Source organism: Bacillus sp. G1(2015b) (genome assembly GCF_001482475.1).
Lineage (GTDB): Bacteria > Bacillota > Bacilli > Bacillales > Bacillaceae > Bacillus > Bacillus safensis.
Map to the genome: position 1 here is coordinate 114,478 of NZ_LKIC01000012.1, position 57,671 is coordinate 172,148.

The 57,671-nt window shown below is 41.5% G+C and carries 60 protein-coding genes and 1 pseudogene (2 of these 61 only partly in view); 17 read left to right on the forward strand and 44 right to left on the reverse strand.

Annotated features, from left to right (window positions below; genetic code table 11):
* The 4 genes from essC to AMR95_RS08590 form a co-directional block, all read right to left on the reverse strand.
* Positions 1-480 carry the beginning of a type VII secretion protein EssC gene (gene essC, locus AMR95_RS08575; protein WP_058838087.1) on the reverse strand. The gene continues 3,996 nt to the left of window position 1, outside the view, so 480 of the gene's 4,476 nt are visible here — the first part of the coding sequence; the start codon lies at positions 478-480; the stop codon falls past the left edge of the window.
* A 51-nt stretch (positions 481-531) separates the two neighbouring features.
* Positions 532-1,845: a type VII secretion protein EssB gene (gene essB / locus AMR95_RS08580; protein WP_058838088.1), complete on the reverse strand. Its 1,314-nt coding sequence runs from the start codon at positions 1,843-1,845 to the stop codon at positions 532-534.
* 14 nt (positions 1,846-1,859) lie between these two features.
* Positions 1,860-2,099, reverse strand: a complete 240-nt coding sequence (locus tag AMR95_RS08585) for an EsaB/YukD family protein (RefSeq protein WP_003213579.1) — start codon at positions 2,097-2,099, stop codon at positions 1,860-1,862.
* A 95-nt stretch (positions 2,100-2,194) separates the two neighbouring features.
* The gene (locus AMR95_RS08590; RefSeq protein WP_003213769.1) at positions 2,195-2,488 is read right to left on the reverse strand and encodes a WXG100 family type VII secretion target; all 294 of its coding nucleotides are present in this window, start codon (positions 2,486-2,488) and stop codon (positions 2,195-2,197) included.
* A 406-nt stretch (positions 2,489-2,894) separates the two neighbouring features.
* Here AMR95_RS08590 and AMR95_RS08595 point away from each other — a divergent pair, with 406 nt between their 5' ends.
* From AMR95_RS08595 to AMR95_RS08605, 3 genes are all read left to right on the forward strand, one after another.
* Complete coding sequence (locus AMR95_RS08595; protein WP_039181162.1) at positions 2,895-4,124, forward strand: PucR family transcriptional regulator; 1,230 nt, start codon at positions 2,895-2,897, stop codon at positions 4,122-4,124.
* A 110-nt stretch (positions 4,125-4,234) separates the two neighbouring features.
* Positions 4,235-5,371: an alanine dehydrogenase gene (ald, locus tag AMR95_RS08600; RefSeq protein WP_034282594.1), complete on the forward strand. Its 1,137-nt coding sequence runs from the start codon at positions 4,235-4,237 to the stop codon at positions 5,369-5,371.
* Positions 5,372-5,487: 116 nt separating this feature from the next.
* On the forward strand, positions 5,488-6,084 hold the full coding sequence (locus tag AMR95_RS08605) for a biotin transporter BioY (protein ID WP_058838089.1): 597 nt from the start codon (positions 5,488-5,490) through the stop codon (positions 6,082-6,084).
* A 39-nt stretch (positions 6,085-6,123) separates the two neighbouring features.
* Here the strand turns inward: AMR95_RS08605 and AMR95_RS08610 are convergent, their stop codons facing one another.
* The 3 genes from AMR95_RS08610 to AMR95_RS08620 form a co-directional block, all read right to left on the reverse strand.
* Positions 6,124-6,900: a sporulation protein gene (locus tag AMR95_RS08610; protein WP_058838090.1), complete on the reverse strand. Its 777-nt coding sequence runs from the start codon at positions 6,898-6,900 to the stop codon at positions 6,124-6,126.
* 159 nt (positions 6,901-7,059) lie between these two features.
* On the reverse strand, positions 7,060-8,388 hold the full coding sequence (locus tag AMR95_RS08615) for a Na+/H+ antiporter family protein (RefSeq protein ID WP_024425962.1): 1,329 nt from the start codon (positions 8,386-8,388) through the stop codon (positions 7,060-7,062).
* 141 nt (positions 8,389-8,529) lie between these two features.
* The gene (locus AMR95_RS08620) at positions 8,530-10,020 is read right to left on the reverse strand and encodes a leucyl aminopeptidase (protein ID WP_058838091.1); all 1,491 of its coding nucleotides are present in this window, start codon (positions 10,018-10,020) and stop codon (positions 8,530-8,532) included.
* Positions 10,021-10,344: 324 nt separating this feature from the next.
* Between AMR95_RS08620 and AMR95_RS08625 the strand changes: the two genes are divergently transcribed.
* On the forward strand, positions 10,345-10,821 hold the full coding sequence (locus tag AMR95_RS08625; RefSeq protein ID WP_024423347.1) for a divergent PAP2 family protein: 477 nt from the start codon (positions 10,345-10,347) through the stop codon (positions 10,819-10,821).
* Between the two features lie 40 nt (positions 10,822-10,861).
* Here AMR95_RS08625 and AMR95_RS08630 read toward each other — a convergent pair whose 3' ends face one another.
* The 4 genes from AMR95_RS08630 to AMR95_RS08640 all read right to left on the reverse strand — a co-directional run bounded on the left by AMR95_RS08630 (position 10,862) and on the right by AMR95_RS08640 (position 13,486).
* A complete protein-coding gene (locus AMR95_RS08630) occupies positions 10,862-11,506 on the reverse strand; it encodes a 3D domain-containing protein (RefSeq protein WP_039181168.1) in 645 nt (214 codons plus the stop codon).
* 99 nt (positions 11,507-11,605) lie between these two features.
* Positions 11,606-11,926 (reverse strand): YuiB family protein, encoded by a 321-nt coding sequence (locus AMR95_RS08635; protein ID WP_039181171.1) that lies wholly within the window; start codon positions 11,924-11,926, stop codon positions 11,606-11,608.
* An 81-nt stretch (positions 11,927-12,007) separates the two neighbouring features.
* Positions 12,008-12,133 carry a YuiA family protein gene (locus AMR95_RS19235; RefSeq protein ID WP_158333015.1) on the reverse strand — a complete coding sequence of 42 codons (126 nt, stop codon included), beginning with the start codon at positions 12,131-12,133 and terminating at the stop codon, positions 12,008-12,010.
* 135 nt (positions 12,134-12,268) lie between these two features.
* Positions 12,269-13,486, reverse strand: a complete 1,218-nt coding sequence (locus AMR95_RS08640) for an NAD(P)/FAD-dependent oxidoreductase (protein ID WP_181286107.1) — start codon at positions 13,484-13,486, stop codon at positions 12,269-12,271.
* Between the two features lie 391 nt (positions 13,487-13,877).
* Between AMR95_RS08640 and yumC the strand changes: the two genes are divergently transcribed.
* A complete protein-coding gene (gene yumC / locus AMR95_RS08645) occupies positions 13,878-14,876 on the forward strand; it encodes a ferredoxin--NADP reductase 2 (RefSeq protein WP_058838093.1) in 999 nt (332 codons plus the stop codon).
* Positions 14,877-14,922: 46 nt separating this feature from the next.
* Here the strand turns inward: yumC and AMR95_RS08650 are convergent, their stop codons facing one another.
* Positions 14,923-15,129: a hypothetical protein gene (locus tag AMR95_RS08650; protein ID WP_024423352.1), complete on the reverse strand. Its 207-nt coding sequence runs from the start codon at positions 15,127-15,129 to the stop codon at positions 14,923-14,925.
* Between the two features lie 196 nt (positions 15,130-15,325).
* Between AMR95_RS08650 and AMR95_RS08655 the strand changes: the two genes are divergently transcribed.
* Positions 15,326-15,742, forward strand: a complete 417-nt coding sequence (locus tag AMR95_RS08655) for a hypothetical protein (protein WP_058838094.1) — start codon at positions 15,326-15,328, stop codon at positions 15,740-15,742.
* Positions 15,743-15,863: 121 nt separating this feature from the next.
* On the opposite strand, the gene AMR95_RS08660 is transcribed toward AMR95_RS08655, so the two are convergent.
* From AMR95_RS08660 to AMR95_RS08670, 3 genes are all read right to left on the reverse strand, one after another.
* A complete protein-coding gene (locus AMR95_RS08660) occupies positions 15,864-16,226 on the reverse strand; it encodes a HesB/IscA family protein (protein WP_058838095.1) in 363 nt (120 codons plus the stop codon).
* Positions 16,227-16,300: 74 nt separating this feature from the next.
* Entirely contained in the window at positions 16,301-17,155 is an 855-nt protein-coding gene (gene dapF / locus AMR95_RS08665) for a diaminopimelate epimerase (RefSeq protein ID WP_039181179.1), read from the reverse strand.
* 270 nt (positions 17,156-17,425) lie between these two features.
* Complete coding sequence (locus tag AMR95_RS08670) at positions 17,426-17,662, reverse strand: YuzB family protein (protein WP_008346813.1); 237 nt, start codon at positions 17,660-17,662, stop codon at positions 17,426-17,428.
* A gap of 255 nt (positions 17,663-17,917) precedes the next feature.
* Between AMR95_RS08670 and AMR95_RS08675 the strand changes: the two genes are divergently transcribed.
* On the forward strand, positions 17,918-18,985 hold the full coding sequence (locus AMR95_RS08675) for an NAD(P)/FAD-dependent oxidoreductase (RefSeq protein ID WP_058838096.1): 1,068 nt from the start codon (positions 17,918-17,920) through the stop codon (positions 18,983-18,985).
* A 51-nt stretch (positions 18,986-19,036) separates the two neighbouring features.
* Here the strand turns inward: AMR95_RS08675 and AMR95_RS08680 are convergent, their stop codons facing one another.
* Together AMR95_RS08680 and AMR95_RS08685 are read right to left on the reverse strand one after the other, a co-directional pair.
* On the reverse strand, positions 19,037-19,267 hold the full coding sequence (locus AMR95_RS08680) for a hypothetical protein (RefSeq protein WP_058838097.1): 231 nt from the start codon (positions 19,265-19,267) through the stop codon (positions 19,037-19,039).
* Between the two features lie 99 nt (positions 19,268-19,366).
* Positions 19,367-19,696, reverse strand: coding sequence for a YuzD family protein (locus AMR95_RS08685; protein WP_058838098.1), 330 nt, complete (start codon positions 19,694-19,696; stop codon positions 19,367-19,369).
* A gap of 121 nt (positions 19,697-19,817) precedes the next feature.
* On the opposite strand from AMR95_RS08685, the pseudogene AMR95_RS08690 reads away from it, so the two are divergent.
* Positions 19,818-20,117, forward strand: a pseudogene (locus AMR95_RS08690) (NifU family protein).
* 215 nt (positions 20,118-20,332) lie between these two features.
* On the opposite strand, the gene AMR95_RS08695 reads toward AMR95_RS08690, so the two are convergent.
* The 6 genes from AMR95_RS08695 to yutH all read right to left on the reverse strand — a co-directional run bounded on the left by AMR95_RS08695 (position 20,333) and on the right by yutH (position 28,189).
* The gene (locus AMR95_RS08695) at positions 20,333-22,303 is read right to left on the reverse strand and encodes an alpha/beta hydrolase family protein (RefSeq protein WP_058838099.1); all 1,971 of its coding nucleotides are present in this window, start codon (positions 22,301-22,303) and stop codon (positions 20,333-20,335) included.
* A gap of 305 nt (positions 22,304-22,608) precedes the next feature.
* Complete coding sequence (thrB, locus tag AMR95_RS08700; RefSeq protein WP_058838100.1) at positions 22,609-23,541, reverse strand: homoserine kinase; 933 nt, start codon at positions 23,539-23,541, stop codon at positions 22,609-22,611.
* Positions 23,538-24,599 carry a threonine synthase gene (gene thrC, locus AMR95_RS08705; protein WP_024423361.1) on the reverse strand — a complete coding sequence of 354 codons (1,062 nt, stop codon included), beginning with the start codon at positions 24,597-24,599 and terminating at the stop codon, positions 23,538-23,540. Before thrC ends, thrB begins: the two co-directional genes overlap by 4 nt.
* Positions 24,599-25,900: a homoserine dehydrogenase gene (locus tag AMR95_RS08710; RefSeq protein ID WP_058838101.1), complete on the reverse strand. Its 1,302-nt coding sequence runs from the start codon at positions 25,898-25,900 to the stop codon at positions 24,599-24,601. The genes thrC and AMR95_RS08710 overlap by 1 nt, the downstream gene beginning before the upstream one ends.
* Positions 25,901-26,123: 223 nt before the next feature.
* Positions 26,124-27,092 carry a 2-hydroxyacid dehydrogenase gene (locus AMR95_RS08715; protein ID WP_047202459.1) on the reverse strand — a complete coding sequence of 323 codons (969 nt, stop codon included), beginning with the start codon at positions 27,090-27,092 and terminating at the stop codon, positions 26,124-26,126.
* A gap of 74 nt (positions 27,093-27,166) precedes the next feature.
* Positions 27,167-28,189 (reverse strand): spore coat putative kinase YutH, encoded by a 1,023-nt coding sequence (gene yutH / locus AMR95_RS08720; protein WP_058838102.1) that lies wholly within the window; start codon positions 28,187-28,189, stop codon positions 27,167-27,169.
* Positions 28,190-28,321: 132 nt separating this feature from the next.
* Between yutH and AMR95_RS08725 the strand changes: the two genes are divergently transcribed.
* Positions 28,322-28,822: a phosphatidylglycerophosphatase A family protein gene (locus AMR95_RS08725; protein ID WP_047202457.1), complete on the forward strand. Its 501-nt coding sequence runs from the start codon at positions 28,322-28,324 to the stop codon at positions 28,820-28,822.
* 39 nt (positions 28,823-28,861) lie between these two features.
* Here AMR95_RS08725 and AMR95_RS08730 read toward each other — a convergent pair whose 3' ends face one another.
* Genes AMR95_RS08730 through AMR95_RS08740 form a run of 3 tightly spaced genes read right to left on the reverse strand, consistent with a single transcriptional unit; the run spans position 28,862 to position 30,383 of the window.
* Positions 28,862-29,635 carry a TIGR01457 family HAD-type hydrolase gene (locus tag AMR95_RS08730; protein WP_099663641.1) on the reverse strand — a complete coding sequence of 258 codons (774 nt, stop codon included), beginning with the start codon at positions 29,633-29,635 and terminating at the stop codon, positions 28,862-28,864.
* 18 nt (positions 29,636-29,653) lie between these two features.
* Entirely contained in the window at positions 29,654-30,088 is a 435-nt protein-coding gene (locus AMR95_RS08735) for a DUF86 domain-containing protein (RefSeq protein ID WP_039181197.1), read from the reverse strand.
* 19 nt (positions 30,089-30,107) lie between these two features.
* Positions 30,108-30,383: a YutD family protein gene (locus tag AMR95_RS08740; RefSeq protein WP_039181199.1), complete on the reverse strand. Its 276-nt coding sequence runs from the start codon at positions 30,381-30,383 to the stop codon at positions 30,108-30,110.
* 120 nt (positions 30,384-30,503) lie between these two features.
* On the opposite strand from AMR95_RS08740, the gene AMR95_RS08745 reads away from it, so the two are divergent.
* Positions 30,504-31,139 carry a YhcN/YlaJ family sporulation lipoprotein gene (locus AMR95_RS08745; protein ID WP_058838103.1) on the forward strand — a complete coding sequence of 212 codons (636 nt, stop codon included), beginning with the start codon at positions 30,504-30,506 and terminating at the stop codon, positions 31,137-31,139.
* A gap of 39 nt (positions 31,140-31,178) precedes the next feature.
* Here AMR95_RS08745 and lipA read toward each other — a convergent pair whose 3' ends face one another.
* Positions 31,179-32,075: a lipoyl synthase gene (lipA, locus tag AMR95_RS08750; protein ID WP_008360456.1), complete on the reverse strand. Its 897-nt coding sequence runs from the start codon at positions 32,073-32,075 to the stop codon at positions 31,179-31,181.
* Between the two features lie 326 nt (positions 32,076-32,401).
* On the opposite strand from lipA, the gene AMR95_RS08755 reads away from it, so the two are divergent.
* Complete coding sequence (locus tag AMR95_RS08755) at positions 32,402-33,346, forward strand: M23 family metallopeptidase (RefSeq protein WP_231746879.1); 945 nt, start codon at positions 32,402-32,404, stop codon at positions 33,344-33,346.
* Between the two features lie 216 nt (positions 33,347-33,562).
* Here AMR95_RS08755 and AMR95_RS08760 read toward each other — a convergent pair whose 3' ends face one another.
* Positions 33,563-34,954, reverse strand: a complete 1,392-nt coding sequence (locus tag AMR95_RS08760) for a hypothetical protein (RefSeq protein ID WP_058838105.1) — start codon at positions 34,952-34,954, stop codon at positions 33,563-33,565.
* 592 nt (positions 34,955-35,546) lie between these two features.
* On the opposite strand from AMR95_RS08760, the gene AMR95_RS08770 reads away from it, so the two are divergent.
* Entirely contained in the window at positions 35,547-35,828 is a 282-nt protein-coding gene (locus AMR95_RS08770; RefSeq protein WP_058838107.1) for a 3'-5' exonuclease, read from the forward strand.
* Between the two features lie 325 nt (positions 35,829-36,153).
* The gene (locus AMR95_RS08775) at positions 36,154-36,585 is read left to right on the forward strand and encodes a hypothetical protein (protein ID WP_058838108.1); all 432 of its coding nucleotides are present in this window, start codon (positions 36,154-36,156) and stop codon (positions 36,583-36,585) included.
* A gap of 319 nt (positions 36,586-36,904) precedes the next feature.
* Here AMR95_RS08775 and yunB read toward each other — a convergent pair whose 3' ends face one another.
* The 4 genes from yunB to AMR95_RS08795 form a co-directional block, all read right to left on the reverse strand.
* Positions 36,905-37,675 carry a sporulation protein YunB gene (yunB, locus tag AMR95_RS08780; protein ID WP_082672222.1) on the reverse strand — a complete coding sequence of 257 codons (771 nt, stop codon included), beginning with the start codon at positions 37,673-37,675 and terminating at the stop codon, positions 36,905-36,907.
* Between the two features lie 69 nt (positions 37,676-37,744).
* Complete coding sequence (locus tag AMR95_RS08785) at positions 37,745-38,050, reverse strand: YunC family protein (protein ID WP_024425980.1); 306 nt, start codon at positions 38,048-38,050, stop codon at positions 37,745-37,747.
* A gap of 67 nt (positions 38,051-38,117) precedes the next feature.
* Positions 38,118-39,491, reverse strand: a complete 1,374-nt coding sequence (locus AMR95_RS08790; protein WP_058838109.1) for a bifunctional metallophosphatase/5'-nucleotidase — start codon at positions 39,489-39,491, stop codon at positions 38,118-38,120.
* A gap of 66 nt (positions 39,492-39,557) precedes the next feature.
* Positions 39,558-40,409, reverse strand: coding sequence for a DUF72 domain-containing protein (locus AMR95_RS08795; RefSeq protein ID WP_058838110.1), 852 nt, complete (start codon positions 40,407-40,409; stop codon positions 39,558-39,560).
* Positions 40,410-40,714: 305 nt separating this feature from the next.
* On the opposite strand from AMR95_RS08795, the gene AMR95_RS08800 reads away from it, so the two are divergent.
* A complete protein-coding gene (locus AMR95_RS08800; RefSeq protein WP_058838111.1) occupies positions 40,715-41,884 on the forward strand; it encodes a PucR family transcriptional regulator in 1,170 nt (389 codons plus the stop codon).
* A gap of 64 nt (positions 41,885-41,948) precedes the next feature.
* Positions 41,949-43,106: an oxalate decarboxylase family bicupin gene (locus tag AMR95_RS08805; protein ID WP_058838112.1), complete on the forward strand. Its 1,158-nt coding sequence runs from the start codon at positions 41,949-41,951 to the stop codon at positions 43,104-43,106.
* Between the two features lie 61 nt (positions 43,107-43,167).
* Here the strand turns inward: AMR95_RS08805 and AMR95_RS08810 are convergent, their stop codons facing one another.
* The 3 genes from AMR95_RS08810 to AMR95_RS08820 all read right to left on the reverse strand — a co-directional run bounded on the left by AMR95_RS08810 (position 43,168) and on the right by AMR95_RS08820 (position 46,777).
* A complete protein-coding gene (locus tag AMR95_RS08810; RefSeq protein WP_039181218.1) occupies positions 43,168-43,896 on the reverse strand; it encodes an NPP1 family protein in 729 nt (242 codons plus the stop codon).
* Positions 43,897-44,186: 290 nt separating this feature from the next.
* Entirely contained in the window at positions 44,187-45,386 is a 1,200-nt protein-coding gene (locus tag AMR95_RS08815) for an MFS transporter (RefSeq protein ID WP_058838113.1), read from the reverse strand.
* 155 nt (positions 45,387-45,541) lie between these two features.
* Positions 45,542-46,777 (reverse strand): pyridoxal-phosphate-dependent aminotransferase family protein, encoded by a 1,236-nt coding sequence (locus tag AMR95_RS08820; protein ID WP_058838114.1) that lies wholly within the window; start codon positions 46,775-46,777, stop codon positions 45,542-45,544.
* A gap of 171 nt (positions 46,778-46,948) precedes the next feature.
* On the opposite strand from AMR95_RS08820, the gene AMR95_RS08825 reads away from it, so the two are divergent.
* Positions 46,949-47,827, forward strand: a complete 879-nt coding sequence (locus tag AMR95_RS08825; protein WP_058838115.1) for an endonuclease I family protein — start codon at positions 46,949-46,951, stop codon at positions 47,825-47,827.
* Positions 47,828-47,839: 12 nt separating this feature from the next.
* Here the strand turns inward: AMR95_RS08825 and AMR95_RS08830 are convergent, their stop codons facing one another.
* The 8 genes from AMR95_RS08830 to AMR95_RS08865 form a co-directional block, all read right to left on the reverse strand.
* A complete protein-coding gene (locus tag AMR95_RS08830) occupies positions 47,840-48,583 on the reverse strand; it encodes an IucA/IucC family C-terminal-domain containing protein (RefSeq protein WP_058838116.1) in 744 nt (247 codons plus the stop codon).
* Between the two features lie 21 nt (positions 48,584-48,604).
* Entirely contained in the window at positions 48,605-49,642 is a 1,038-nt protein-coding gene (locus tag AMR95_RS08835) for a FecCD family ABC transporter permease (RefSeq protein ID WP_058838117.1), read from the reverse strand.
* Positions 49,635-50,651, reverse strand: coding sequence for a FecCD family ABC transporter permease (locus AMR95_RS08840; protein WP_058838118.1), 1,017 nt, complete (start codon positions 50,649-50,651; stop codon positions 49,635-49,637). The genes AMR95_RS08835 and AMR95_RS08840 overlap by 8 nt, the downstream gene beginning before the upstream one ends.
* A 73-nt stretch (positions 50,652-50,724) precedes the next feature.
* Positions 50,725-51,681 (reverse strand): ABC transporter substrate-binding protein, encoded by a 957-nt coding sequence (locus AMR95_RS08845; protein ID WP_058838119.1) that lies wholly within the window; start codon positions 51,679-51,681, stop codon positions 50,725-50,727.
* A 136-nt stretch (positions 51,682-51,817) separates the two neighbouring features.
* Positions 51,818-52,729 carry an alpha/beta hydrolase gene (locus AMR95_RS08850; protein WP_231746877.1) on the reverse strand — a complete coding sequence of 304 codons (912 nt, stop codon included), beginning with the start codon at positions 52,727-52,729 and terminating at the stop codon, positions 51,818-51,820.
* A gap of 226 nt (positions 52,730-52,955) precedes the next feature.
* Positions 52,956-53,384, reverse strand: a complete 429-nt coding sequence (psiE, locus tag AMR95_RS08855; RefSeq protein ID WP_039181241.1) for a phosphate-starvation-inducible protein PsiE — start codon at positions 53,382-53,384, stop codon at positions 52,956-52,958.
* A 37-nt stretch (positions 53,385-53,421) separates the two neighbouring features.
* Complete coding sequence (locus tag AMR95_RS08860; protein WP_058838120.1) at positions 53,422-54,729, reverse strand: HAMP domain-containing sensor histidine kinase; 1,308 nt, start codon at positions 54,727-54,729, stop codon at positions 53,422-53,424.
* Complete coding sequence (locus AMR95_RS08865) at positions 54,716-55,411, reverse strand: response regulator transcription factor (RefSeq protein WP_058838121.1); 696 nt, start codon at positions 55,409-55,411, stop codon at positions 54,716-54,718. The genes AMR95_RS08860 and AMR95_RS08865 overlap by 14 nt, the downstream gene beginning before the upstream one ends.
* A gap of 250 nt (positions 55,412-55,661) precedes the next feature.
* On the opposite strand from AMR95_RS08865, the gene AMR95_RS08870 reads away from it, so the two are divergent.
* Positions 55,662-56,867: a DUF418 domain-containing protein gene (locus tag AMR95_RS08870; protein ID WP_058838122.1), complete on the forward strand. Its 1,206-nt coding sequence runs from the start codon at positions 55,662-55,664 to the stop codon at positions 56,865-56,867.
* Positions 56,868-56,950: 83 nt separating this feature from the next.
* Here AMR95_RS08870 and AMR95_RS08875 read toward each other — a convergent pair whose 3' ends face one another.
* On the reverse strand, positions 56,951-57,671 hold the 3' portion of the coding sequence (locus AMR95_RS08875) for a helix-turn-helix transcriptional regulator (protein ID WP_058838123.1). 212 nt of this gene lie beyond the right edge of the window; the window shows 721 of its 933 coding nt (coding positions 213-933); its start codon lies beyond the right edge, outside the window; its stop codon occupies positions 56,951-56,953.

Here is a 57,671-nt window from a genome sequence, read left to right on the forward strand (position 1 = left end):
CTTCTCTGGACCGTTGATTTTCTTTCCGTTCACGTAAATCGTCTCGTCCTGAGGCATGACATACCATGTTCCTTCGATTTTCTCTAAAGTGAACTGGCTGGCATCTTGAAACATGGAATGAGCTTGTTCTTTCCACACATCGACCTCATCTTTCTCATCACGTGAAAAAGATAGCTCAACTCTATTTCCTAGGTAATAAATATGCTGATCATGATGTGCATCCATTAAAATAAATGTGAGTGAACCAAGCTGATATGGTTCATGTGGAAGTAATTTGCCTTTCTTCTCATTCCCCTGATAAATAGTAAAACCATCATTCGATTCATCAGGAGATAAACGAATTGTCCCTTCATCAAATGAAAGTGAAGGGATTGTCACCGTATGCTCTATTTCAGGTCCAATCAGAGCTTCTCGATTGAACTGCTCATCTAAACGGACGGTTTGATAATCCTCCTCATAAAAAACCCAAAGAAGACTCAAACGCTCCACCTCCTCATCGGACAGTACCAACTGTCAGTTGTATCGAAAGAATTATTTTTTCTCATCTTTTTTTGTCTGAGAGGTTTTCTTTTTCGCTTCAGATTCTTTCTCTTTTTTCTCTTGATCGGCTTTTGATTGCTCTTTTTGTTCAGCTGTTTCATCTGTTTGGCTTGCGCCCGAGGAGTCACTTGTGTTTGTCTCGGTTGTTTCTTTTTCTTCATATTTCGCCATTTCTTTAATGATTGGATCTAGCTGTTTTTGTTTTTCTTCAGCAGAAAGGTTGTCATCGTTTTGAATTTCATTGCGGTAGGCGACGAGTGCCGTGAATATGTACCTGTCGTCTCCAAGCACCCGTGCAATATCAAGTGCTTCCTTGCTATTGCCTTGTCCAATATGAATCCAGAATAGGAAGTATTGCGGATCTGTCTGTAATGTGTACGTTTCTGTGATTTCTTTTTTATGCTGATCAAGTAAGAGGCTGCCTTGATTCGTTTGTACATACGAAATGGCCAGTTCATATTGAAGAGAGACTGGCATTTTATTGGCTGGATACTTCTCTAACGTATCCACCACTTGACTGTACTGCTTGTTGAGATAATATTTGTTTGCCTCGACGTATGCTTCTTGTTTTGGCATGGCAAAAAAGAAGGTGTAAATGGTGTACACCAATGCAGGGATTAGCAGAACAAGCAGACCTAGTCCGATGTATCGCTCAATCTTCCATTTCTTTTTAGGGATGGTTAATAGCGTTTTTTCTTTCGTATCGATTGCTTTGATCTTTTGCTCAATCAAAGCTGACAATTCTTCCAGCGACTTCGTTTCACTAATTTCTTTTGCCAGCTCAGATAATTTCAACGTTTCATTGTAAGCCACATATTCTTGAAATTGATATTCATGGTCAACCACTCGAAGAACGACGGCCTTGACCTCTTTTAACAAGCGATGTTCATCAGTTTCATATGGCGGGATGCTTTCTTTGACTCCATAATGCAAAAATGCAGGAGCTAAGCCTTGATGAAAAACAATGTTTTCAGGAGAAACAATAGGATGCAGCCGTTTCACGTCGTGTTTAAGAACTGCATCGACAAGCTGGTACGAAAAAATCCATTTGCTTTTTTCATCCTTTGCATGGATGAAACGAAATTCCTGATAGGCAGGAGGCGGTTGAATAGAAATGATGACCTCATCTTCAGTTAATTGAATCTCTTTCTGAAATGAAGGGTTGATGTCTTTGATCGGTGCCGCTTCTAAACCGTCTAAGAGTTTAATTGTCTCTTTTTGAAAAATAAAGGTATAGGTGCCTCCCTCTTTTTTCATGACTGCTTCTAATTGTTCTTCTAAATAGGAACTCTTTTTATCTGCCATTTACAAAAGTCCTTTCATAGTATTTCCAGCCTGTCTCCTGTGGTAATCCCGCAGTCTGACAGCTTATATTCGCCTGAAAACACAGCTTTCTTATTGACTACTCGCACCCATCCGCCTTCCCGCTTTGGAAGCGAGATTTGTTTTGCCTGCCAGGCGATATGGATGACTTGTTTAATATGTAAATAATTTGATAGTCTCAAATCAAACACACTGCCATCATAATTTTTTAAGTCGATGGTAATATCGATATACACAAATTTCCACCTCACAAAATAGAAAGAGCGCCGGCATCCATTGACAGACTCGGCGCTGTTTCTGCTTTTCACACTTAGAAAGGAAATCCCCTTGATTAGCCGCGGATTTGGCTTGCGATGTCTTGGTCAGTGCTTTCAAGTGTATTTGCCGTTTGATCAAGCTGATTGCTGACATCTGTTAATAGATCAGACATTTTGATAAATGAAGGCTTAAGCTGTTCGTATTGATCAGCAAATGCTTCACTAGAAGCACCTTCCCACATTCCTTTTAAATCAGAGATCATTCTATTTAGACGATCAACTTGGTTTAACACTTCTTGACTTTCAACACCATATTGCTTAGCGGTCGCTCTTAGTTCTTCTGGGGTTACGCGAATAATTCCTGACATATTCCTCATTACCTCCCGTGCATAGCCGCCATATAATGGGCTAATCCACTTATTTTTTGACGTTATTATTATAAAAACAGAAATGATACACAGTCAAACAAATCTGTTTTTATTTTACAAAATGAGTCTATAGAATTACTGGTTTTTCGCTTTTTATCTAGTATTTAACAGTTTTTTGGTCATATATTCTTAATAAGTATCCACCGACTTTGGTGGACCTTTCCGCCTATTGATTTTTTACTACGTTATTATTGTACTATTTCTTTTTCATCGTGCTTCAACATCCACTTTCTTGCTTCTCACACTTTTTGTTTTTTTAAGTTTATGGCAGTTTTTTGTTGATTTACGTACCTCATTCTCTTCATAATGTAAGTACGTGAAATATTCGAAAAAGCAGGGGTTTTTTATGACAAAAAAGACAGATCCGTTTAAGTATAGTCTTGATCGTTTAGAGGATGTGGCAGACCAAATAAGTGATGTGCTCAATTGCCCTATTACTATAGAAGATACTCATCATCGATTATTGGCATATAGCACACACAATGATTTTACTGATCCCGCCAGAACTTCAACCATTATCTCCCGCCGGGTACCGGAAAAAGTCATCAATCGGCTTTGGAAGGACGGCATCATTCCTACACTCCTTAAAACAGACGAACCGCTTCGTGTCCCTCAAATTGCAGAGGTAGGTTTATCTAGCAGGGTCGCCATTTCCATCTGGAAGGACAAAGAAGTGCTAGGGTTTATTTGGGCGATTGAATCTACGCAGCCATTTTCAGAAGAAGAAATGGACCTTCTCAAAATGGCAGCACATGCCGTGAAAAACAAATTACTCAATTTACAAATTCGAAAAACAAAAACAGAGGAACGCAATCAGGAGCTTTTCTGGAAGATGCTCACGGGTCATATTCATGAAAAGGATGAGATGCTTGACCTATTTTTAAGACTTGGCATCAGATGTCCAGACACATATGCCATCATCATCTTCCGTCTTCGTGACGAACTCACAGAGGAGACAGAAAAAAAGCTGTCCTATCTGCTTGAAACAACACAGCAAGTACAGGTATTGTTAACGACTGTTGATTTTCACGAATTCATTATTCTTGTCTCACCAAAAACAGAACATCCACTTCAAGATATTAAACAATTCACAAGCGGCATGCTGCAGCAGCTTGCGGACCGGTATCATATTCAGCATGTTCAGGCAGCAATTGGAGGAATTTACGATAACATCTCTCAAATTCAGCCTTCCTATAAAGAAGCACTGGCTGTATTAAAAACGAAAGAACGCTTTCCAGTTGAAACAGAACGTTTAAACAGCTTTTCTGAACTAGGCATCTATCAATATCTTGATGTGCTTGCTGAGAAGCGAAAGGGCTCTTCTTACTCCAGTTACTCTTTATCGAAGCTAGAGGATTACGATCTGAGGCATCATTCCAACCTTGTCGAAACACTTGAACGGTTTATTGACTGTGACAGCAATGCCAATATTGCCGCAAAGCAATTAAATATCCACATCAATACCTTAAATTATCGATTAAAACGGATTACAGACATCGCAGAAATTGATTTAAAAAACATGAATGAGAAAATGACCATATACCTTGATATGAAGCTAAAAAACGTCCATTTGTGAAATTTCACAAAGAGGCGTTTTTTTATTTTTTATTTCAACCGAAGAATTTTCTAAACTTTCAGGATACACTAGACATACAATATGAATAGATAAGCATAGGAGGAATAAACATGATCATCGGCATTCCGAAAGAAATTAAGAACAATGAAAACCGAGTGGCTTTAACACCAGGAGCAGCTTCTCAATTGCTTTCAGCTGGACATCAGATTTTGATTGAAACAAACGCTGGTTTTGGAAGCGGATTCACTGATGACGATTATGTATCTGTTGGTGCAGAGATTCTTGATCAGGCGAAAGATGTATGGGCATCTTCTGATATGATCATGAAAGTAAAAGAACCATTACCTGAGGAATATCCTTATTTCAGAGAAGGACTCATCTTATTTACGTACCTGCATCTAGCCGCAGAGCCCTCCTTGGCTGAAGCATTAAAACAAAAAGGCGTTACAGCCATTGCTTATGAAACCGTAACGGACGGAAAATCACTCCCTCTTCTCACACCTATGTCTGAAGTAGCAGGCAGAATGGCCGCTCAAATTGGTGCACAATTTTTAGAAAAGCCAAAAGGCGGAAAGGGTATTTTACTTGCAGGTGTACCAGGGGTATCAAGAGGAAAGGTCACCATTATTGGCGGCGGAGTTGTTGGAACAAACGCAGCGAAAATGGCAATCGGACTTGGCGCAGATGTCACCCTGATTGATGTAAATGCAGAACGCCTGCGTCAGCTGGACGACCAATTTGGCCATCAAATGAAAACGTTAATGTCCAACCCTGTCAACATTGCAGATTCAGTCAGTGAAGCAGATCTTCTCATTTGTGCTGTGCTGATTCCTGGTGCCAAAGCACCGACACTTGTGACAGAAGAAATGGTGAAACAAATGAAACCTGGTTCTGTCATTGTAGATGTAGCGATTGATCAAGGCGGCATTGTCGAAACCATTGATCATATCACAACCCATGACCAACCTACTTATGAAAAACACGGCATATTGCATTATGCTGTCGCCAACATGCCAGGTGCGGTTCCGCGGACATCAACTGTTGCGTTAACGAATGTCACTGTTCCATATGCACTGCAAATTGCGAATAAAGGCGCTGCTAAAGCCATTAGAGAAAACAACGCCATCGCAGAAGGCGTCAATGTCATGAACGGACATATCACGTACGAAGCGGTTGCTCGTGATCTCGGCTATGATTACGTACCTGTCAGCAAAGCCATCGATGCCACTTTTATGACCGAAGCTTAATCTACTCCCCGCCCTCTTGATGGGCGGGTTTTATTGTTAACCTTAAATAAAAACAAGTTGACAAAATTTCTTCTTCCCCTTAATCTATTTGTACAGATAAGACAGGGGGAAACATCATGCAAAAGAAGACACGAACTGCTGACTTTGTGCTAGTCGGAATGTTTGCTGCACTCATGGCTATCGGGGCCAATATTACATCCATTGTGCCGTTTTTACAGGTCGGCGGAATTCCACTTACGATGCAGCCGTTTTTTTGTGTGCTTGCCGGTCTCTTACTCGGCAGACGGCTCGGGGCATTAGCTATGATTGTCTATGCCTTGGTTGGAATTGCTGGTGCACCAGTATTTGCTCAGTTCTCTGCGGGCTTTGGGGTCATTTTAGGCAAAAGCGGCGGCTTTGTATTATCATACATCCCTGCTGCCTGGCTTGCCGGATTCATTCTGGAAAAAAGAAAAAGCCCTGGCTTTGGCCGATTTTTGCTTGCAGCCATTGCTGGTACGACCGTGATGTATGTGATTGGAACGACCTATACATACCTCGCATTAAATGTATGGCTCAATGCACCGATTTCCTATCAAACCACATGGTTCTTTATGATCTGGTTTATGGTAAAAGACTATGCATTGACTATATTACTTGCGATGCTGGCACCTAAAATTTATCGCTCTGTATCCAAAGCCACATCCTTTCGAAAACAAGAAGCTGTATCATAGAAAAAAGAGCCTGTCATCATTCAGGCTCTTTTTTCATCATTACTCAGCGTATTGATCTATGATTTGTTCTAGCATTCCTTCAAGCACTTCTACATTTTCAAGATCTGATGGACTGAAGCGGTAGCGCGCAAGCTGTTCTCCTTCATTATACATCTCTTCGAGCCATCCTCTCAGGCCTCTTGCTCTGCGGTCGACTTCAAAAACAATGTCTAAGCCGCCTTCATCTATCAGAAAAATCAGCTCTAGCTCATCAAGCATATAACGATAGTAGTCTGATGTCGGAATGAACTCGAATTCTTGGACGAATGGCAGGCGCCGCTGAAAGTAAGGTGCTTGCTCACAGTCTGCTTCGTTCAGGTGGAAGCCAAGATTTCTAGTGGCCTCCAGTACATTTCTCACCCAAGGATGTGCTTCAACGAAAATGCGGTCATAGTCAGATTTATCGATTCCGCCTTGGATATCAAGGTCTGTCATTACTGCAATTTCTACTTTTCCGATCGTCATTGGGGTATCGATAGGAAGAATAAATGAAAACGGAAATTCATGCTTTTCTCCAGGCTGAATGGTAAAAGAATCCGTCACCCGTAAAGTAAAGATATTCACATATTTTCTATGCTCTTCATCATCTTTCACAATCACATACTGTGTTTGAATCTTGACATTGATATAGCGGATGTCCTGAGCAATTTTTCCGCCCTTTACATGGACAGTTCCCTTTACTTCTTGTCCTGGAAAATAAGCGTTTTTCTCTAAAATGGTATCTACTTTTGCTGCACCAATCCCAGCACTTGCCGCTAGCTTTTTAAAAAATGACATATCCCATCTTCCCCTTTTCATTTTTATCAGCATATATACGTAAGATAGAGGAAGAAAGATTCATTTAATTCATACTTTTGTCCTAATTATTTTTTTATCTACGAACAACAAAAAAGCTTATAGAAAAAACATCATCGTTTTCTCTACAAGCTTTTCATTTTACAGAATAATCGCCGCCAGCCAGCCAAACAGAACAAGCGGAATATTATAATAGATAAAAGTCGGGACACAAGTTCCCCAAATGTGGTGATGCTGTCCATCCATATTCAATCCAGATGTTGGTCCAAGCGTACTGTCACTTGCAGGTGAACCTGCATCTCCAACAGCCGCAGCAGAGCCAATAATGGCAATGGTGGCCATTGGACTAAATCCTAAGTGTAAGCAAAGTGGAACAAAGATGGTTGTAATAATCGGAATCGTTGCAAATGATGATCCGATCCCCATTGTCACAAGCAGGCCGACAAGCAGCATTAAAATCGCTGCAAGGCTCTGGCTGTTGCCGATAAATTGGGAAGATGCTTTGACAAGAGATTCTATGTCTCCTGTTTTTGTTAAAACGTTGGCAAACCCAGCAGCAACAAGCATGACAAAACCGATAAATGCCATCATATTCATTCCAGATGTAATGAGTTCATCTGCTTCATCGCGTTTCATCATTCCTGTCACAAACAAGACAAGCAGTCCTGCGAGTGCACCGAAGATCATTCCTTCCACACCAAGACTTTGCGATAGATAAAGCTGGACAATCAACGAAACGAGAATAGCAAGACCGGCAAAGAATAAGCTTTTTTTCGTATAAGCCGATTTCTCTACATCTGTAATTTCACGATTCTCATATACCTTCGGCTTTCGATATACAAAAATGGAAACGATCAAGCCAAGAACCATTCCTGCTACAGGAATCAGCATTGCATATGGAATATCTGCTAAGTTTACAGTCAGACCCGCTTCCTTCATATTGTCACGAAGCATTCCGTGGAAAATCTGTCCAAAACCGACTGGAAGTAATATATATGGTGCAGTGAGTCCGAAGGTAATGACACACGCTAGCAGTCTGCGGTCAATCTGAAGCTCGTTAAACACCTTTAATAACGGCGGAATGAGGACTGGGATAAAGGCAATGTGAACAGGAACGACGTTCTGTGAAAAACAGGACACGATCAAAATGACAAGAACGATGAGCACTTTTGATAGTGTTTTCCGTCTTGAATCGCCTTCTTTTCCTAGAAGCTTCACTGCTCCTTCAACCATGGCATCTGGAAGACCTGTTTTCGTCAGCGCCGCAGCAAATGCCCCTAATAACGCATAACTAATCGCCACGGTTGCATTTCCTCCGAGTCCATCCGTAAAGGCGTCCACTGTTCCTCCCAAGCCTAATCCACCTGCAAGTCCGCCAGCTAAAGCGCCTATTGCTAGCGCAATCACGACATTGACCCGCAGCAAGCTTAATATCAACATTAAAACAACCGCTAAAACAACTGCATTCATGGTGAAACCCCCGAAATCCTTTAGTTTACTAATGTAGTAGATAATTAAAGTACCAACGTATGTTACCATAGAAAAAAAACTTCGTCAAATGGCGTATGTCCTACATAAAAAAAGCTCTGCCATCCGGCAGAGCCTTATCCCTTATTTTGTTCCTTCAAATCGTTCCACAAATGTAGCAAGTGATCTTACCATCACACCTGTTGCCCCTGTTGGCCCAAAGCATGAAGGTTTTTCTGTTGTTGCAGTTCCTGCAATATCTAAGTGAACCCAAGGCGTATCCTCTGCGAATTCACCAATGAAAGCCCCTGCCATGATCGCATGACCATCACGGCCTGGTGAGTTATTGAGGTCAGCCATTTTGCTGTTTCGAACTCGTTTCTTATCTTTTTCCGTGATTGGCAGCTGCCAAATCATTTCACCGCATTCTTCTGATGCTTCTTTAAACTGAGCGTACAACTCATCGTTATTAGTCATCACACCTGTTGTCTCATTTCCAAGCGCCACAATGACACCGCCTGTTAATGTTGCCACGTCTATAAGGATAGAGGCACCGTGCTGCTTCGCATATGTCACCCCATCTGCTAAAACAAGACGGCCTTCTGCATCTGTATTGAGCACTTCGATTGTTTTACCGCTTAGTGACACAATGACGTCATCCGGCTTCATAGCGTCTGCGGAAATCATATTATCCGTTGAGGCGATGACCGCAATGACATTTTGCTCTGGGCGAAGTTCTCCGATGATTTCCATTGCGCCTAAAACAGAGGCTGAGCCGCCCATATCTGTTTTCATGCCAACCATACTCGCTCTTGGCTTTAAAGAGTAGCCGCCGGTATCATACGTGATGCCTTTACCAACAAGGCCGATGACGTCTGTCCATTCTTCCTTGCCTTGGTATTTCAGCACGATGAGTTTTGGCGGTTCTGTTGAGCCTCTATTGACGGCTAAAATACCGCCCATTCCGAGCTCTTCCATTTGTTCTTTATCTAAAATTTCAATCTCAAATTCATATTTATATGCAAGCTCTGCCGCATACGAAGCGAGATCAGAGGATGTGAGCATGTTCGGCGGCATATTCACAAGGGTACGGGCCGAATTGACTGACTGTCCGTATACTTCCCCGACTTTCAGACTCGCTTGAATTTCAGCTTGATCATGCTCCGTCGTTGCATAAACAAACTCGATAAAGCGATCTGGTTCATTTGTTTTATGTTTAAAATCCTGTAATTCATATGTAGCTAAAAGGCAGCTTTCAGAAAGGGCATGGGCTGCATCTTGAGCAGGCAGATCCTTTCCAACAAACGTATCCAGCAAGACAGAAACCGCTTGCTTTTTATCTTGATGAAGCTTTTTAAATAAATGGGCAAACACTTCTTTTGCCTCTTCAAACGTGTAATCTGATTCCTTCCCAAGCCCGACAAAATAAATGCGTTTGATGCCTGTTTCAGGGGATGGGAAAAACTTCGAAAGCTGATTTCGTTTGGATGAAATATCGCCTTCTTTTAATAATTCAGTGATTCTTCCTTCAAGTAATTCATCCATTTCTTTTGCTTTTCCTGATAATTGGCTCTTTTGAAAAAGTCCGATCGCCAGTGTATCTTTATGCTGCAATTCATTTGTCGAGAAAAACATATTTATCACACGCTCCTTAATGAACTCCATTTTTCACATTGGAACTTCTATTATATCAAAATTTGCGTGCCTATACGATCATTGCCAGTCTGTCTTTACTTGATGAACATTTATATTTTCACACGTGGAAGGGCATCATGAAAAAGCACCGAAAACCTAAGCAGCCTGTCCGTGTTCTCCTCGTTCCACATCTAGTTTCTTTAATGTTATAATGAACATGGACTTGGCAGCATTTTTTACTGCTATCATTTTTTCATCATACTAGGATTTTTAGTTCATCATTTCGCACGATATTTTTTCTTAAAGAGAGGATGTTTCTTGTTCATGAGCGTACTGACGAATTTTCCGCTGCTTGCCAGCCTAGCAGCCATCTTTTTTGCACAATTTGTAAAAGTACCGATTCAATTTATTATTTCTAGACGACTAGATTGGTCGCTCATTACAAGCACAGGCGGAATGCCAAGTTCACACTCCGCAGCAGTAACAGCACTCTCCACAGCAGTGGCTTTAGAGCACGGGCTAGATACATCTATCTTTGCCATTTCCGCCATCTTTGCCATTATTACTATGTTTGATGCGACAGGCGTTCGCAGACAGGCAGGAGAACAGGCGACTGTTCTCAACAAGCTCGTAACAGATTTTAACCGATTTGTTTCCGAAGCAAAGAATTTCCCAAATGCGGAAGAAAAAGAAAAGCAAAAGAAATTAAAAGAGCTTCTTGGTCATAAGCCGATTGAAGTCTTCTTCGGCGGTTTAACAGGGATCTTGCTGACACTCATCTTAGATTATTACTTCATGTAGAAGCGAAAAAGCTTTGGACCTTAAATGGCCCAAAGCTTTTTTATTCTTTATTGGCTTGAAACTGCTGACGGAATACTTGCATCGATTCTGCTTCATTGAGCTGATTTAAGTCTTTTTCCGTTAACGTCCCTTCACCCTTTTTGATGATATACACATCGAGCACTTTTTTACCCCATTCTCTATACACATCATCAACGGTTTCATAGTATAAATCAAGCTTATGACCTTTAATCGCTTTCCCGGTATCTGCAACGACACCGTAGCCATAGTTTGGGATAAACAGCACCGTTCCAATCGGAAAAACGGATGGGTCGGCTGCCACTGTTGAATATAAATCACGTTTCACTTTGACGCCTGAATATGTAATGCCATATGCATGATGTTCCTTCGTTTTGCCTGTTGATTCCACACCTGCTGTATAGCCGGTTGCCACAACCTTCTGCTTCGGATAATCGTTCCAATTAAACGCTTCTTCGAGAGAAACAGATCGCATGTCTTCACTTTTGAGTGCCATCGTTTCCCTTTTTGGCTGCTGAAAAAAAGAAGATACTTGCTTGCCCGCATCGGTCTCTTTCACCCATGCAGCTAAATCACTTGGTTCGACTCCAGATATGCCCGTAAAGCTTGTCAAAAGCGCAATCATGAATAGCGCTGTCATGAACAATCGTTTCATCCATGTTTTCATCTCTATTTGTCACTCCTCTACCCATCTATTTGTTTCCAAACAAAATGGAAACTATGCAAAGGAGAAACAAAAAAACCCACTTGCGTGTCCACAAGTGAGTTAAAACATTTGATACCCTCTTTTTCGAAGTGCATTAATGACAAAACCTGATGCGATCGCACCGATCAGGCCGCTTAATAAGATGATGATATCTGCCGCAGCGAGTGAGACGATCCGGTCTCCTATTCCTGAAAAAGCAGTGCCAGGCTCTCTTACATAAGCGATCATCTTTTGATTGTTAATAATGAAAAGGCATACAATTGGATATAAAATAGCCATAATCCATGACATTCTCAGCAGCATATTGAGCAAAAAGCCAATGCCAAAGAATAACACGAAAAATAAAATAACTGAAATGATAACGACTGGTAAACTGATCACTTCATCTCCACCCCCAAATATCCCATCATTAGTTTAACTTGGAAATAGAGATGAAGTCAATCAATGGAAAAAGCAGAACGATTAACGCTTCTTTCCTGTCCCTTTACATTCCTCACACGTTTCAGATCCGCCGAGCAATAGCTGAAAATACCCTTTTCCTGAACAATATTGACAGGCTGATGTTTTTTCCTTTGTTTGTGCATTCATATTGCTCACTCCTTAATCTAAATTTTCTGATAATTCATCATAACATATTTTTCTGTCCAGTACCAAGTGAGAAAATATTCCGTCAAACATGAAAAAACGTGTACCACAGGGATACACGTTTTTGTCTATATCGGTTTAGAAGAACTTGAATTTTCCTTTTTTCAGAACAAGTCCTGGTCCGCCAACCATGAATAATGAACGGTTGTCGATGATTTTTTTCATTGCAGAAGCTTTTGTTCCTTGAAGTTTTTTACCAAACGCAACACCTACAGCGTCGTGTTCACCAAGAGAAGCAACTGTTCCTTTGATGTCTGGCTTAAAGCTTTCAAGAGAACCACCTTTTACTAGTGCAGCAAGGTTTTTCGCTACTGTCTCACCTTGCTGCATAGCGATTTGTGCAGTTGGTGGGTATGGACGGTTGATTTCTTCATTGATAATCAATGAACAGTCACCAATGATGAAGACATCATCATTTTCTGGTACACGAAGATCTGGAGAAACTTTTACGCGGCCGCGCATGTTTTCAAAACCAGCTTCTTCAACGATTGGGTTACCGCGTACACCTGCAGCCCAAACAACAGTTGCAGCTTTGATTTCTTCTGTATCATCGTCTTTTCCAACAATGATACCTTCAGGCGTACATTCTTTGATCGCTGTACCGATTTTGAACTCAACACCTTTACCTTGAAGGTAGTTCATCGCATAGTCGATCAATTCTGGATCGAATCCAGGAAGAGCTGTTGGCGCAGCTTCTACACAGATGATACGCACGTCTTTTTGATCAATGTCATACTCTTTGCAAAGCTCAGGCACACGGTTTCCAAGCTCACCAAGGAACTCAATACCTGTGAATCCTGCGCCGCCGACAACGATTGTCAAACGCTCTGGACGTTTTTCAGCATCCGTATTATACGTTGCAAATTGAAGCTCGATGTGCTCACGAAGCTGACGAGCAGAGTTGATGTTAGAGATTGAGAATGCGTATTCTTTCAATCCTGCAATACCAAATGTTTCAGGAACAGCACCAAGTGCAACAACAAGGTAGTCATAAGAAAGTTCGCCATCTGATGTCACAACTTTCTTCGCATCCTTATCAATGCTTTCAACTGTTGCTTGTACAAAGTTGACACGGGAACTGTTAATCACATCTTTGATTTGATAACGACAGCGGTCATGATGAAGTGTACCTGCACTTGCTTCATGTAACCATGTTGTTTCGTAATGATAATTATGCTTGTTCACAAGAGTAATTTCCGCATCATTTGTGCCAAGCTGTTTTGTTAATCTTGTTACAGTCATTAATCCGCCATAACCTGCACCTAATACAACGATTTTCGGTTTATTCACTGGAATCACATCCACCTTTTTTAAATTTGCTGTAAAACGGATAAAGAATTACATATCGTTATTCTCAACCGCTTTGCGGCATTTTATGAAATTTAAACAAAAAAATAAGTATGTGAAAATCTGAACTTTCACCTACATAAAACGAAAGCATTTGACCGTATCCGACAAAAATTCATAAAAAATTAATATTTAGTTCCCTTAACAATAATAGCGAGTTCTGCTCCAATTTTCAAGGCTTTAAACTGAAAATCCTTATGATAAACGGTCTTTCTCACTTTTTCCTCCTTTTCAAAGCTTCAGCATCAAAAAACGACAAGTTTTTCAAAACAAGTCAAACGACGATATGTGGTATGATATGATATAGTGATAACAATTTTCATTTGGGAGGATTAAAGGAATGCAAGAAGATTCTAAGGTATATGACATTACCGTTATCGGGGGCGGCCCAGTTGGATTGTTTACTGCGTTTTACGGAGGCATGAGACAGGCAAGTGTGAAAATCATTGAAAGCCTTCCTCAGCTCGGCGGTCAACTATCCGCTCTTTACCCTGAAAAATATATTTATGATGTGGCTGGTTTCCCAAAAATCCGCGCACAAGAATTAGTTGATAACTTAAAGGAACAAATGGATAAATTTGATCAAACCATTTGCTTAGAGCAGGCAGTTGAAACAGTTGAAAAGCAGGCAGATGGGATCTTTAAACTTGTCACAAATCAAGAGGTTCATTACTCTAAAACAATCATCATCACAGCTGGTAACGGGGCATTTCAACCGAGAAAGCTTGAATTGGATACAGCAGAATCATTTGAAGGAAGCAACTTGCACTACTTCATTAATGACTTGAACCAATTTGCCGGTAGACGCGTGGCCGTTCTTGGCGGCGGGGACTCTGCGGTGGATTGGGCACTCATGCTTGAACCAATCGCAAAAGAAGTATCCATCATTCACCGCCGCGATAAATTCCGCGCACATGAGCACAGTGTAGAAAACCTGCACAACTCGAAGATCAATGTACTGACTCCATTTGTGCCAACTGAGCTCATTGGTGAAGACCGCATTGAACAGATCGTGCTAGAAGAAGTCAAAGGCGACAAAAAACAAGTGCTTGATGTGGACGATGTGATCGTCAACTTCGGTTTCGTTTCCTCCCTTGGACCAATCAAACAATGGGGCCTTGAAATCGAAAAGAACTCCATCGTAGTGAAATCTACAATGGAAACAAACATCGAAGGCTTCTATGCGGCAGGAGATATCTGCACGTATGAAGGAAAAGTCAAATTGATTGCAAGCGGATTTGGTGAAGCACCAACTGCTGTCAACAATGCGAAAGCCTACATGGACCCGAAAGCCCGTGTACAGCCCCTCCATTCCACAAGCTTATTTGAAAACAAATAAGAACGGATCAAAAAAGGAGTTCCCACTCGAGGAACTCCTTTTTCGTTTATTTAAAAACCCCAATATAGGCATTTGCCATTCCAAGTACCATTGCAGCAAGCAGCACCACAACAATCCCTGCCACAACCAAAATCACCCGATCCTTCACACGTTCCTTTTTCGGAAGCGGCTTCTCAATTCCGCAAGATGGACACGTTTTGGAACGATACGGAATCAGTTCATGACAGTTCCTGCAATTGATTTGTTCACTCAAACCTCAGCAACCTCTTTTCTGACTACAGTTTATGTTTGGTTCTCATGATACTCTTTTCGAGTGGAAATAGCCAGTTGTTCGGGCCAGCTGTAACAAAATTGAGCGATTTATCAATTGTTAGAGAAAGGATGAAGATTTTATATGACCTACCCGATATAGGAAATGAAGAAGTTCATAATGAAAGATAGGTGTAATGATGTTAAAGCGTTTAATGATCAGTTTGAGCTTATTACTAATGATTGGTGGCTCAGTTGAACTTTTTGCAAAGGACTTTAACAAACGTAATGCTGAATTCGCAGCAGGGTTAAATATTGATAGTGAGCAACTAGAGCCTTTTTTAAATCATATCTCCTCTTCGATATTGGATTCTGGTTTGAATCATCAAGACATCAAACAGATACAGACTGAAATAAAGAGAATGAAAAAAAACAATGAAACGAGGAAAATCGGTACGTTTGAAGTGATATATCGCGGAGAACCAGCAAAGATTCGAGTTGAGGTGGAAGTACATGTGGGAGATGTAAATAAAGAAGTTTTGATTTATTTGTATAGTACACATGAGTTAATCTACATTCTCGACAAAGAACTTTTAAAAACCGAAGAAGAAATATGAGAAAGAGACGCTGGGTGAGTGTCTTTTTTCTTTGCTCTCAGTTCAATTAAAAAAGCCTCCTCGATCGTGTTGTTTAAAAAACAAACCATCAAGAAGACTTATCTTTATCCATGATTAGATATTAACACTCTTCCGGCGTACCGGTATTCGTCGCTGTTCTGAAAGAAGAACCGCACCCGCATGATGCGATGGCGTTTGGATTGTCAATCGTGAAACCGCCGCCCATTAGTGATTGTTTGAAATCAATGATGGTTCCGTTCATGATATCAAGGCTTTCGGAGTCGACAAGGACATTGATGCCGTGCTGCTTGAACTGCGTGTCTTTCTCTGAGACTTCATGGTCAAAGCCCATGCCGTACGAAAGACCGCTGCAGCCTCCGCCTTTTACGCCCACTCGAAGGAACGCATTTTCTTCTTCATGCTCTTTCATCATATCTTTAATCTGCAGTGCCGCAGCTTCTGTAATGATTACTGGTGTACTCATGATCATCCCTCCTTTTGACTGGATGTTTCTTTTTCAATTATAAACGTGATGATGCCTTTTCTCAAATAAATGGTTTAGAGATAAAATGTGCCGTCACAAATCGTTTCAGCAGGTCCTGTCATGAGCACGTGGTCATTGTCTTTCCAACGAATGATGAGGTCTCCGCCTGCTAAATGAACGGTCATGTCTGTTTCTTTTTTCGCCTTCCCATTCACAATTGTGGATACAGCCGCAGCACAAGCCCCTGTTCCGCAGGCCTGTGTAATGCCTGAGCCTCTTTCCCACACACGAAAATGCAGTTCGGTTTCACTGACAACTTCAACAAATTCTACATTAACGCCTTCTGGGAACATATCGTGTTTTTCAATGATCGGCCCAAGTGTATGAAGAGGCGCTTTTTCAATGTCCTCTAAATAAAAAACGATGTGCGGGTTCCCCATTGAAACGGCTGTTCCATTTAAATTCGCAGTGCCGAAATCAAGCGGCTCATTAATTGTTGTGCTGGCCGGTTCACCAAGCATCGGCATCGCTTCTTTTTCAAAACGCGGTTTTCCCATATCTACTGTGACTAGCTGAACATGACCATCCTGAGCGTGAACGGTAGCTTCAACAAGTCCTGACAATGTCTCAATCTGGAACGTTGTGTCCGTCACAATTTGATGCTCATACACATACTTTGCAACGCAGCGCAGCCCGTTACCGCAGTTTTTGCCCTCTGAACCATCATTGTTGAAAATGCGCATCTTCACAGGTGCAACATCTGATGGGCAAATCAGGATCATCCCGTCAGAACCGATTCCTGTATAAACAGAAGAAACGCGAATCGCTATTTCTGATAGCTGCTCTTCTGGAAGCTGTTCCTTCATCTGATTAACGTAAATATAATTATTTCCTAATCCGTGCATTTTCGTGAATTGAAATGATGTCATGAGCTTCCTCCAAAAATGTTGTTTCTTTATAGTATAAAAGGAGTCGATTCAGGAGACAATCTTATCATCCCCCGTTTATCATACATAGAAGCTCTTTGCTGCCATGGCAAAGGGCTTTTATTATGCATATGCCTCTTTTTCTCTCGTGTGATGCTTCATATTGATGATATTTTATTAGCATAACATATTGGATGCGCTTTCTATTCATTCTCCTTAAAAATGGAAGGTGGAAGAGTGAAAAAAATGCACCTCATGACCTATGTGGTGCATTTAAAACATGTCGTTTTCCTCTATAAAAGCATAAATACGCTCGACTAGCTGCTCTGCATTTTCTCCTGAAACAAATTCTCCATTCACAAGTGCAAATGGGGAGTCCATACATTTGCCGCAATAGCTTAAACAGCCGTATTCCATTACGTCTAGGTTTGGGTCTTTTTCAAGCTTCTCTTTTGCTTCTTGAGACCCTTGTGCAAGATTACTTACACAAAATTCGATCAGTGGAAACACTGTGCTTCACCTCACATTGCCTTACCATCCTACCGAAATTCCTTGTATTAGTCAAAATATGAGCTTCATCTGTATCGTTACGCCTATTCCTCGTAAAATGTTTTACTATTTAGGACTAACTGATGAATATGTAGGTTATTTTGAAACAATTATTGTGGTTTCACAGTAAATTCGATATAATTTTATTTGGTATTTTAACTTAAAGTTTTTTAGTATAAGTGTTTTTCAATGTCTACGGGGAAAAGGAGAATCGTCATGAAAAATTTAGTCTTGATCGGCGGAGGTTACGGGAATATGCGGGTTCTCCACCGCTTATTGCCAAATCAATTACCTGATGATGTCACTATCACATTAATTGATCGAAATCCTTACCACTGTTTAAAAACAGAATATTATGCACTTGCTGCTGGAACGATCTCTGATCATCACATTCGAGTATCTTTTCCAGAGCATCCGAAGCTGGATATTCAATACGGGGAAGTAGAAAAAATTGATATTGAAAACAAACAGATCTTATTCAGCGACCGTGAACCGATTCCGTATGATGATACGGTGATTGGACTCGGCTGTGAGGACAAGTATCATAATGTCCCTGGTGCAAAAGAACATACATACAGCATTCAAACCATTGATCAGTCAAGACATGCGTATAACAAATTAAACAATTTGAGCGCAGGTGCAACGGTTGGCATCGTCGGTGCTGGACTTAGCGGGGTAGAGCTGGCCAGTGAACTAAGAGAAAGCCGTGCTGATTTAAACATTATTCTTTTTGACCGCGGAGAGTTGATTCTATCAAGTTTCCCAAAAAGATTAAGTTTGTATGTGCAAAAGTGGTTTGAAGAAAATGACGTAAAGATTATTAACTGTGCCAATATTACAAAGGTTGAAGAAGGTGTCGTTTACAACCATGATGACGCGATTGAAGCAGATGTCATCGTGTGGACAGCAGGAATACAGCCAAGCAAAGTGGTACGAGAGATGGAAGTTGAAAAAGACGCACAAGGCCGCGTCGTATTAACTCCTCATCACAATCTTCCTGGGGATGAGCATGTATATGTCGTAGGTGACTGCGCAAGCCTGCCACATGCCCCAAGTGCACAGCTTGCTGAGGCGCAGGCAGAACAAATTGTCCAATCTCTGCAAAAACGCTGGAAAAATGAGCCGCTTCCTGAGGCTTATCCACAGTTTAAGCTAAAAGGTGTTTTAGGTTCTTTAGGGAAAAAAGCCGGCTTTGGCTTAGTGGCTGATCGTCCACTTGTTGGCCGGGTGCCAAGACTCCTGAAATCTGGACTCCTTTGGATGTACAAGCATCACAACGGCTAAAATCATGTGAATTTTTTCTCAAAGCTCCTTCGTGACGAGGGAGCTTTTTTTCTATGAAACGGCATGTGCCGATGAGTTGGTCCATTTGATCGGAGCAAGGGCAAGAATGCAGTCTTTACGAAAGGTTCTGATCGTCTTCTTCGATAAACAATACGCTTGGATAAGCTGATCCGTTTGACGGTGTACAATGATTTTTCTCTTTGTGCACTCTCCGTTTTTCTTCATATAAATCATCTCAATCGGTACTTGCTGATGAAGAGATTGTTTCAGTAAATAATTCATGATGCTCACGCTCCTTTCATTTCATTATAAACGAACAAGTGTTCTTTTTCAACACAAAAAGGAACGTTTGTTCGTTTTATTACTCAAAAAAAGAACAGCTTATTCACTGCTCTCCTTGTACCCGTATTTCTTCATTTCCTGATAAATGTCTTTTAATTTCGGATTGCCCTCTCCAACGATTTGATCCTCTACTAAGACAAGTGGATAAAAGAATTCATCATCAAGAATTCGTTCAGACAATTCCTTTTGTTGTTCGTTTTCTGGCGGGTGCTCAATATTAATATATGTGATGCGAAATGGCTGATTCGGATATTTTCGTTTTAATGCTGCATCTAACCATTCAAATGTATCTTTTGAAGAAGGCAGATTCACGCAGCTAGCGCACAGTACATCTCTTCCATATACATAAAGATCGACAGTTTTGTTCATTTGACAAGCCCCCTATTCTTTCTTCATTTTAGCTGAATTTTCTGGATGAAAAAAGTCAAAATCACTTTTTGTTTCAAGATGAGATTGTGCTATAATGAGAAGGAAACTTTGAAACCAATCAATAGATTTTTATCGTCCAGATGAATATAATGGTGATATGTTGTGAAAGGAGCGATTATATCTAATGACTGAAGTCGAAATGAAAGACCAAGTACAGGAAGTACTGGACAAACTTCGTCCATTTCTATTACGTGATGGTGGAGACTGTGAGCTTGTAGACATTGAAGATGGCATTGTGAAATTACGTCTTCTTGGTGCATGCGGCAGCTGCCCAAGTTCAACCATTACATTGAAAGCCGGTATTGAGCGCGCATTATTAGAAGAAGTGCCTGGCGTTGTAGAAGTTGAACAGGTTTTCTAATTCATATATGACATGAAAACGACCCAATTAGGGTCGTTTTTTCATGATTGACAAAGGCTTTAGCCCTTTGTCTTCTTTTCAGCGTGATATGAAAACCCTTGAAGTCTAGGAAGGACGAGTACTGGCGCGGAGCGAATTTTCTATTCGTGAGCACCAGCACGCAGGACTGACACCGAATGCGAGGGTTTGTCAGCACGCTGAAGGGTCGTTTTTTATTAGGCTAGCTTTTCTCTAAACCATTCCTTTATAAAGGTCAGTCTTTGAATACGCTGCCCCGGGTGGCCGCTTCTGGATAAATCATGAGATGCCTTCGGGAATTTGACCAATCTTGTGTCTTTCCCAAGCTCCTTCAATGCCACAAAAAGCTGTTCTGCTTGATCAACTGGGCAGCGATAATCTTCATCGCTGTGCAGGATGAGAAGCGGCGTGTTCATCTGCTTCACATATTTTAGCGGCGAACGATCCCATAGCTTATCGACAGAATCATAAATATCCCCATCAATCTGCCACCTTGTAAAGAAATAACCGATATCACTGATGCCATAAAAGCTTATCCAGTTTGAAATGGAGCGCTGTGTGACAGCTGCACGGAAGCGGTCGGTCTGACCGACAATCCAGTTGGTCATAAAACCGCCATAGCTCCCGCCAGTCACGCCGAGTCTTGTTTCATCAAGGAAATCATAGGCTTTGAGCACATGATCAACAGCCTGCATAACATCGTCATAATCAACGTCACCATAACTTCCTCTTACACGGTCGGTAAACATCTGTCCGTATCCATGACTTCCGTGCGGATTGATATACACGATGGCATAGCCTTCAGAAGCAAGCATTTGAAATTCATGAAAATACGTATAACCATACATCGCATGCGGTCCGCCATGTACCTCTAGAATGAGCGGATATTTCTCCCCCTCTTCCATCTTGGAAGGCTTCATAAACCAGCCATGCACCTCGTCGCCATCTTTTGACTGAAAAGAAAATGGTTCAGGTTCGGATACGACATACTCCTTTAGAAAATCATGATGCTCAAACGTGATTTGTTTTAGTTCTGTCTCCCCTAATGTCAGCTCATACAGCTCACTTGGTGAAACAGGTGAAAGCTGGCTGAGCAGCAGTTTGGTTTCTTCTGGATGAAGGCTGAAATTGGTGATATGTTCCGCCTCTAGTCGAACTGGATAGGCTAAACCTTCTATAGAGAAATAATAAATCCCTGTACTACCTTGATCAGAAACAAGCGTATAAAATCCTTGGCTGTCTTTTGTCCACTGTGGAACTTGATAGGCCTCTCCCATCACGCTATCTCCTGCCATACAGTTTCCAACATACATATCGAGCATTTCTGATAGCTGAACCGCCTTGTCTTCTTTCAGATCATACAGCCATAATGATGGGAAGGTGGCATTTTGGAATTCACGCTCATGACCAATATACAAAAGACTCTCTCCATTTGGAGAAAAAGATACGGTGGAATAAGCGCCGTTTGCTTGTGTGATCTTTTTTGTCTGACCATCTTCTAATGACAGAAGACACACGTCACTTATGTAAGGTATCTGTGGATTTAATTGAATAAAGGCAAGCCATTTTCCACACGGGGAAACGGTATGATTCATATGGTGAACCTGCTCGCTCGTGATAGGCTCTACCTCTCCTGAACGGATATCCACTTTCACGATCTGTGTGACACGCCCATCTAGAAAGCCTCTTCCATCTGCTTTATAGGTCAAATCATCATATACCGCTGGAGCAAATTCATCTTGCTCTTCCTTTTTTTCATCATGAACAGATTCTGATTGTTTCAATGACACAGCCGCATAAATGAATGCTGCGTCGGGAGAAAAGACAGGGTGAGATACTCCGTATGGAATCTTCGTTAAAGTACGCACGCCGCCTCCTTCGCTCTTTATGAGTGCGAGCTGAGGGACTTCCTTTGGCTTTTGCAAAATAAAAGCAAGCTGCCTGCCGTCCTTTGACCAAACTGGCTGATGATGCTTTCCATCCTCAAATGTCCATTGTGCCAGCTCCTCTGTCTCTTCATCTCGAACCCATAAATGGATATTGTAATCGTCCTTTTTCTCATTCACAGTGATTTTTGTAAAGACTGCCTTTTTTCCATCTGGTGAATAAACCGGATGAGAAACAGAAACAATCTTCGTTAAATCTTCTGCCGTCATCAATTTCTTCATGAATGTATCTCCCCCTTATATGCATAAAAAATAGTTCGATCCTCTAAATAATAATCCCTGCTTCTTCCCATAAAAACAAGCATAAAAAAAGAACGTGCAGATTTTACAGCACGTTCTCAGATTGCTGAAAAAGGGCTAAAATGATCTTTATTTTAGCTCTTTTTCTTCTTTTCAGCGTGTTTGAAAACCCTTGAAGTCTAGGAAGAACGAGCACTGGCGCGGAGCGAATTGAACATTCGTGAGCACCAGCGCGCAGGACTGACAAAGAATGCGAGGGTTTGTCTACACGCTGGGAACGTGCAGATTCACAGCACGTTCTTTACTTGATTAACAGGATGATGCTGCACGACAACACCTTCTACTGGCACCGTCAGCAAATCGACTTCGCAATGCGGGAAATTTTGGGCAAGCTGTTCTTTCAGCGCTTCTCCCTTTCCTTTTTCCACTAAGGTGAGGATCGTCGGCCCAGCACCGCTCAAAGCTGTACCATACGCTCCTTTGAGCGAAGCGACATGCTCTACCTTCGACAGCTCTGGAACGAGCATTGTTCGGTACGGCTGATGAAATAAATCCTTATTCATCATTTCTCCAACAAGCGGCCAGTTTTGTGTCATTAAGGCGGCAACAAGTACATTGCTTACAGCACTCGCACTAACAGCATGCTTATAGGAAAAATCCTCTGGGAGGACATCACGGGCATCCTTTGTGAGCACTTCATAAAAAGGAATGACCACGACAACATCTACATCCACATGCTGCACTTTAACGGCATGGGTTTTGTCTTCTTCATGAAGACCGATCAGTAAACCACCGAATAAAGAGGCACCCGCATTATCTGGATGACCTTCTACCTCACTTGCATAAAAGAGCTTCTGATCATCTGTCATATTTAATTCAAGAAGCTGATTGGCGAGTTCAATGGCGGCAACGATGGCAGCAGCACTGCTGCCAAGCCCCCGTGCCAATGGAATATCACTCCACACTTTGACATGAACAGGCGGGAGTGTTTTTCCAAAGTCATCTGCGACCTTTTTGGCTGTTTGATAAATCAGGTTGTCGGTGCCTGATGGAATTCCAGCTACGACATCTGTTTCTGCTTCAAACAGCCAGCTATCATGGTCATAGACCGATAGCTTTAAATAGCGGCTGAGTGCCATTCCAACTGAATCAAAGCCTGGTCCTAAATTGGCAGTGCTTCCCGGTACTGTGATTGAAAAAAGCATGGAGGCTTCACTCATACGCGTGCGGCCTTTTCTAAGTGTTCAAGAATTTGATCTTCATCTGCATCGAGTGTGACCGGCTTGATTTGCGAAATATCAATAGCCGTATTTGGATCTTTCAGTCCGTTACCTGTTAGTACCGCAACAACTTTACTGCCTGGCTTGATTTCACCAGATTTCACCTGCTTTAACACGCCCGCAATCGATGCACATGAGCCCGGTTCTGCAAACACACCTTCTTCACGTGCGATCAATTGATACGCATGAAGAATTTCCTCATCAGTCACTTCATCAATCTTTCCGTTTGATTCATCTGCGGCTGCCACAGCTTGTTTCCAGCTCGCTGGATTTCCGATACGGATAGCCGTTGCCACTGTTTCTGGCTGCTCAATCACTTCATTTCGAACGATTGCCGCTGCACCTTCTGCTTCAAAACCACGCATGACAGGCAGTCCAGTTCCTTTTTTCTCGTGATATTCCTTGAAGCCTTTCCAGTAGGCTGTAATGTTCCCAGCATTTCCAACAGGAATCGCCAGGACGTCCGGGGCAGAGCCTAGCTGCTCACAGATTTCAAATGCTGCTGTCTTTTGTCCTTCAATTCGATAAGGATTGACGGAGTTCACAAGGGCGATCGGCGCTTTTTCACAGATACTGCGGACGATTTTCAGTGCATCATCAAAGTTGCCGTCAATGGCAATGATCTCTGCTCCGTACATGACAGCCTGTGCAAGCTTACCGAAGGCAATTTTCCCGTCTGGAATGATGACAATACATTTCATATCAGCACGGGCTGCATATGCCGCTGCTGCTGCAGAAGTATTCCCTGTTGAAGCGCACATGATTGTATCATTGCCTTCTTCTTTTGCCTTAGCAACGGCCATGACCATTCCTCGATCCTTGAAAGAACCTGTTGGATTCACGCCTTCTGTTTTCACATGAAGCTCGATTCCCAGCTTTTCTGAAAGCTTGGCGAGATGGATCAGCGGTGTATTCCCTTCATTTAATGTTAGTTTAGGTGTAGATTCGTTTACTGGTAAGAATTCTTGAAATTCTTCAATGAGTCCATTCCATTTCATTAGCTTAAACCGTTCCCTTCTACTCGGTACGTGCTCTTCACTTGAACCACCACGTCGAGGTCGTTTAATTTTTGCAGGATATTTGAGAAATCTTCTTCTGAGGTCTGATGTGTAATAATTACAATTTCAGCCAGCTCATCGTGTCCTTTCACAGGAAGCTGAAGGATCTTTTCAAAGCTGATGCCTCTTTCAGAAAAAATAGATGTAATGCGGGAGAATGCCCCGACTTGATCTCTGACATGAATTCTTAAGAATTGCTGAGCAAATACTTCTGATGACGATTTGATCTTCTTCTCAAACTGCGGTGCGATAAATCCGCTTCCGTTCACGCCAAGGCGCATGTTTTTCATTACTGCGACTAAGTCTGATACAACAGCTGTTGCCGTTGGCAGACTTCCTGCTCCAGGTCCGTAAAACATCGTTTCTCCTACAGCACTTCCGTAGACATACACCGCATTAAATTCATTGTTAACGGATGATAATGGATGATGATCAGGAAGTAAGGTTGGCTGAACGCTGACCTCTACTTTCTCTCCGTCCCGCTGAGCAATTCCAATCAGCTTCATTGTATAGCCAAACCGCTTACTGAAATTAATATCCTCATCAGAGATATCAGAAATACCTTTCACCTTGACGTCCTCTAAATCTACATTCATGGAAAAGCCGAGTCTTGCAAGAATCGCCATTTTCCTGGCTGCATCCAGTCCTTCTACATCAGCTGTCGGATCCGCTTCTGCAAAGCCAAGATCCTGTGCTTCTTTTAAGACATCCTCATATGCGCTTTTATCGACATTCATTTTCGTTAAAATAAAATTCGTTGTACCGTTCACAATCCCCATCATCTTGGTGATTCGGTCAGAGGCGAGCCCTTCCTCCAGCGTGCGCAAAATCGGAATTCCTCCGGCAACACTTGCTTCATAATAAAGATCACAGCCATTTTCTTTCGCTACATGTAAAAGCTCCGTACCGTAAAGCGCCATTAAATCTTTATTGGCTGTAATGACATGCTTCTTCTCATTCAACGCATCTATTAAATATTGTTTTGTCTCTTCAATACCGCCCATCACTTCAATGATGACGTCGACCTCTGGATCTCTAATCACATCGTATACTTCAGTTGTGAAGACCTCTCTTGCGACATCCACATCTCTTTTTTTATCGGGATTGCTCACAAGCACTTTTTGTATTAATACCGGACAGCCGATTTGGTGCATTAATTTATCCTGATGGTTTTGGATAATTTTTACGACACCGCTCCCCACTGTTCCTAATCCTAATAGCCCAACTCGAATTGCCTTCACCTGAAATTCCACCTTTCTCCGTAAATGTCCTCTCTAAAAAGACATTTGTTAACCTTACACAGACATTCAATGTACACACATTATAAAGGGGTATCCTCATTTTGACAAGGTAATAAAATAAGAGATTGTCAGAATGAAACCGCTTAACAGCTATTTATATCAAGATTCTATATTTTCAAAATATTTTTGTCAGAAAAGCTCCCGAACACCGGGAAGCTTTATATTATGAACGAACCGGCGTTTTGGCTGGCTCGTCTTGTAAGACAAGCGCAATATTCTCTGCACATAAACGCATCATCGTTTTTCTCGTTTCGACACTAGCACTTCCAATATGAGGGAGGACTGTGACGTTAGGTAATGTCGTTAATGGATGAGATGGACTGACAGGCTCTTGTCTAAATACATCTAGACCTGCGCCGGCAATTTTTCCTGTCGTGACAGCCTCGTATAAAGCATCCTCATCCACCGTCTGTCCTCTTGATACGTTGATGAAATAAGCAGAGTTCTTCATCAGATCAAATGCTTGTTCATTAAACATGTCTTTCGTTTCCGGGGTTAACGGCGTCAGACAGACGATGAAATCAGACTGTTTGAGCAGTTCCTCAAAATCCGCATATGTCACACCAAGCTGCGCTTCTGCCTCGGGTTTTCTGGAACGATTATGATAAAGGACATTCATATTAAAGCCTTTGGCCCGCTTGGCTAGTGCTGTTCCAATGCTGCCCATTCCGACAATCCCGAGCGTTTTGTGATGAACATCCGCACCGGCAAGAAGAAGCGGCCCCCAGCCTGTCCAGTTTCCACCCTTAATCCAATCACTCGCCTCAACAATGCGTCTAGCTGACGCCATCAGAAGGGCAAAGGCTAAATCAGCCGTCGATTCTGTTAATACGTCTGGTGTATGACATACAGTGATTCCGCGCTTTTTGGCTGCTTCAACATCAATGTTGTCATAGCCAACAGCAAGGTTTGCGACCACCTTGATATTCGGAGTCTTTGATAAGAGAGGCTCATCTATTTGATCTGACAGCATGGTGAGAAGCGCATCCGCTTTAGCTGCTTGTGTTTCTAGCTCTTCTCTTGGACACGGCTCATCCTCGCTCGGCCACATCTCAACATGAGCGACTTCTTTTAATGGTGTAAGTGATGCTTCATCAAGCTTTCTTGTGATATAGACATAAGGTTTCGTCAAGAAGAACACTCCTTTAATCGATTTCTTTAAGCATAACGAAAAACGCCTCAAGAGAAAAGAGACGTTTCGTCTGTTCACTGAAACTTCAAATCAGCTGCAGGCTGAATCCAGCCAATAGCCGGAATGGGGCTCCCACCGCTTCGCATGGCGCTCATTTCTTGAAAAACCTTTAGAAAGTATTCATAGCGATTGGCATCATTTAAAACGTAATCTAACCGCTCTTCATAATATGCTTTTTCATTTTCTCCCGACATGTAGTAGCCTTCCACAATTTCAAAATAATGAAGCGGGAACAGCAGACGGCTGTATAACAAACGCTTTGAAAAGGAGGAAAGAGGTGTCACCTGTTCATATTGCTGAAGAAAGGAAAAGCCTTCTTCCACTAAATCTTCCTTATGCTGGACAAAGGTTTCTCTTAAATATTCTGCAATATCACGGGTTGGATGATCAAAGACCCAATCCACAGGTATACGAATCGGCTGCTCATGCGGCCATGTCATACGTGAAAAGCGCTGGTGACAGACAGTGCCTGAGTCACCTTCTTTCGGTTCATCATCAAGCTCAGTATCGACTAAATATTGAATGGCATTCTCCGTTAATCCAAGATAATACGGAAACGATTCAATGAATTTTTGTTCAAACCGTTCCAGCGGTTTTTGATGCATTTGCTGCATCCAAAAGCCTTCAAGCTGATCTAATCGTTTTGCCCACAATTCCTTCCAGGCACCGACACGTTTTGTTTCGGATACTTCATATGGAAAGCCTCTTCCCCTGACATGAAAGGCCGCCAGCTCTGACGCTTGCTGAAACGAGCGGCTTGAGATCGGAGGCGCTGCTTTTAATAAAGCGTACTGCTCCTTCCCATGAGTAAAGGTGGGCTTCTCTTCATTTGTTAATTCAAACACAGCAACGTATGGGTCTCCAGCATTCAGTAAATACTGACTGATATGATACATCTCTGCGAGTTCTTCTTCTCGCAAATGAGACACAGGAACAATAAGAAAGAGAGCCTCCGCCGTTTGAAAGCTCTGATAACTGCCGTATGGCATAAACTGACGAACATCAATACCAAATGTGTGATAAATGGTTTCTTTCATGTTTTCACCTGCGTTCCTATGATCAATCTCTTATCATATCGTAGTCGCAGGTTACGGGATTTATGAATACTATTTACTATCCGAAGCTTTTTACACGTTGTGGACAAATTAAGAGGATTGGGTGAGGAATACATGCCGCATCATCATGAGATGAACGAAGTAGAAAAAACAGCAAGACGCCGTTTACAAGAACGAGGCGTAACCATTCAAGATATAGCAGACCTTGTCTACTTTTTACAGGAAAAATATCATCCTGGCTTAGACATGACAGAGTGCATCCACAATGTGGAGCGTGTCATCGCAAAACGTGAAGTCCAAAATGCGATTTTAACGGGCGTCGAACTAGACGTACTCGCCGAGCAAAAGAAGCTGACTGAGCCGCTTCAATCAATACTTGAAACGGACGAAAGCCTGTATGGCGTTGATGAAATTTTATCCTTTGCTATCGTCAATATTTATGGTTCGATCGGCTTTACGAATTACGGATATATCGATAAAGAAAAACCGGGAATTCTCGGAAAACTCAACGATAAATCCACAGGCGAATGCCACACCTTTTTAGATGACATCGTCGGCGCTATTGCTGCTGCCGCATCAAGCAGGCTGGCACATAGTGCGAAAAATGCGGAATAAAGAAAAAGAGGACGCGCGCGTAACGCTTGTCCTCTTTTTTTATGATAATCGCTCAATCCACTCGGATAATGAATCAATGACATAGGTTGGCTGCTTTTCATACTGCTGAAGCAGCTCTTTTGTTGTCACACCTGTATGGACGAGTAATGTGTCCATGCCTGCATTCATTCCTGCCATAATATCCGTATCATAGTTATCCCCCACCATGAGCGTCTCAGACACATCTGTTCCAAGCACACGCATCGCTTGTTCCATAATAATGGATTCTGGCTTTCCGATAAATGTCGGCTGAACTGTTGTCGTCACAGTCAGTACAGATGTTAACGAGCCATTCCCTGGCAAAAGCCCTCTTTCTGTTGGGATGGCAATATCTCCATTTGTTGAAACAAATTGTGCGCCTTGACGGATGGCAATCGCACCTACTGCTAATTTTTCATATGTAATGCCACGGTCAATTCCAACAACAACAAAATCTGCGTCTTCCTGACCAAACGTCAGCCCTTTTTCTTCAATGGCCTGCTTGATTCCTTCTTCACCGATCACGTAAACTGACGCATCTTTCTTTTGCTCAGCAATATAATTGGCCGTCGCCATACTTGTTGTGAAAACTTGTTCTTCTGTGGCTGGAATATCGAATGAAACGAGTTTTTCCGCTACCTGCTTTGGCGTGCGTGATGAGTTATTCGTGACAAACAAGTAAGGGATGTTCAACTCATTTAACTTCTGAACAAATTGACCTGCTTCTTCAATCTTTTCTGTTCCTTTATACATTGTCCCGTCTAAATCAATTAAATAGCCTTTGTATTTCATGATGCTCACAACTCCAATGGTTTATTTAAACGCTGATACTGGGCCAAGCTCCTGCTCCAAGTAGGTACGGATGCGGCTTGGAAAGACCTCTAGCGCTTGCTCTACTTCACTGATGACCTGCAATAAGTCATGATGATCCACTTCCTGATATTGCTGCACAAGTGTTTTGCGGGATGAGACAAGCTTTTTCAGCTGACTGCCTTCACCTTCTGGTACGACCTTTTCATCAACAAGGATATCCATGATGTCATCATAGCTTCCTGGGTCACGCATAATAAAGCCATCAATCATGTCATTTCCAGTATCAAGAATACATTCGACGAGCAAATGAACAATTCGTTCCAGCGCTTTTTTTTCTAAAGGACTTGTCCATGTTTGATGACTTTGCATCAACTCATATTGCTCCTCGAAAAAACGTAATGTCTCTTCAATCTTTTTTCTATCTACGAAATACATTATGACGCTCCCCTTTGCGTTATTTTCTGATTCGTTTTAAGACAAAATAGGCACAGCCAAAATTACAGTATTCATAAATGTATTCATCGAGTGTGCTGATTTTAGTATCAAATGTGGCCTTTTGGTTTTGGTCATCAAAGAACCCTTTCAGCCTGAGCTGATTATAGCCCCAGTCCCCCACAATATAATCATACTTATTTAAAATATCTGAGTACCTTGCTTTAAACGCTTCTTCATTAAAGCCGTCTTTGATATCTCTTACAAGATCAAAGGTAGCATTCTGAATGACGATCATCTTCTCACCTCTTTTTAAACGATCCATCTTTAATGATAATTCATTGGAAGAACTCCATCAATTGCTAAAGCATGTTTTTTCCGATTTAGCCGAAGCTAAAGGAAAAAGGAGGTCACATTTATGAAGAAACAACTGACAGCCGCGATTCTCCTCAGCATGCTTTTAGGCGGGTGCGGCTTTCAATCAGGTATGAACCGGCAAGTGGATGAAGATTCTTCAAGTAAAACCATCCGTCTGTCGGATCGTCATGAAGGAAATAATTCCAACATGCCAGAAGCAGACACAAACAAAGCAGGATATGTTCGTTATCAGCGCCAGCAAGTAACGGATCAGAAAGAAAGAACCCCTGCTTTAAATCGTGAGCATCTTGCCCACGTGATTACAAGTTTAACGGTGCAGCTGCCAAACATCAAAGATGCAGCCACACTTGTGACAGATGAGGATGCACTCATCGTGTATCGAACAGGAAACAAAAACCGTGATGAATCTGCCGATCAAGTAAAGAAAACGGCGGTTTCTGTTCTCCCTCGTTATTATCATGTATACGTCTCTGATAATCCAGAGCACTTTCAATCCATTGCCAATTTTTCACGTCTTCAAACCAATTCACGTGATTTTGACCAGATTTTAACCAAAACAATTCAGCAAATGAAGTACTCCCCTCAAGGTGGAGATATTTCAACGAAAGAAGATGCAAATGGGATGACGAATTCCGACCGTACGATGAGAAGAAACGCCCCTTATGGCCAAAATTAATATGAGAAAAAACGCCAGAGAGCTCTGGCGTTTTCTTTGTTATGCTTGCGCCTGACGCTTTTTAGACGCTTCGTTTACTTGTTCATCTGCATGGTAGGAAGAGCGCACAAGCGGCCCAGCTTCACAGTGGCTAAAGCCTTTTGACATCGCAATTTCCTTCAGCTCTGCAAACTCATCCGGATGATAGTATTTTTGAACTTTCAAATGCTTTTTCGAAGGCTGTAAGTACTGACCAATCGCCATAATATCCACGTTATTGGCAAGAAGATCATCCATGACTTCAATGATTTCTTCCTTCGTTTCACCGAGTCCAATCATAATGCTTGATTTTGTTGGAATGTCAGGCTGCATTTCTTTTGCACGACGCAAGAATTCTAATGAACGATCGTATGTAGCACGCGCACGAACTCTTGGCGTTAATCTGCGCACTGTTTCAATGTTGTGATTTAAAATGTCAGGACGAGTGTCCATTAACGTCTTCAAGTTATCATAATTACCGCCCATGTCTGAAGGGAGAACTTCAATTGTGGTAAATGGGCTTTTTCTTCTAATCGCACGAACGGTTTCAGCGAACACACCTGCTCCGCCATCCTTTTGATCATCCCTTGCAACCGCTGTTATGACAGCATGCTTTAAGTTCATTAAGGCTACTGAATCTGCCACGCGTTCTGGCTCTTGCAGGTCAAGCTCAGTTGGAAGTCCAGTTTTCACCGCACAGAAACGGCATGCGCGCGTACAAACAGATCCAAGGATCATAAATGTAGCGGTTCTTCTCACTGCCCAGCATTCATGAATATTCGGACATTTTGCTTCCTCACAAACGGTATGCAGGTTGTTTTCCCGCATCATTTTCTTCAAACCGGTATAGTTTTCATTCGTATTCAGCTTAATTTTAAGCCAGTCCGGTTTTCTTACGTGCTCTTCCTTCTTTGCCAATTCCATCATCTCCATATGAATTCGTTAAAGGTGCATCTACAAAAATCTTCCTGCTATATACGATGGATGCAGCCAAGAAGCTGCAAAAAATTGAATCTTCGGCCTAAAGCCTTTTCTTTAGACACTTTAACATAGTACAGATTGAACAACAAGGGAATGAGCTGCAAAAATACCCAAAAGCCTCCTAAAAAAACAGAAGAAAATTACTAACATTTTCTTCTTATGAAATAGAGTGATCTAACCACACTAAACGGTAGAAGACGATGCTCGATGAAAGGAGATGGACGTTTGTGAAAGTGGTTTTAGCCATTATGATTGGTCTTTCAATGCTCCCTTTACCTGTTCATGCAGAAGGGACCGGCAAACAGCCAGATGAATTGAAGCAAAGAATGGCCCTATATGAAAAAGTCTCCATCACAACACAGGTTCCATGGTATGTACTTGCTGCAGTTGATCAGTATGAACACAATATTCGAAAAAGCAGAAGAGATTTACCGAAACAAAAAGGCGTCATTGGCATCTACATTCCCCGGGAAATGTGGATTGGACCAGAAAACCCGAATAAACAGGATACCTCTCCTTTAAGCATTAAAGTGTTTGACGGAATTGGTCTTGATGGGAATGGGGATGGCAAAGCAAGCAGCGATGACGATGAGGATGTATTATTCACGTTTGCTCAATACTTGCTTCACTACGGCAGCAGCATTGATCAATTAAAAATTGGCTTATGGGACTATTATGGACGTGATCAAACCGTTGGAATCATTTCATCTTTTATGAAGCTATATAAGCACTACGGCCATCTTGATCTTGGAAAGCATGCTTTTCCTCTACCAGTTGGAGCTGACTACAGCTACCGAAGTACATGGGGAGATGCGAGAGGATTTGGAGGAAGAAGAATTCATGAGGGAACCGATTTATTTGCCCATTATGGACTTCCCGTTCGTGCGACATCGTATGGCGTGATTGAAATGAAAGGCTGGAACCGTTTTGGCGGCTGGCGGATAGGCATTCGAGACATTCATAATCATTATCATTACTTCGCTCACTTAAATGGCTTTGCGAAAGGACTTAAGACAGGTCAAATAGTTGAACCAGGTCAGGTGATTGGATCTGTCGGAAGCTCCGGTTACGGCCCTCCAGGCACCGCAGGAAAATTTCCGCCGCATCTTCACTATGGCATGTACAAAGACAACGGCAGAACGGAATGGTCATTTGACCCATACCCTCATTTGAGGGCGTGGGAAAGAGCTGAACGGAAACGAAAATAAATAAAAGGAGAAGTTTAGCGTTTTCGCACTCTTCTCCTTTTTTCATTGATAAAACTTTCCTTCAAAATTTTATCCTTTTGACCACTATTCTGACAAGGGCTACAAGCAAATGATACTGAATCCGTTCAGCATTTTATACACTAATAATTCTCTATATATTATAGTTATAAACCACTCATTTTTTAACATAATGCTATCCAAAAGCTACTCTGTATCTTAAACTCTCAAATGTCTGGAGGAACGTTCAATATCCTTCATTCTTTTAAATTCTTGCTCCGTAATCTTATTTCTACTGCTGTTGAATAGATTTTGCATCTCACTCTTGAATGAGCTATATCGTGAATCCTCGTAATTATACTCTTCTTCATTCTTAAATAAGAAACTTTGATACTTTCTCATAAAATCACTTAACTTCAATTCAACATATATTCCTCTTAAATCGGAATAAAGAAAAATCCTATCTCGGTCTATATCAATTTCTCTAATATTAAAATTATACCCTTTAAGGAGTTCGTTAAATGAAGCTATAGCAATATTATAAGAGCGACTATCATATAGTGAACATAAATTTAAAAACTTCGAAAAAGAAATATGTTCTGTTAATTCCGGCTCAAAAATCAACCAACCAAATTCCATAATAAATCCAGAAAACTTACTAAAAAACCTAAATCTTCTTTGTGAGTTAATAATGATCTTAAAGCCTTTTCTTTTAATATCATAACTCTCTATTGAAATCCCATAACTTTCTAAACCTTTATTAAAATCTTTAATTAAGCATTTTATAAAATTTTTTTCCGTGATACGATGTGCCGTTCTCCATTTGATAAATCCATTATCCTCCTGTAACATACTAAGAGCCTTATCTTTTCTTGATGACTTTAATTCTCGTATAATTTTATCTGTTACAACATAAGGCTTATTCTCATGCTCCTTAACATAATCATTGATTTCAATGATTAGCCCCTCTCTCTCATCTAAGGCTTTCATAATTTCATTTCTATAGTACCTGTATTTTTTTCCTTCAATAATTTTTTCATAAAGATGCTTGGCCTCAAGCCCAATACTCTTAAATTTATTCTCAAGTTTATAAGGCAACATAATGGGGAGGTTTGTAACAAATTCGTTCCACTTATGTAGTGTATTCTCTATACCTGGTAAATCATTGTTTAGTTTATATTTAAGCTGTATTTTTTTTTGCTTCTCTTTCAACAATTCACCGTTATTCTTCATCCATTCCCCTAGTTCACCAAATTGCTTGACACATTCACTTCCAACGTTAAGCTTATTTTCATTCAATTTATTGGTAATATAATAAATGTACTTATTTTTCGTGCCACAAAGGCTACATTTCATTCTATTATTCCCTTCAAGAACTCTTACATATATATCATGAGAGGGCTTCCATTCATTATTCGATGCATTCAAAACATTTGGAAGAATATCTTTGAAAAAATTTTGTTTTTCTGTATCTAAATTAACCAAATCTTCTTGCATAAGCTTTTCTTTTGTCTTTAATAATTCATAAAACCATGGGTAATCTTTTGTTATCTCACTATAGAACAATTTGTTGCGATCTTTTTTAGACAAAATATTTTTTTGTTTGCTCAATTTAATCCCACCCAAGTATTGAATTTTAAATATGATTTTCATTACCCGCATTTATTCTAATCTATTATAAATTAAAGTATACTTGATTTAGAAATAAATAGGAGGACTTTATGAGATTTTCCAACAAATTTACAGGAATATTGACCTTTCAAGAAGAAATCGCACAATTAAAACAAGAATTAGAAATAATTTTAAATGTGAACACCAAATTAATACAAGAAAGAAACCAGTATAGAATTCAAATCCATAAATTTTTAGATCGAATTTTTCTCCTACCTAAAATTAGATCAGGTAAATGCAATCCGTTATAATATAAATAAACACCTTAGAATGCAGTTGAATTTATTTGTTCACAAAATAAGGGTAGGAGCTATGTTTAAAAAGTTGAGACGTTTTTTAATTTATTCATCAAAATAAGAAATAGAGCAGCCTATTCACTTAATGAACTAGCTAAACTTTACTTGTCCTTCCCTCTGATAAAAGAAAATCTCACTACAGAAGAATCCAGTTGAACCCAGAAAAATTACATATTTCAACAATTTAGAATGACCTAATAAATAGATTTGAAAGTTTAAAGAAAACAAAAGAAGAAATGAAGAAACAATTAAATGAGTATCGTGCGGGTAATTTGAATGGACTATACTTAATGACAATTCATAAAAGTAAGGGTTTATCAATTCCTAACGTATTTGTAATAGATCTTCATAATGATGGACTTCCATTTAAACAAGTAAACCTTGATGACTATTTACTACAAGAACAAATTGAAAAAGCTGAGCTGCCTACAACCATCGAAGAAGAAAGACGTTTAATGTACGTGGCAGTAACTAGACCACAACATCCATTGTATGTTACGTTCTCTAAAACAATATAATAACCCCTGTAAACGTTCTATTTTTTTAAAAGAAATCAAAATTCCTATTAAATAATCAGGAGGTGTCCTTATTAACGTTTATTCTCTTGATCCCTATTATAAAATAAATCAAAACGTCATTTTAGAAAGAATTGAATTCTATTTCAAAAAAGGATATTCCATTTTTGAATTTAACGATGTTGAAATAATCAATCTAGTCAAAGAAAATGTTAAGGCAGATCTAGAAGATGTAATTGATGTTACTGGAGAACAATCTCATGACTTCTTTATTACAAAATGGAATTTACAATACTCGTATAAATCTCTTAAATATAAACATCTATTAATGTCCATTTCACTGTTGTTCCACTCTTGGGAACAAGAGTTTATAAAATTAACCAAAAATATAGCTAACCACTTTAACTTAGGTTATTGTGAGAGATATACGAGAAATTGTCAAAATTTCTTTATTAATCAATTAGGTTATGATTTAAATAAAACAGCGCATTATACACACATTGAAGAATTGAGACTCCTTGTTAACGTGATTAAACATGGTGACGGACACTCTGCAAAGAAGCTTAAAGAATTACGACCAGATTATTTTAAAAATGAGTTTGGTGAGGATAGCCTTGCTTTAACTCAGAATGTTTTCACTTCAACGAAAACACTAATTGTTACTGAACAAGACTTTAAAATATATTGGAATGCAATTAAAGAATTTTGGTTTCACTTGCCAACTAAATTTTCACTTTCTTCAAAAAGAGATCCTTTATAATGGATCTCTTTTTTATAAATTGAATATCACTTTAAATAACCCATTGGTTATACGTGTTCGAAATTAATGCAAATTTTGCTTTTGATGATTATCCTCTTCAACGGAATGATCTCCCTAAAGTGCCACGGTAGAACCTGCTTTCTAATCCAAAATTAGCGTAAAATGCCACTATTTAAAAAAAGTAAAGCACTTTAACAATTAAAATTTATCATGACATACCCTCCATCTGGAAATTAAGTGGTGATTAAGTATTTTATTAACATCCTCGAACAACGATGATTACAGCGCATAAAAAAACAGCCCAATCATTGTTGGGCTGTTATTCCTTTTTCTCCTTTTTCTCTGGGAGAACAATTGGTGGAGCACCTGAGTTTGTTCCGCTGCCATTATAATAATCTGGTACGTCTCCTTGAACGGCTTGTATGGAGACAGGAACAGAGTTTTTGACTACGATTGTTTCAGAGGCAAATGGGATAATGACTCTTACCTTGACCTCGATCAGAACACTAATATCAATCAAGGCATTGTTGATGCCATAAGGCTTAATGTTTTTCTCAACGTCCGTATGCGGATCACCAATCACACTAAAGCGTACAGGTACTTTGGGTCCGAGGTTGGCGATGAGTGCATTTCCGGATGCCTGACCGAGCGGAATGTTATATATAATGCCGTCATGTCCATCTGCTTGATCCTTTAACGCTTCTTTTGCCTCTTTTTGAAAGTTCCCCTTTTCAATGTCCTCTAAATTTTTCTGAAGATGACGTGATAGGTCAGCCATGGCTTTCGATGTTGCTTGCGCATTAAAATCGATGGTCGTCACTTTTCCGTTCTCACTTGTATTCATGACCACCATATCCTTCATATTCTCCTGATCGTCTGCAAAGTCTTGCACTGAATATTGTATGAGGTGATTGGCGATGCGCTCTGTTTCTAGTTCAGCAATGTGAATAAGGGTTGGTTTAATGGATCGGTTGATAAAAAACAAACTAATCACGGTTGAGAGCACAAAGAATACGATGGCAAGCAGCATGACGTAACGAAATGGCAAAGGGCCCTTTTTGTAGGGGCGATAACGGCGGTTCATTCTCAATAAAAAATCCCCCCTTCTCCATTACATGTGTATGCAGACAGGCGGGGGGATAGGAATCATCTCTCTATTTTATTTCACCATTTTTAATAATGCATCTCTTCCAATTGTTCCAGCTGAGATGCCTAGCGCTTCTGCGGCGTATGTCACAGATTCTAAAGGAGCATCGAGCAATTGCTCAATGGTTCTTACACCAACTGCTCTTCCTGCAATAATTCCTCTATCTGCAAGCTTTTCATTCAAGAGCCCGACATCAAGTGCACCGCACATGATATACCCGTGTTCATTTGTTACTGCCATGAAATTTGTCTTCGGCAGCTTGACGGTGACCGCTGTAAAGGAATGGCCATCAATTGTAATAGGTGTTAAATTCACCAAATCCCTTCACTCCTCTCATCACAATCTATGTGAAAAGAGGGCGCGTGTTGTTAGGCTGAAGCGGATTTCATGTGGCTTCCTTCAAGCGCCATGTCAGAACATCACGTAAAAATTCAGGCATGAAATATTCAATGTGTTCGTGATCACGGATATGCGGAAAAAGAGAGCCTAATGTATACATATCGACTGTGCCAACTGTATAGGAGGCGTCTTTTTTGATCAATTGACCATGTACAAAGACATCCTTCACCCGTTTGGCCTCGCCTTCTTCTAACGTATAGCTGAGTCCGCTATATAGCATTTTCCCCATCAGCTCACCTCTAAAGCCGAAGCCTTTAATGCGCAGCTGTTCCATTTTTTCTTCACAGCCCCGCCGAACCGTTTCGATGAGCTGTTGACCGGTAAGCGTCACCCGAATGGGATTAATAGGATGCGGACATATCCGGTGGATTTCTTCTCTTGTGACGATCCCTGCCTCTAATGAATCAAGCACCATACCTGCATTCATCATGCCAATATCTGCCTCGCACCAATCTTTAATGGCATCTGTTAAGAGCTGCGGAAGCGGAGATTCGTCGAACCACTTCGTTTCTAGCTTCGACTCAATTGTTGTGACTTTTTCCTGCATGAGTGCTTTCGCTCTTCTTTCTGCCTGCTGTAAGGTGGTGATGGCTTCATCTGATTCACTGATGAGCTGATCCACTGACTGCACTGTCGCCTTTTTCTCTATCAGCTCTTTGCGCGCTGTATCGATTGTCAGCTCGACGCAGCCAATATAATGCCCATACTTTTCAGCGCATGCAAGAAGCACCCCATTGTCCATTTCACCCTGTTCTAACAGATGATGCGTGTGCGAGCCTAGGATGATGTCGATTTCAGGGAAGTCACGGGCGACCTCTCGATCGTGGATAATACCGAGATGGGATAAGAGCACAATGACATCTGCCTGTCCCTTCACTTCCTGCAACATGTCCCGTATGCTGTCAAACGGATCAGTAATGTTCCAGCCCAGCTTTTCATAAACAGGTGTATACGCAATGGTCACGCCTAAGAGACATATTCTCAGTCCGTTTTCCAATGTGATCATATGATAGGGCTTTGCCCATAATGGCCTTTTGCCTTTCTCAAATAGATTAGACAGGACCACAGGAAATTGTGCATTCTCATACAAGTGATCAAGCTGATCATGAGGCAATGTAATACCTTCATTATTCCCGATCGTAACTCCATCATAGCCAAGCTGATTGAGGAGCTTGACGTTTACCTTTCCATAATCAGCTTCAGATACGAGGTTCACTCGATCCATATGGTCGCCAATATCAAACAAGAGCATCTGATCGTGAACTTGACGCTTTTCTTCAATATAAGCTGCAATTTTTGGCCAGTTCTCAAAGTGGCTGTGCAAGTCGTTTGTATGATATAACCATAGCTTCTGCAGCATGTTGATCTCTCCCTCAAGTTGTCACTGACCGTCTCATTCAGGTTGAAAGCTTCAGTCAGCTCTCGGTTAACTAAATAAATCTAACTGCTTCGGAGACAGGCTTGAATACGTGATATCCAGCAAATCAATCATCTGCTGTCCATTTGCTGCTGCATCTCCGCCGGAGTTATTATTAAACACGACATAGACATCTTTCGATTGCTGATGCAGGATGTCGAGATTCTTTTTCCACTCTTGTAATTCTGCTTCATTATATAAATATAAGTATCTCACTTCACGCCAATTCTCATGGTCTGCCGGGTGAAGCCAGCCCTGTTTATTCCTCCCGTGAAATCGGACCAATGTTTTATCACGGTGTGTAGCTTGTATGACTGGCGGAATGGAGCCTTCTCCGACTTGCGGTTCATCACAGACGGAATGAATCCATCCTTCCTTTTCCATAAAGGACAAAGTCTGCTCATAAAATTCCTCTGAAAACCATGTACGGTTTCGGAATTCGAGAGCACAAGGAATATCACCCATCTTCTCCTTACACCATCTTAAATAGTGGACGTGCTCTTTTTTGCAATCAAACCAAGGTGGAAATTGAAAGAGCACCATGGCCAGTTTCCCTTCACGAATGAGCGGAGTCAGCGAAAGAATAAATGCATCAAACATGTCCTCCTTCGAAGCAAACGGAATCTCGCCCCTTTGATGTCCAGTCATTCCTTGGTATGCTTTTACAACAAATTGAAAGTCATCTGGCGTATCCTTTATCCACTTTTCATGATTACGCTCAGGCTGAACCGCATAAAAGCTGGCATCCAGTTCCACAATCGGAAACGTTGATGCGTAGTGAAACAGCTTTTGCGCGCTGCCGATTTTCGGCGGATAAAGACTGTCATGATCTCCCCAGCCAGTTAATCCGATATAAATCATGTTTCTCACCTCTTGCCACTCTCATGTATAGACGGCTTCCTCACATCAAAGCCTTTGTTCCTTGTGATACCCATATTTCTGAAAGAAATTCTTCTGTCTACAACATATCATATTTGCTCGTAATTCTGAATGAAGATGACTGGCGGCACGTGATTTTATCCCGACGCTCTGTTTGTTTGTCATATTAATTAACAACTTTCTATCTAAAATGATTTTAGCTGATAACATAAAATGCATATCAGAGATGTTGACAGCAATTGTCCATTTTTTTATTCATCTTCACCAATAAAGGAGATTGAGTGGATATGAACATAGACGATAACCAGTTTGACATATTACAAAAAATCGCCAGAAATATTCATAAGCCTGTCTATTTGTTAAACCAGTATGGACGTATACTGTATACCTCGCACTCCATGATGACGAGCCCAGAATGGATGCACATTCTCCCCTTTTTTCGAACCAGGACAACTCATTCTTTTTCGATGATACATGCTAAACAAACCTTTTCCATCTTCCCGATTGATTTAAACGAACAAACATGTGATTACCTCGTCATCCTTTCTTTCATTCACCCGCAGAATAAAGCATTGCATGGGATGATTGCAAAAGCAGTGAACGAAATGTCGATTGCTCGTATGAGACAATATGCCGCCCTGCAAACGGCCAAGCGAGCTAGAAATGAGGGTTTTCGCAGATGGATAGAGAGGGCATCGTTTTCCCAGCAAGATCATTTACATTTCGCTCAATCGTTTGGATTAAGCGCCGAATGCCGCTATCTATGTATGATCTGTCAGCTTGACCAGCGTAGTGATACCACATGTTTTATGAAGCAGCAAATGGTTTTAGATCATGTGATTGATCTGCTCGAAAGCGCACTTCTAAACTGCCCATTTCCTGCCTTTCTGTTTGTCAAAGGTGATATGGGTGTTGTATTGATGGAGGAGACTGGCAGTTGGCCGGAGGTTAGCGGCAGTCTCATCTCTTTTTTAAAACAATTGCAGAAGCTTGTTAAACTGCAAGTGAATCACACCATTTCTTTTGGGGTGAGTTTGACCGCCTGCCTAATCCCCCATCTGTCTGAGGGCTACAATGAAGCAATAGAGGCTCTTCAAACCGGACATCTCTCATCGCGGACTGAATATATTCAATTTTATCAGGCGAAGGATGTACCAGATTTACTAAGGCTCATTCCAAGAAAGGATATGATCACGTTTCACCAGCTGCACCTACACCCGTTATCTGAACCATCACAAGTCGATCAAAGTCTTCTTCACACCTTGTCTGTCTATTTAGAAACCCATTGCCACATTTCAGAAACAGCCAAACGATTGTCTATTCATCGCAACACGGTCATTTATCGCCTTGAGAAGTGTGAAGAATTGCTTCGAATCAGCTTAAAAGATCCTGACGCAACATTGCGGCTGCGCTTAGCCTTCCGTATTCAAAGGTTTCTCTCATCCCATCCTGATTGAATTTTTTCTTCCGAAGCTTCATATAGTTTGGAAGAGAAAAATGAGTCTCGAGGAGGGATGACAAATGGATGATGAGCTCCGTCACATCCCGCAGCCCATTCGAAAGGATGGCGCGGGTGCTACCGACTTAGGCCCGCGTGATGTCCTTCGAGATATAGAGAACCCAGATATGCTCGTTCCCCCTAAAACCGATGCCGGAACAATCCCTAATTTAAAATTTTCATTTTCTGATACACACATGCATTTGAATCACGGCGGCTGGTCGAGGGAAATTACGAAGCGGGAGCTGCCTGTTTCAACAACGATTGCAGGTGTCAACATGCGGCTCACACGTGGAGGTGTTCGTGAGCTTCATTGGCATAAACAGGCGGAATGGGCGTATATGATTTTAGGCAAAGCCCGCATCACATCTGTAGATGCAGAAGGGCGAAATATGATCGCTGATATAGAAGAAGGCGATTTGTGGTATTTTCCACCTGGTATCCCGCACTCCATCCAAGGACTTGAGGATGGATGTGAGTTCCTTCTTGTATTTGATGATGGCGATTTTTCTGAATTTGATACATTCACGATCACAGACTGGTTTGCCCATACACCAAAAGAGATTCTATCCGCCAATTTTGGTGTTCCTAAGAAATTGTTTGACCATATTCCGAATAAGCAGCGCTATATGTTTCAAGGCTCACCGCCGGCATCCTTAGAAAGCCAAATGGTATCTGATCCATACGGGAGCATTAAGCCGCCATTTACACACCAGCTTCTTCGGCAAAAGCCGCTAACGACCTCAGGCGGAACCGTTCGAATTGTCGATTCACAAAATTTCCCGATTTCAAAAACAATTGCGGCTGCACTTGTCGAAGTAAAACCTGGCGGCATGAGAGAAATGCACTGGCATCCTAATAATGATGAGTGGCAATACTATTTAACCGGTACGGCCAAAATGACGGTCTTTGGAGCAGGAGGTACTGCCCGCACCTTTAATTACAGAGCAGGTGATGTTGGATATGTTCCTTTTGGTATGGGGCATTACATCCAAAATATCGGCCAAACGAGCCTTTGGTTTTTAGAAATTTTTAAAAGTGACCGGTTTGCAGATATTTCGTTGAATCAGTGGATGGCCTTAACCCCGCCTCAATTAGTGAAAGAGCATTTACACGTAGATGATGCAATGATTCGTGCGCTTCATAAAGAAAAATCACCTGTCGTGAAATATGAGAGATGATGCGATTTTATTGATAAAAAACCGATCATTTTTAGATGATCGGTTTTATCATGGTTAACTCTTATCGATACCAAGCTTTTGCTAAATTGTTTTTAAAGTTACTGTCCTTGAATGGTACGTTGGCACTACCAAAGTCTGTTGTATTCAATGCATGTCTTGCTGCCGGCGTTAGATCATCCCAGCCAATTAAAGGCTGCATCCCTTTACCGCTCACATTGCCGCTTACATCCAGCTCGTGGTTCAATGGCCAATTGCTATCATAACCAACCAAAGGATTTGTTCCTAAAATACTTGCCGCACTCGGTGCTGCTTTCTTATATTGCCCATGACCTGAGTAAGCAATCGATTGAACACGCGGGCTCGCTACAGCCGGGTTGTCAATCCAAACGACAATGGATTCCCAGTCATGACGATGACCAAAGCCCGGTGAAGGATTATCTTTTGGGAAATACCAAGCATACATAATTGCCCAGCTGCCATTGTACCAATCTGAACGTGAATATACTTGACCGATATTACTGCTGCATCCACCATTATGTGAACCGCTCGTTTTTAACCCTCTGCTTGTGTTTCCAGCAGCATCTACAGCTGGGAATGGTACACATCCATGCCATACTTTCAAATAAGGCTGAAATTTTTTCGCCGCTTTTTGTGTAACAGTTGTTGGATTGACTTCTCTAAAACCAACTACCTTGTCATGATCAATTTCTGCCGCATGAACTGCTGATGGCACTGCTGTACTAAACATGGTGACGATAAAAAATATAATAGCAAACATAAACTTCTTCATTTTCTATCCCCTTTTCTCTTGATTATCTCAGTTACCTCATGCTGTCGAGATTGATGTTACCATTGTGGAAAAAGCCAATCAATCACTTTTTACACAAAATGTATATTTTAGTATTTTATTAACAAGTTTTTATTAATCTCAAAGACCTAAATTTATGGATTTCATCTCAGTAAAAGGTGTAAATATTGATAAACTATACTATTCATTTAGATAAAATATAAAACATATACTATTTCTAATTGGAATTTTTCTAAATGTATTTCATTCAATAAAAAAAGATTGTAGATCAACTACAATCTTCCTTGCGCTGCATGAGCATGCTGCACTTTTTTCCCCCACACGATGGATGCAGCGAAACTGACGCAAAGCACCAGTGTTCCAAACATAAAAGGAAACTCAATATTCACATCAAATAATATACCAGCAAGACTCGGTCCGACGATATTGGCAAGGCTCATAAAGGATGTATTGAGACCGCCTGCCACCCCTTGCTGATTGCCTGCCATCTTGGACAGCAATGTATTGAGGGCTGGACGGACAAATGACGTAGCCGATAAAAATAAAATCGAACCTGTAAAGATCAACCAAAAGGACGGCGCAAAACGGCAGGCGATCAGCATGAAAGCCGCACCTAACAGCGCATAACGCACGACTCTCATCTCTCCAAATCGTTTCACACAGGCATTCACTAACGCACCTTGGACAAGCACCCCAGCGAGACCCGCAACCGTAATCACAAAGGCAATATCTTTCGGTGAAAATCCGTGTTTTTGGTCTACATATAAGCCGAAAATCGATTCAAAGTGAATGATCCCGAAATTGAGGACAAAGGCCAATATAAACAAAAAGCCGTACGATGTCTTTAGGGCCTCGATCATTTGTACAAAAGGATTGAAATGAATGTCCTTGTTGAGCCGCGCCTCTTCCTGCTTTTCCTTTGTTAATGTTTCAGGTAAGAATAGGATGGATAACAAAGTAGAAAGGGCGGCAAAGGAACCAGCAATGAGAAATGGAAAAGCGATCCCGTACTCAGCCAAATAGCCGCCTACGCCCGGCCCAATGACAAAACCTAGTGTCATCGCTGCACTGAATAGGCCCATTCCTTTCCCTCGGTCCTTTTCACTTGTGATATCAGCGATGTATGCAAACATGGCCGGCATGAGCAAAGCCCCGGCAGCACCGCCTAAAAACCGAGACACAAACAGCATCCAAAGCTGATCAGCAAAAGCAAAAATAAACTGAGCAATCGTAAAGCCGGCAATCCCGGCAATGATCAATTTTCTTCGTCCAAATCGATCGGTCAGTGCGCCGGCGATCGGCGATAACGCAAATTGTGTGAGGCCTGTTGCAGCGACAAGAAAACCGAGTGTTTTTCCTGTTGCGCCAAAGGCTTCGATGTAACTCGGCATAACAGGTACAATGAGGCCAAAGCCAAGCATGGCAATAAAAATATTGAGCATCAAAATGTATAATCTGCCCATCTTCTTCATACAAAAAACCTCTTTCTGCAAAATAAATGAAAATGATGACAAAAAGGATGAGAACTTCTCCAGTATAGCGATAACCTTATCTATAAGTCTAGTTTTTCAAAAATTAGCGTTCTTTTCCAAATGAAAAATACCCGCCAGTGGCGAGTATGATGTATCTATTCAGCTTGTTCATAGATAGAAAGAGCCGCCTGAAGCCCTGCTCCGCAATGGATAGATGCACCGTGTTTGATGAGAATCGCTTCCAGCCCTGCTAACACAAACAGCACATTTTCCTTTCGGCAGCTGTAGCCCATTGTCCCAATTCTCCATATACGGCCGGCAAGCGGTCCAAAGGAGCTTGCAATCTCAATTCCAAAATGATGGAGCAGGTCGAAACGGACCGCTTCTCCGTCAATACCCTTTGGAATGACAACACAGGTCACAACCGGCATTTTACAATCTGGATCACCAAACAATTCAAGCCCCATCGCTTCAAGACCTTTCATCAAGGCTTTTTCATGATACGTGTGTCTTTGAAAACGTTCAGACAGCCCTTCTTCCAGCACAAGACGAACCCCTTCTCGCAGTGCATAGAGCATCGTTGTCGCTTCTGTATGATGATTTAATCGTCTTGGGGTCCAATAATCCTGAAGCTGGCTTAAATCAAAATAATTGCTTTTGATTGGAGAAATATCGATCTGTTTTTGTAATTCATCCTGTGTCGCTATCCCTTTTTCTACTTTCTTTCTCGATTCAATGACAGCTGCGACTCGGTCATTATAGGTAATAGGTGACATGCCTGATGGAACAGATAAACATTTCTGCGTGCCGCCAATCGCCGCATCAATTTCCCATTCGTCCACTTTTACCTCGACACCGCCAATGGTCGCCACAGCGTCTACAATGAACAGCGCATCAAGAACCCGGCATGCTTCACCGATTTGCTTGAGCGGCTGCAATCGTCCGGTGGATGTTTCACCATGAACCATGGCAACGATTTTAGGCTTGACCTGCTTTATTTCTTGGATGATGTCGGCAGGATCAAAAACCGTCCCCCATTCACATTCCATAGTATGTACCTCAGCACCGTAGCGCTGCCCTATTTCAATGAGCAGGTGACCGAAGCGTCCAAAGACAGGCACAAGCATCGAATCTCCCGGCTCAATCACACTGGCGAGCACAGCTTCAAGCCCTGAACGGGACGTACCGTCAATTGGATAAGCCCATTTGTTTTCTGTTTGAAAAAGTGACCGCAATAAGGTCATTGTTTCGTTCATTATGTGTGTAAATGCTGGATCAAATTGACCGAGAATAGGGGTGCTCATCACACGGAGCACTCTCGGATCTACTTCTACGGGCCCCGGTGTCATTATCGTTCTCGAAGGTGTTTGCAGTTCTTTCACGTTATCCATCCTCTCCCTTGCTGTCCATCCTTATAAGCCCACTTATACAGGAATGCTCTTAAAATAGCAATCTCTTTTCCTACGAACTCATTACATAAAATTTACGATAAATCCATTTATTTCTTCATGACAATATGATAGAAATAAAGAGAATACATTCCCTATCAAGGAGGAAATCGAATGAAAAGAACTTTATTTGGAACTGTGGCCGCCGGAATCATGATATTCGGCACATTCGCCGCCCCGCTGCCTCCAGCTGCAAACTCTCAAGGTTTCAATCTGAATGAACCTAGTCAAACGATCACCTTTTCCCCGTTACAGCTTCAAAACGAAACATCTGCACAACAAACGCAAACTGCCGCCACAAGTCAAATCGATTCCTATTACCAATCTGCTGCTGGCAAATCAGGACCCGCTCTTAAAAAGGCTTTACACGATATCATTGATGATCATACGCAGCTATCCTACAGCCAGGTTTGGGATGCATTAAAGAAAACAGATGAAGACCCCAATAACTCTAACAATGTGCTGCTGCTTTATAGTGGTGCCTCCCGCTCAAAGCAAGCGAATGGTGGAAATGTCGGCCAGTGGAACAGAGAGCATGTCTGGGCAAAGTCTCATGGCAATTTTGGGACAAGTCAGGGGCCTGGGACAGATCTCCACCACCTTCGTGCGACAGATGTGCAAACGAACAGCACACGTGGAAATTTAGATTTTGATACAGGCGGTAATGAATACAAAGGGGCGCCGGGCAATTTCTACGATAGCGACTCATTCGAACCTCACAGCCGGGTCAAAGGAGATGTTGCGAGAATGCTCTTTTATATGGCGGTTCGCTACGAGGGTGATGACCGCTTTCCAGATTTAGAATTAAACGACAAAGTGAATAATGGAAGCTCGCCTCTTCACGGCAAAATGTCTGTGCTTCTCAAATGGCACAAGCAGGACCCAGTCGATCAAATCGAACGGAACCGCAATGAGATCATATATCAAACGTATCAGCACAACCGCAATCCTTTTATTGATCATCCTGAATGGGTAAGTGAGATTTGGGAATAAAAAAAGGCACTGCTATAAACAAGCAGTGCCTTTCTTTTGTTCAAGAGGACAAACAAGACAATAATCAAGACTCTCTGATTTTTTCTCAAGCTTATAATACATACAGCAGGTTTTCCGGTTGGATGTTTCAAGTAAGCTGTCGTCTAGGTTTAAACTGTGCTGAAATGGATTTTGCTGAGCTCCAAATACATCCCCAGCCGCCTGCTTCAGATACAGATAATCCTCCCGCACACGCTGCTTCACCGCAGGTTCTTCCGCTTCCCGCATCATGCTTCGATAAAGAGAGTTGATTCGAACCGCTACATTTTCCCATAAAATACGAGAAGAGAGTTTTGATGTGCGGTTCAGCACGTCTAAAAGAGGTGTGACACACTCCGTAAACAGTGCACGTACGACCTTCTCTCTCCATTCATGCCGATCTCCTGCTAGTGGAACAAACGAACACGCTGCCTCATCAATTTCAATTTTCCGATCCTCTCTAAATGCACATGCTGCTGGTGAAAACTGATAGACACCGTCATACAGCGTCATCAAATAAAGAGAGGAACTGACGGCTAAATAGGCATACCGCTTTGAAAACATAGAAGCTGCTACCGCAAGATTGGGTGCATGCATCGCTTCCTTTTCAGCTTCTAATAAACGTATGACGGCTGCTTCTGAAAAAAGCGCAGCAAGTGTGCGATCAGATGTCATTGGTCCATTTGTGATGTGTACCCCGAAATCAAGTAATTCTCTCTCAACCCACTCTGGCCTCATATCAAAACCCCTATCTTTCGTTTATCGATTTCGCTGTTGATATAACAAATAAATAAAGAATGGTGCACCAATTGCCGCCGTAAAAACACCTGCTGGGACATCTAACGGTAGAAATGCGGTTCTAGCCACAAGATCAGCCAGCATCACGAGAATACTTCCAACAAGCGCAGATGCTGGGACAAGTGCTATGAATGAACGTCCAATGATCATCCGTGCGACGTGCGGCGCCATGAGTCCAACAAATTCAATGCCGCCTGCAAATGCGACTGCAACACCAGCCAATGTCACACTCATCAGGAGAAAGAATAATCGTTTCGCCTGCACTTTTACCCCGAGACCTGTTGCAAGATCATCTCCAAGTTCTTTTACATTCATCGTTCTTGCTAACACCATGACAATCGGTAAAATAATCATCACCCAAGGAAGCATCGCAGTGACATCTTTCATCGTAGAACCATATAAGCTGCCCGTCAGCCAAATATATGACTTAGTCGTTGTCATCGTATCACTAAGAACAAGCGTAAACGTCACACACGCCTTCATAATGGCAGAAATCCCAATTCCCATTAGTACAAGTGTGATCGGTTTGACCCCTTTTTTCCATGACAGCAAATAAATCAGGCACGATACCGCAAACGCACCGGCAATCGCCCATAAGGATTGATAAGCAATGGGCACAGTGCCCATCCAAAAGACGATGAACATAATCGCACCAAACGAAGCACCACTCGTAATCCCAATGATGTCAGGCGATGCAAGCGGGTTGCGAATCAATCCTTGCAAAATAAGCCCTGATACCGCAAGCGAGGCTCCGACTAAGACAGCCAGCAGCGTTCGTGGAATCCTCAGCGTATTTAACACAAAGGAATTTCCCTCTCCCTGACCGATTAAATGAAGCAGCACATCCACCGGCTGAATGAACCGGCTTCCCATACTGAGACTGAGAATAAATAAACCAAAGGCAATGGCCGTCAATAAAAGTAAAATCAAAAACGTCCGCTTTGAAAATTGAAATGAAATGCTCCCGCCTTTAGAACGCACTGTATATGTTTTAGCCACCTGTCTTCAACCCCTTGCGCACGAGATAAACAAATAGAGGCGCTCCTGCTACCGCCGTCATGACACCAATCGGCACTTCCTGCGGCATGATCAGAAAACGAGCCGCAAGATCCGCGGCAAGTAAAAGCGACGCCCCCACAACGGCACAATACGGCAGTACCCAGCGGTGGTCAGGTCCGACAAGCTTTTTCACAATATGCGGCACAAGAAAACCAACAAAACCAATTGAACCAGCAACAGCGACCGAACCACCTGCTAAAAAGACGACGAGTACACCCATCGTGATTTTCAGCAGCAATGTACGCTGGCCAAGTCCTTTGGCAATATCATCTCCTGACAAAAGAACATTAATAGAACGTCCTAGAAGCAGCGCCACAATCGTCGCACCGAGAATATAAGGTAACACAGGGATTAACATATCAATGCTTCTTCCAGACACTGAACCAGCCATCCAGAACAAAATACTTTGAATTGACTGTTCATTCACGATTAAAAGACCTTGTGTAAAAGACGCAAACAGTGCAGATATCGCCGCTCCTGCAAGGACAATTTTGACTGGCGTTAATCCATCTCTACCAATGGAACCCAATAGAAAAACAAGCATCCCTGCAATCGCTGCGCCTAGAAAGGCTGTCCACATATAACCTGTTAACGACTCTGTTGAAAAGAAAACAATCGAAATCACGATAAAAAAGAGTCCACCTGCATTAATTCCTAATAAATCAGGCGCCGCAAGCGGATTTCTCGTTAATGCCTGCATCAGTGCACCAGAAATAGCTAGACTTGATCCAACGACCGTCGCGATTAAAGCTCTTGATAATCTGGATGTCATGACAATCACACTGTTTGGATCCGATTCATCAAATTGAAGAAACGCATGGATGGTGGCTTTGAGGGAAATTGAGGTTTGCCCAAGGGAAATACTGAGCATAAAAAAGACCAACATCAACAAAATGAATCCAGCAAAAAGCAGTGCCTTGCTTGAATCCTTTTTTAATAAACTTCTCATCTGATTCCCGCTTTCAATCTGTTATGGAAAAAAGGAGAAAATGGTATGTTCACATTTTCTCCTCTGTTATGACTTATTTATCAATTCCTAGACGATCGTAAATATCATCAAGCATCATGTTTGCAGCGATAATACCTCCGCCCATGTTCCAAGTGATTTCATCTACTTTATGCACTTGTTTCGCTTTCACTGCGTCAAGCTGCTTCCATAAAGGATGACTCGTCCACTCTTTATATGCTTTCTCAACCGCCTTATCTTGATCATCCATGAAGTAATAGATCACATCTGCATCCATTTGCGGAATACTCTCTTTGTCTGTCAGTGTAATGATGTCTTGCTTTTTATCTTTGACATTCTTAGGTCCTTTAAAGCCTAACTCTGTTAAAATCGACCCTGCGAAACCAGTTTGATAGATTCTAGCATGGTCTGCACGGAAGTTGACCACAGACACACTCATTGGCCAGTTTTTGATGTCTTTTTTCGCTTTTTCTTTGAAGTCAGCGACGCGGTCATCCCACTTCGTCAGCAATTCTTTTGATTTGTCTTCCTGATTTAACGCTTCACCCATCAACTTCACTGTATCTTTAAAGGTGAACACTGTTTCTGTTGCAACAGTTGGAGCGATCTCTTGCAACTGATCAAAAATTTGCTCGTGGCGGATTTTTGATGCAATGATCAAATCAGGATTGAGCTTTTCAATTTCCTCTAAATTTGGCTGTGTTTCCTGCCCAACAATTTTAACATCCTTTAAGTCATCTCTTAAATATTTATACGTAGGTGCTTCAAGCCATGATTCAACAACACCCACTGGTTTAATGCCCATAGCGACTGCTGCATCCGTTGCTCCTTGGTACAGCGTCACAATACGCTTTGGTTTATCCTTAATATTGTCAGTTGAACCGATAGCGCTTTCAACAGTCCTTGTTTTCTCTTTATTACCTGACTTGCCGTCACTGCTATTGCTGCCGCAAGCTGCAAGTAAAACGATGGAGAGCACAACTAATAGCGACCAAAAAGATTTCTTGAACATGTACCTCACCTATCCATTCTATATGTAGTCATATCGTTTGATAACGATTCTCATTATCACATTATGATTTTATCATAGAAAAGGATGGTGTCAATGTAAATTTTTAAGAAAATGGGAGAGTATTGACTAGTTGTTCTTATGAAATAGGATGATTCCACATTTGGATCGTCCTGCCAATCTGTTTTCCCGCTTCTAATAAAATCGACAAATGGGTATGTCCTTCCAGCACTTGATAGACTGATTGTTTTTTGATTGGTTCTTTCGGCAGCTCATGATAGGGAAGAAATGTCTCGACGTCATACAGCTCATCCTTGCTGCCTACAAACATGCCATACGGCCGATCCATCTTCGCAAATTGTTTTTTAGGTGCAGATGGGGTTAAGGCAAGAGATAAATTGACGGTGATAGCCGTCAACAGAAGCGGATCCTGCTCAATTGCCCATGCAGGATAACGAAAACGAACCGCTTCAGAATGACTCATCAGACTCCCTTTTGTCATCGCAGACAGAATGAACTTCCATACTTGAACGGTGGCAAAAGGAATTTGATCAGCCCTCGCAGTACCTGATTTATAGCCAAATTCAGGTGCGATGAAAAAGTAACCGTCTACTTCTCTTTTTTTTGGCCAAGACAAGTAGTTAAGCAGCAGGCCCGCTCCCGAAGAATGACCACAAAGGTAGATGGCACCTTTATGATCCTGTTTAATGGCATCCACAACCTGCGACATATCTTGCCATACATCCGTGACACTAGGTGTATCCCCTTTTTTTCCTTGTGAATGGCCATGGCCTCTTAGATCAAGTAAAAATACATTTACGTGAAAATCATGTTGCAGTGTGTAAGCGATATGCTCATAACCAGCCAAACTATGAGCACCACCGCCATGAATCAAGATCACATTGGCCTGCGTGTTCTTTTCTGATAAAAAGGGATAATACGCAAGGCTTGTACCATCATGTGATGAAATGAATTGTCTTTCTGGAATATGTACAGAGGCTGCTTGTTGCATACTTGTAAACGAGAATGGTTCTGTCTTGGTGTGTGTCAATTGATTTCGCTCCTTTAGCCAGAAATGAGAATGACTAAGCCGAATTAGTCATCCTCCTTCCTGCATCCTATTCATTCATATCCTGCAGAGGGAAGGTCTTACTTTTTCTAAAGCATACCATAAGAACATGTCAATAAAGTCGGTGCTTTGTAAAACGCCTTTCATCATACTGTACATCTCTTTATGAATGCACAAAAGACGAACGTCCATCGTTCGTCTTCTTTCCTTACTTCACTTCCTCATGCTCTTGAGCAGCATCTCTTTTGCTCGCGATAAAGAGTGCACAGGTCATAGCAAGAATGGCCAGCGCCCACCAGAAGGTCGATACCGCCTCTTCATGATCAATGATAATTAAACGGATGACTGCTGTGATCCCTATATAAATAAAATAGCGAAGCGGAAAATGAAAGTTGGATTTAAAGTATTTAATAATTAAGGCAATAAACTCAAAGTACATAAAGAAGATCAGCAGTTCCCCAAGCATTCCATAATAGCTTTCTCCTTTATTGAACAGTGTCTTATAAACAAATTGGACAATGTACCATGTTTCACTGATTAAGAGAACACTTAAAGCGATGGCCAAAAAGAACAGACAGATATTGAGAAGGCCTTGTAAGAGATCAGGTATCTTTTGGAAGTTGTTGAATCGTTTCATTGAGTTGTCTCTCCATTCCAGTATATTCATTTGTTTTCTACATTTTGATGTTCCAAAATCGCAGCACGATGTAGTAAATGCCGTTCTTTTCCATCCTTTCAAACTGCCCGTGCATGCGGGTCATCATTCGTTTGATGCTTCGTTCACCAAGTCCAGTACTTTCCTGCGTGTCATTTGTCTCGTTTATCGCATTGCTGATATGGATCTCAAAGATTTCTTGATCGGATAAAAACGTGAGGTTGATATCCTTTTTAGGATCTGCGTATTTCCTTAAATTGGACATCACATTATCAAATACTCGGCCAAGCAGCTCGACATTCACATTGATATAGCTGTCAGGCAGCTCTCCTAAAAGATGAACCTTAAAGTTCTCTTGATGCAGAATGGCCACCTGATCTGACAGGAGATCGTAAATCACCTCTTTGACTGCAACGGTCTCAAGCTCAGATTCATGTTCTTTATCCAGCAGAAAATAGGCAAACAGATTGTTAGACAGATTTTTTAATTGCAGTGCTTTCCCGTAGGCACTCGCTATATATTGATCTTTACGGGTATCCGCTCCAGTCTCCTCTTTTTTCGCAAACTCCAGATTCATCATCAACGACGTCAGCGGTGTTCTCATATCATGGGACATTTCGGTGACCAAGCTGCGGCTCTCTTCTTGCAGCTCATCAATGGCTTGAAGCTTGTCCACAAAAGCTTTTCGCAGATCCTCAATACTTTTGGCAATCATCGCTAATTCATCATGCCCTTTTACCGTCATCTCATAGTCCAGCTCACCGCCTTCAAGAATATGAATCTCTTGATGAATCGTTTGCAGGTAGCGCAGACTTTTGCGAATGCCAAGAAGAACTATGAGGAGAAATATAAGCGTCGCCCCGAGCAGCTCGAGTGTAAAGGCCAGATCGTGGTAACGAGATGAATAGAAACCATCCACCATGACGCGGCCATTACCGTCGCTAAACTGAACCGGATACGAATGGTGTTCAGCGTACTGGGTCATCCTTTCTTTTCCGTACGCCGATTCATCGGCAGCGGAATAAATAGAGTCATATTGCAGCACTTGATCCTTGAAAATGGTCAAATTAATGTAATTCTCTTTTTTCACCCACTCGCCAAACGCTTTTCGATCCGTTGAAGACAGCCCATTCTCAGACACGTAGCGGCTGAATTTTTGAATATACTTGGCTGACTCCTGCTCGTAATACTCGTCAGAACTCAAATATCCATCAATTAAATCATTGGTGATCTTTTGCAGCGTCAAAAAGACAATACCACTCACAATTGCAGCCGCCAAAATCAACAGAGCCAGCTTTTTGGTCAGTGTATATTTACGTTGTGCCAAATCGATATCCTCTTCCCCATTCTGTTTTGATATATACAGGGCGCGCAGGATCATCTTCAATTTTGGCACGAAGCTTTCGAATATGCACCATCACCGTATTGTTGGAACAATAGAAATAGGGCTGTCCCCACACGCTTTCATAAATATTTTGAGCAGAAAATATTTTGTTTCGCCTGCTCATGAGCAGCTTTAACATCCGATATTCTAGATCAGACAGCTTAATTTGCTGGTTTTCTTTCCATACTTCATTAAATTCTTCACTTACCCTCAGCTTACCCCCAACAAGAAAAGTCTCTTCCTGCTCCTTCTTTTCCTGATAGACGGTATACCTGCGTAATTGTGCAATGACTCTAGCATGAAGCTCCTCTTCTGAGAAGGGCTTTGTCATATAATCATCCCCACCGGCAAGTAATCCTTCAGTTTTATCGAATGTACTCGACTTGGCTGTCAGAAATAGAATCGGAACGTTAGATGAGGATCTTATGTGCTGGCATGTTTCGATGCCTGAGAGCCCTGGCATCATCACATCTAAAATCACCAAATCGAGCGAATCATCCACAAGCTTCAATGCTTGCTCGCCATTCATCGCTCTTAGCACCTCATATCCTGCACGTGAAAGGGATTCCTGAAGAAGGTCACCAATATCCTGATCATCTTCTACGACTAATATTCGATGGGTCATGTCTCTCACCTCATGTAATGTGTTGCTCTTTCTTTTATGTCTTTACTATATATCATCTAACTATGTGAAAAGATACAGCATAAACCTTAACAGTTTATGAATTTAAGAATCTGCCATCAAATGGACACATTCATTTCCAAAAATTCACTTCTTCATAATTGGTTAAGAATTGATCTATATATTGATTCATTGTAAGGATCAATGGTTCGATCCAAATCACATTTATCATAACAGGAAAAGGGGCACGGATATGAATGCAAACAAAGTAGCACACGGACAACCGATGAGTCTGCGAGAAAGGGTTCATTTCTTGGACATCGTACGAGGATTCGCCTTAATGGGGATTATTCTAGTCAATTACTTTTTGATCATGGATTCGGCCAAGGGATTTGACATGCAGTCAAATGATGTCTTTCACAATGTGGTGAATTGGTTTGCCTCGGGGAAATTCATTACACTGTTTTCCTTTCTATTCGGGGTTGGTTTTATGATTTTTATGGACCGAGCTGCTCAGAAGGTGGACAGCCCAACCAAGCTGTTTGCACGCAGGTTAACCATTCTCTTAGGATTTGGCCTTCTGCATTTGACCTTTGTTTGGATTGGTGACATTTTGGCCTATTATGCAGTCGCTGGCTTTTTATTGCTTTTCTTTTACAAACGAACAGCCAAAACCATCCTATACTGGCTCATCACACTCTTTGTGATTCAATTGCTCACACCTATTTTCACGATGCTGTTCAATACCATGAACACAGCATCATCAGGCAAGCCGGATTTTGCTGATTTCGAGCTGACCAGCCACAACAATCTGACTTATTTAGAATCAATTAATGATCGGTGGACAGATATGGTCACAATGGCTTCCGGTTCTTTTTCCACCGTCTATTCTATGTTCTTCATGTTTTTACTTGGTGTGTATTTTGTGAAAATGGAGTTTTTCAAAAACATGGAGGCGAAAAAAGCGATATGGAATCGCATTTGGGTCATTTTCACAATCGCGTTTCTGATTACACAGAGCAGCACGATCATAGCAGCGGTCAATCCTTTTGAAGATACACTCTGGGTGAACATTGCCACTGCTCTGGAACAAAACGGGGGATTAACTGGCAGTATGTTCTATATGAGTACACTTGCGATGCTGTTTCTGCACGTTCCTCAGCTGCGAGGTGCTTTAATGGTCTTTACAAAAGTCGGACGGATGTCCCTGACCTGTTATTTGCTTCACTCCATCATTGGCACAATGCTATTTCTGAAATACGGGGCCGGACTTGCCAATCATCTTCAGCCAGCTGGCACGTTTATGATTGGACTGGGGGTTTATGTCTTCCTAGTGCTCTTCAGTACGCTATGGTTAAAGCGGTTTAAATATGGCCCGATGGAGTTTATCTGGCGTCAGCTGACGTATGGGAAGGTTGATGATAAATCGAAAACAAGCACAATGCATGTAGCGAAGTAACTGACATCATAGTAGTTAAAAAGAGTGAGAAAAGGCGAACTTTAGTGGTTCGCCTTTTCTGTAGTATATTAGTTTTTTGTGATTCAATACTGGTCAATCACTTCTCGCAATTGATTCAAATAACTTTCTTTCAATTCATCTGGGTATTCAATTTTCACATGTTTCCCGAATGACATCAAATAGTGTGTCATATATGATAATTCTTCTTGATTGTACCCACCCACAATATAAGGAATATGATCAACGATCTCCAATTTCATATTCGGGTAATGATGCTTCAAAAATTTTTCTTTTCCTTGTTCCGTTAATCGACATTTAAATGAGATATCATGATAAGTTTTTTCGTACGCGAGTTGCAGTTCTTTTAATTCTTCCTTCGTAAATGTATCTCTGATTTCTTCTTCAATCATCATGTCCTTCATAAAGTCACATCTATAGATGCCCCACTTTTTATTTTGAACATCATATGCTTGAGTAAACCAAATGCCATTTCGATAAAACAACTCAAGAAATTGCAGCCTGATCCATTTATTTTCATATTGAGTGTAAGTCATCTTCACTATTTGATCTTCCATTATCGCCTGTAAAATCAATTCCAAATGATTTTGTTCACTAACTGGTGCGACATTATAGTAATGAATCACATCCAAAGTCTCCGTAATCATTTGCTTTCTCTCATCAGACATTGTGGCAAACAACTTTTGCCGAATTTGTGAGTAGGATTTTTTAAATGGTGTTGCTGACACCAGGTTTAGCGCTTTAAGAGCGAAAAAAATAGCTTGGACTTCTTCTATATTGAAATAA

Bases quoted from the DNA above. Each gene is read 5' to 3' on its own strand.
- AMR95_RS08625 (WP_024423347.1), top strand. From the start codon at position 10,345: ATGAGCGTACTGACGAATTTTCCGCTGCTTGCCAGCCTAGCAGCCATC.
- AMR95_RS08800 (WP_058838111.1), top strand. From the start codon at position 40,715: ATGAACATAGACGATAACCAGTTTGACATATTACAAAAAATCGCCAGA.
- AMR95_RS08595 (WP_039181162.1), top strand. From the start codon at position 2,895: ATGACAAAAAAGACAGATCCGTTTAAGTATAGTCTTGATCGTTTAGAG.
- AMR95_RS08675 (WP_058838096.1), top strand. From the start codon at position 17,918: ATGAAAAATTTAGTCTTGATCGGCGGAGGTTACGGGAATATGCGGGTT.
- AMR95_RS08815 (WP_058838113.1), bottom strand. From the start codon at position 45,386: ATGAAGAAGATGGGCAGATTATACATTTTGATGCTCAATATTTTTATT.
- thrB (WP_058838100.1), bottom strand. From the start codon at position 23,541: ATGAGTGAAGCCTCCATGCTTTTTTCAATCACAGTACCGGGAAGCACT.
- AMR95_RS08830 (WP_058838116.1), bottom strand. From the start codon at position 48,583: ATGAGGCCAGAGTGGGTTGAGAGAGAATTACTTGATTTCGGGGTACAC.
- yumC (WP_058838093.1), top strand. From the start codon at position 13,878: ATGCAAGAAGATTCTAAGGTATATGACATTACCGTTATCGGGGGCGGC.
- AMR95_RS08795 (WP_058838110.1), bottom strand. From the start codon at position 40,409: ATGATTTATATCGGATTAACTGGCTGGGGAGATCATGACAGTCTTTAT.
- AMR95_RS08745 (WP_058838103.1), top strand. From the start codon at position 30,504: ATGAAGAAACAACTGACAGCCGCGATTCTCCTCAGCATGCTTTTAGGC.
- thrC (WP_024423361.1), bottom strand. From the start codon at position 24,599: ATGAAATGGAATGGACTCATTGAAGAATTTCAAGAATTCTTACCAGTA.
- AMR95_RS08810 (WP_039181218.1), bottom strand. From the start codon at position 43,896: ATGAAGAAGTTTATGTTTGCTATTATATTTTTTATCGTCACCATGTTT.
- AMR95_RS08725 (WP_047202457.1), top strand. From the start codon at position 28,322: ATGCCGCATCATCATGAGATGAACGAAGTAGAAAAAACAGCAAGACGC.
- psiE (WP_039181241.1), bottom strand. From the start codon at position 53,384: ATGAAACGATTCAACAACTTCCAAAAGATACCTGATCTCTTACAAGGC.
- AMR95_RS08870 (WP_058838122.1), top strand. From the start codon at position 55,662: ATGAATGCAAACAAAGTAGCACACGGACAACCGATGAGTCTGCGAGAA.
- AMR95_RS08825 (WP_058838115.1), top strand. From the start codon at position 46,949: ATGAAAAGAACTTTATTTGGAACTGTGGCCGCCGGAATCATGATATTC.
- AMR95_RS08790 (WP_058838109.1), bottom strand. From the start codon at position 39,491: ATGCTGCAGAAGCTATGGTTATATCATACAAACGACTTGCACAGCCAC.
- AMR95_RS08630 (WP_039181168.1), bottom strand. From the start codon at position 11,506: ATGAAAACATGGATGAAACGATTGTTCATGACAGCGCTATTCATGATT.
- AMR95_RS08655 (WP_058838094.1), top strand. From the start codon at position 15,326: ATGTTAAAGCGTTTAATGATCAGTTTGAGCTTATTACTAATGATTGGT.
- AMR95_RS08660 (WP_058838095.1), bottom strand. From the start codon at position 16,226: ATGAGTACACCAGTAATCATTACAGAAGCTGCGGCACTGCAGATTAAA.
- AMR95_RS08605 (WP_058838089.1), top strand. From the start codon at position 5,488: ATGCAAAAGAAGACACGAACTGCTGACTTTGTGCTAGTCGGAATGTTT.
- AMR95_RS08735 (WP_039181197.1), bottom strand. From the start codon at position 30,088: ATGTATTTCGTAGATAGAAAAAAGATTGAAGAGACATTACGTTTTTTC.
- AMR95_RS08820 (WP_058838114.1), bottom strand. From the start codon at position 46,777: ATGGATAACGTGAAAGAACTGCAAACACCTTCGAGAACGATAATGACA.
- AMR95_RS08590 (WP_003213769.1), bottom strand. From the start codon at position 2,488: ATGTCAGGAATTATTCGCGTAACCCCAGAAGAACTAAGAGCGACCGCT.
- AMR95_RS08755 (WP_231746879.1), top strand. From the start codon at position 32,402: ATGCTCCCTTTACCTGTTCATGCAGAAGGGACCGGCAAACAGCCAGAT.
- AMR95_RS08620 (WP_058838091.1), bottom strand. From the start codon at position 10,020: ATGTTTTTCTCGACAAATGAATTGCAGCATAAAGATACACTGGCGATC.
- yutH (WP_058838102.1), bottom strand. From the start codon at position 28,189: ATGAAAGAAACCATTTATCACACATTTGGTATTGATGTTCGTCAGTTT.
- AMR95_RS08865 (WP_058838121.1), bottom strand. From the start codon at position 55,411: ATGACCCATCGAATATTAGTCGTAGAAGATGATCAGGATATTGGTGAC.
- AMR95_RS08775 (WP_058838108.1), top strand. From the start codon at position 36,154: ATGTCCATTTCACTGTTGTTCCACTCTTGGGAACAAGAGTTTATAAAA.
- AMR95_RS08685 (WP_058838098.1), bottom strand. From the start codon at position 19,696: ATGAACAAAACTGTCGATCTTTATGTATATGGAAGAGATGTACTGTGC.
- dapF (WP_039181179.1), bottom strand. From the start codon at position 17,155: ATGACATCATTTCAATTCACGAAAATGCACGGATTAGGAAATAATTAT.
- AMR95_RS08770 (WP_058838107.1), top strand. From the start codon at position 35,547: ATGAAGAAACAATTAAATGAGTATCGTGCGGGTAATTTGAATGGACTA.
- AMR95_RS08840 (WP_058838118.1), bottom strand. From the start codon at position 50,651: ATGAGAAGTTTATTAAAAAAGGATTCAAGCAAGGCACTGCTTTTTGCT.
- essB (WP_058838088.1), bottom strand. From the start codon at position 1,845: ATGGCAGATAAAAAGAGTTCCTATTTAGAAGAACAATTAGAAGCAGTC.
- AMR95_RS08680 (WP_058838097.1), bottom strand. From the start codon at position 19,267: ATGAATTATTTACTGAAACAATCTCTTCATCAGCAAGTACCGATTGAG.
- AMR95_RS08805 (WP_058838112.1), top strand. From the start codon at position 41,949: ATGGATGATGAGCTCCGTCACATCCCGCAGCCCATTCGAAAGGATGGC.
- AMR95_RS08695 (WP_058838099.1), bottom strand. From the start codon at position 22,303: ATGAAGAAATTGATGACGGCAGAAGATTTAACGAAGATTGTTTCTGTT.
- AMR95_RS19235 (WP_158333015.1), bottom strand. From the start codon at position 12,133: ATGAATGCACAAACAAAGGAAAAAACATCAGCCTGTCAATATTGTTCA.
- ald (WP_034282594.1), top strand. From the start codon at position 4,235: ATGATCATCGGCATTCCGAAAGAAATTAAGAACAATGAAAACCGAGTG.
- AMR95_RS08610 (WP_058838090.1), bottom strand. From the start codon at position 6,900: ATGTCATTTTTTAAAAAGCTAGCGGCAAGTGCTGGGATTGGTGCAGCA.
- AMR95_RS08845 (WP_058838119.1), bottom strand. From the start codon at position 51,681: ATGTTCAAGAAATCTTTTTGGTCGCTATTAGTTGTGCTCTCCATCGTT.
- AMR95_RS08615 (WP_024425962.1), bottom strand. From the start codon at position 8,388: ATGAATGCAGTTGTTTTAGCGGTTGTTTTAATGTTGATATTAAGCTTG.
- AMR95_RS08740 (WP_039181199.1), bottom strand. From the start codon at position 30,383: ATGATCGTCATTCAGAATGCTACCTTTGATCTTGTAAGAGATATCAAA.